57 protein-coding genes, 1 riboswitch and 1 other annotated feature (1 of these 59 running past the window's edge) are annotated in these 57,671 nt (G+C 33.7%); of the genes, 47 read left to right on the forward strand and 10 right to left on the reverse strand.

The window, feature by feature from the left end:
* Positions 1 to 1,453: 1,453 nt before the first annotated feature.
* The 7 genes from ACFYKX_RS19940 to ACFYKX_RS19970 all read left to right on the forward strand — a co-directional run bounded on the left by ACFYKX_RS19940 (position 1,454) and on the right by ACFYKX_RS19970 (position 11,590).
* Positions 1,454 to 2,305, forward strand: coding sequence for a TnsA endonuclease C-terminal domain-containing protein (locus tag ACFYKX_RS19940; RefSeq protein WP_389362940.1), 852 nt, complete (start codon positions 1,454 to 1,456; stop codon positions 2,303 to 2,305).
* Entirely contained in the window at positions 2,296 to 4,455 is a 2,160-nt protein-coding gene (locus ACFYKX_RS19945; protein ID WP_389362942.1) for a Mu transposase C-terminal domain-containing protein, read from the forward strand. Before ACFYKX_RS19940 ends, ACFYKX_RS19945 begins: the two co-directional genes overlap by 10 nt.
* Positions 4,448 to 6,094 (forward strand): ATP-binding protein, encoded by a 1,647-nt coding sequence (locus tag ACFYKX_RS19950; RefSeq protein ID WP_389362943.1) that lies wholly within the window; start codon positions 4,448 to 4,450, stop codon positions 6,092 to 6,094. Before ACFYKX_RS19945 ends, ACFYKX_RS19950 begins: the two co-directional genes overlap by 8 nt.
* A gap of 6 nt (positions 6,095 to 6,100) precedes the next feature.
* On the forward strand, positions 6,101 to 7,990 hold the full coding sequence (locus tag ACFYKX_RS19955; protein WP_389362945.1) for a TnsD family transposase: 1,890 nt from the start codon (positions 6,101 to 6,103) through the stop codon (positions 7,988 to 7,990).
* A 456-nt stretch (positions 7,991 to 8,446) separates the two neighbouring features.
* Positions 8,447 to 9,160: a type II toxin-antitoxin system PemK/MazF family toxin gene (locus ACFYKX_RS19960; protein ID WP_389362947.1), complete on the forward strand. Its 714-nt coding sequence runs from the start codon at positions 8,447 to 8,449 to the stop codon at positions 9,158 to 9,160.
* A gap of 217 nt (positions 9,161 to 9,377) precedes the next feature.
* Positions 9,378 to 10,571: a hypothetical protein gene (locus ACFYKX_RS19965; RefSeq protein WP_389362948.1), complete on the forward strand. Its 1,194-nt coding sequence runs from the start codon at positions 9,378 to 9,380 to the stop codon at positions 10,569 to 10,571.
* A complete protein-coding gene (locus tag ACFYKX_RS19970) occupies positions 10,568 to 11,590 on the forward strand; it encodes a hypothetical protein (protein ID WP_389362950.1) in 1,023 nt (340 codons plus the stop codon). Before ACFYKX_RS19965 ends, ACFYKX_RS19970 begins: the two co-directional genes overlap by 4 nt.
* A gap of 213 nt (positions 11,591 to 11,803) precedes the next feature.
* Here ACFYKX_RS19970 and ACFYKX_RS19975 read toward each other — a convergent pair whose 3' ends face one another.
* Positions 11,804 to 12,556, reverse strand: a complete 753-nt coding sequence (locus ACFYKX_RS19975; protein ID WP_389362952.1) for a helix-turn-helix domain-containing protein — start codon at positions 12,554 to 12,556, stop codon at positions 11,804 to 11,806.
* A 62-nt stretch (positions 12,557 to 12,618) separates the two neighbouring features.
* Positions 12,619 to 13,170, reverse strand: coding sequence for a GNAT family N-acetyltransferase (locus tag ACFYKX_RS19980; protein WP_389362954.1), 552 nt, complete (start codon positions 13,168 to 13,170; stop codon positions 12,619 to 12,621).
* 153 nt (positions 13,171 to 13,323) lie between these two features.
* Here ACFYKX_RS19980 and ACFYKX_RS19985 point away from each other — a divergent pair, with 153 nt between their 5' ends.
* From ACFYKX_RS19985 to ACFYKX_RS19995, 3 genes are read left to right on the forward strand one after another with little or no spacing between them, the layout of a single operon-like run.
* Positions 13,324 to 13,881 carry a hypothetical protein gene (locus tag ACFYKX_RS19985; RefSeq protein ID WP_389362956.1) on the forward strand — a complete coding sequence of 186 codons (558 nt, stop codon included), beginning with the start codon at positions 13,324 to 13,326 and terminating at the stop codon, positions 13,879 to 13,881.
* Between the two features lie 12 nt (positions 13,882 to 13,893).
* Positions 13,894 to 15,372 carry an SIR2 family protein gene (locus tag ACFYKX_RS19990; protein WP_389362958.1) on the forward strand — a complete coding sequence of 493 codons (1,479 nt, stop codon included), beginning with the start codon at positions 13,894 to 13,896 and terminating at the stop codon, positions 15,370 to 15,372.
* On the forward strand, positions 15,372 to 15,857 hold the full coding sequence (locus tag ACFYKX_RS19995) for a TIR domain-containing protein (protein ID WP_389362960.1): 486 nt from the start codon (positions 15,372 to 15,374) through the stop codon (positions 15,855 to 15,857). Before ACFYKX_RS19990 ends, ACFYKX_RS19995 begins: the two co-directional genes overlap by 1 nt.
* 93 nt (positions 15,858 to 15,950) lie before the next feature.
* Here the strand turns inward: ACFYKX_RS19995 and ACFYKX_RS20000 are convergent, their stop codons facing one another.
* Positions 15,951 to 16,460, reverse strand: a complete 510-nt coding sequence (locus ACFYKX_RS20000) for a hypothetical protein (protein ID WP_389362962.1) — start codon at positions 16,458 to 16,460, stop codon at positions 15,951 to 15,953.
* Between the two features lie 151 nt (positions 16,461 to 16,611).
* On the opposite strand from ACFYKX_RS20000, the gene ACFYKX_RS20005 reads away from it, so the two are divergent.
* The 10 genes from ACFYKX_RS20005 to ACFYKX_RS20050 all read left to right on the forward strand — a co-directional run bounded on the left by ACFYKX_RS20005 (position 16,612) and on the right by ACFYKX_RS20050 (position 28,326).
* Entirely contained in the window at positions 16,612 to 16,821 is a 210-nt protein-coding gene (locus ACFYKX_RS20005; RefSeq protein WP_389362964.1) for a hypothetical protein, read from the forward strand.
* A 233-nt stretch (positions 16,822 to 17,054) separates the two neighbouring features.
* Complete coding sequence (locus ACFYKX_RS20010) at positions 17,055 to 18,596, forward strand: type I restriction-modification system subunit M (RefSeq protein ID WP_386642730.1); 1,542 nt, start codon at positions 17,055 to 17,057, stop codon at positions 18,594 to 18,596.
* The gene (locus ACFYKX_RS20015; protein WP_389362966.1) at positions 18,593 to 19,756 is read left to right on the forward strand and encodes a restriction endonuclease subunit S; all 1,164 of its coding nucleotides are present in this window, start codon (positions 18,593 to 18,595) and stop codon (positions 19,754 to 19,756) included. The genes ACFYKX_RS20010 and ACFYKX_RS20015 overlap by 4 nt, the downstream gene beginning before the upstream one ends.
* A 69-nt stretch (positions 19,757 to 19,825) precedes the next feature.
* On the forward strand, positions 19,826 to 22,885 hold the full coding sequence (locus ACFYKX_RS20020; protein ID WP_389362968.1) for a type I restriction endonuclease subunit R: 3,060 nt from the start codon (positions 19,826 to 19,828) through the stop codon (positions 22,883 to 22,885).
* 116 nt (positions 22,886 to 23,001) lie between these two features.
* Positions 23,002 to 23,805, forward strand: coding sequence for a TIGR02391 family protein (locus ACFYKX_RS20025; RefSeq protein ID WP_389362970.1), 804 nt, complete (start codon positions 23,002 to 23,004; stop codon positions 23,803 to 23,805).
* Between the two features lie 209 nt (positions 23,806 to 24,014).
* Complete coding sequence (locus ACFYKX_RS20030) at positions 24,015 to 25,061, forward strand: ArsR/SmtB family transcription factor (protein ID WP_389362972.1); 1,047 nt, start codon at positions 24,015 to 24,017, stop codon at positions 25,059 to 25,061.
* Between the two features lie 10 nt (positions 25,062 to 25,071).
* Entirely contained in the window at positions 25,072 to 26,295 is a 1,224-nt protein-coding gene (locus ACFYKX_RS20035) for an MFS transporter (protein WP_389362974.1), read from the forward strand.
* A gap of 176 nt (positions 26,296 to 26,471) precedes the next feature.
* Positions 26,472 to 27,203 (forward strand): hypothetical protein, encoded by a 732-nt coding sequence (locus ACFYKX_RS20040; protein WP_389362976.1) that lies wholly within the window; start codon positions 26,472 to 26,474, stop codon positions 27,201 to 27,203.
* Positions 27,196 to 27,756: a hypothetical protein gene (locus ACFYKX_RS20045; protein WP_389362978.1), complete on the forward strand. Its 561-nt coding sequence runs from the start codon at positions 27,196 to 27,198 to the stop codon at positions 27,754 to 27,756. Before ACFYKX_RS20040 ends, ACFYKX_RS20045 begins: the two co-directional genes overlap by 8 nt.
* Positions 27,757 to 27,954: 198 nt before the next feature.
* Positions 27,955 to 28,326 (forward strand): hypothetical protein, encoded by a 372-nt coding sequence (locus ACFYKX_RS20050; protein WP_389362979.1) that lies wholly within the window; start codon positions 27,955 to 27,957, stop codon positions 28,324 to 28,326.
* Between the two features lie 265 nt (positions 28,327 to 28,591).
* Here the strand turns inward: ACFYKX_RS20050 and ACFYKX_RS20055 are convergent, their stop codons facing one another.
* Positions 28,592 to 30,079 carry a TOTE conflict system archaeo-eukaryotic primase domain-containing protein gene (locus tag ACFYKX_RS20055; protein WP_389362981.1) on the reverse strand — a complete coding sequence of 496 codons (1,488 nt, stop codon included), beginning with the start codon at positions 30,077 to 30,079 and terminating at the stop codon, positions 28,592 to 28,594.
* A gap of 429 nt (positions 30,080 to 30,508) precedes the next feature.
* Between ACFYKX_RS20055 and ACFYKX_RS20060 the strand changes: the two genes are divergently transcribed.
* From ACFYKX_RS20060 to ACFYKX_RS20085, 6 genes are all read left to right on the forward strand, one after another.
* On the forward strand, positions 30,509 to 30,901 hold the full coding sequence (locus ACFYKX_RS20060; protein ID WP_389362983.1) for a hypothetical protein: 393 nt from the start codon (positions 30,509 to 30,511) through the stop codon (positions 30,899 to 30,901).
* A gap of 66 nt (positions 30,902 to 30,967) precedes the next feature.
* The gene (locus tag ACFYKX_RS20065) at positions 30,968 to 31,450 is read left to right on the forward strand and encodes a crossover junction endodeoxyribonuclease RuvC (protein ID WP_389362985.1); all 483 of its coding nucleotides are present in this window, start codon (positions 30,968 to 30,970) and stop codon (positions 31,448 to 31,450) included.
* A 79-nt stretch (positions 31,451 to 31,529) separates the two neighbouring features.
* Complete coding sequence (locus ACFYKX_RS20070) at positions 31,530 to 31,955, forward strand: hypothetical protein (protein ID WP_389362987.1); 426 nt, start codon at positions 31,530 to 31,532, stop codon at positions 31,953 to 31,955.
* Positions 31,956 to 32,212: 257 nt separating this feature from the next.
* Positions 32,213 to 32,515 (forward strand): hypothetical protein, encoded by a 303-nt coding sequence (locus ACFYKX_RS20075; protein ID WP_389362989.1) that lies wholly within the window; start codon positions 32,213 to 32,215, stop codon positions 32,513 to 32,515.
* Positions 32,516 to 32,521: 6 nt separating this feature from the next.
* The gene (locus ACFYKX_RS20080) at positions 32,522 to 33,040 is read left to right on the forward strand and encodes a hypothetical protein (RefSeq protein ID WP_389362991.1); all 519 of its coding nucleotides are present in this window, start codon (positions 32,522 to 32,524) and stop codon (positions 33,038 to 33,040) included.
* 628 nt (positions 33,041 to 33,668) lie between these two features.
* On the forward strand, positions 33,669 to 33,896 hold the full coding sequence (locus ACFYKX_RS20085; RefSeq protein WP_389362993.1) for a hypothetical protein: 228 nt from the start codon (positions 33,669 to 33,671) through the stop codon (positions 33,894 to 33,896).
* A 212-nt stretch (positions 33,897 to 34,108) separates the two neighbouring features.
* Here ACFYKX_RS20085 and ACFYKX_RS20090 read toward each other — a convergent pair whose 3' ends face one another.
* A complete protein-coding gene (locus ACFYKX_RS20090; RefSeq protein ID WP_389362995.1) occupies positions 34,109 to 34,621 on the reverse strand; it encodes a hypothetical protein in 513 nt (170 codons plus the stop codon).
* Positions 34,622 to 34,973: 352 nt separating this feature from the next.
* On the opposite strand from ACFYKX_RS20090, the gene ACFYKX_RS20095 reads away from it, so the two are divergent.
* The 10 genes from ACFYKX_RS20095 to ACFYKX_RS20140 all read left to right on the forward strand — a co-directional run bounded on the left by ACFYKX_RS20095 (position 34,974) and on the right by ACFYKX_RS20140 (position 41,442).
* Positions 34,974 to 35,432: a hypothetical protein gene (locus ACFYKX_RS20095; RefSeq protein ID WP_389362997.1), complete on the forward strand. Its 459-nt coding sequence runs from the start codon at positions 34,974 to 34,976 to the stop codon at positions 35,430 to 35,432.
* Positions 35,433 to 35,467: 35 nt separating this feature from the next.
* The gene (locus tag ACFYKX_RS20100; protein WP_389362999.1) at positions 35,468 to 35,641 is read left to right on the forward strand and encodes a hypothetical protein; all 174 of its coding nucleotides are present in this window, start codon (positions 35,468 to 35,470) and stop codon (positions 35,639 to 35,641) included.
* A gap of 211 nt (positions 35,642 to 35,852) precedes the next feature.
* Positions 35,853 to 36,752 carry a tyrosine-type recombinase/integrase gene (locus tag ACFYKX_RS20105; protein WP_389363001.1) on the forward strand — a complete coding sequence of 300 codons (900 nt, stop codon included), beginning with the start codon at positions 35,853 to 35,855 and terminating at the stop codon, positions 36,750 to 36,752.
* Positions 36,753 to 37,735: 983 nt separating this feature from the next.
* Positions 37,736 to 38,584, forward strand: a complete 849-nt coding sequence (locus ACFYKX_RS20110) for a hypothetical protein (protein ID WP_389363003.1) — start codon at positions 37,736 to 37,738, stop codon at positions 38,582 to 38,584.
* A 108-nt stretch (positions 38,585 to 38,692) separates the two neighbouring features.
* The gene (locus tag ACFYKX_RS20115; protein WP_389363005.1) at positions 38,693 to 39,208 is read left to right on the forward strand and encodes a hypothetical protein; all 516 of its coding nucleotides are present in this window, start codon (positions 38,693 to 38,695) and stop codon (positions 39,206 to 39,208) included.
* Positions 39,209 to 39,275: 67 nt separating this feature from the next.
* Positions 39,276 to 39,665, forward strand: coding sequence for a hypothetical protein (locus ACFYKX_RS20120; protein ID WP_389363007.1), 390 nt, complete (start codon positions 39,276 to 39,278; stop codon positions 39,663 to 39,665).
* A gap of 75 nt (positions 39,666 to 39,740) precedes the next feature.
* Entirely contained in the window at positions 39,741 to 40,088 is a 348-nt protein-coding gene (locus ACFYKX_RS20125; protein ID WP_389363009.1) for a hypothetical protein, read from the forward strand.
* Positions 40,089 to 40,244: 156 nt separating this feature from the next.
* On the forward strand, positions 40,245 to 40,460 hold the full coding sequence (locus ACFYKX_RS20130; protein WP_389363011.1) for a hypothetical protein: 216 nt from the start codon (positions 40,245 to 40,247) through the stop codon (positions 40,458 to 40,460).
* Positions 40,461 to 40,706: 246 nt separating this feature from the next.
* On the forward strand, positions 40,707 to 41,171 hold the full coding sequence (locus tag ACFYKX_RS20135; protein ID WP_389363013.1) for a hypothetical protein: 465 nt from the start codon (positions 40,707 to 40,709) through the stop codon (positions 41,169 to 41,171).
* An 88-nt stretch (positions 41,172 to 41,259) separates the two neighbouring features.
* Entirely contained in the window at positions 41,260 to 41,442 is a 183-nt protein-coding gene (locus tag ACFYKX_RS20140; protein WP_389363015.1) for a hypothetical protein, read from the forward strand.
* 294 nt (positions 41,443 to 41,736) lie between these two features.
* Here the strand turns inward: ACFYKX_RS20140 and ACFYKX_RS20145 are convergent, their stop codons facing one another.
* Positions 41,737 to 42,624 (reverse strand): hypothetical protein, encoded by an 888-nt coding sequence (locus ACFYKX_RS20145; RefSeq protein ID WP_389363017.1) that lies wholly within the window; start codon positions 42,622 to 42,624, stop codon positions 41,737 to 41,739.
* 1,596 nt (positions 42,625 to 44,220) lie between these two features.
* The gene (locus ACFYKX_RS20150; RefSeq protein WP_389363019.1) at positions 44,221 to 44,460 is read right to left on the reverse strand and encodes a hypothetical protein; all 240 of its coding nucleotides are present in this window, start codon (positions 44,458 to 44,460) and stop codon (positions 44,221 to 44,223) included.
* A gap of 193 nt (positions 44,461 to 44,653) precedes the next feature.
* On the opposite strand from ACFYKX_RS20150, the gene ACFYKX_RS20155 reads away from it, so the two are divergent.
* The gene (locus tag ACFYKX_RS20155) at positions 44,654 to 45,082 is read left to right on the forward strand and encodes a MarR family winged helix-turn-helix transcriptional regulator (RefSeq protein WP_389363021.1); all 429 of its coding nucleotides are present in this window, start codon (positions 44,654 to 44,656) and stop codon (positions 45,080 to 45,082) included.
* A gap of 49 nt (positions 45,083 to 45,131) precedes the next feature.
* On the opposite strand, the gene ACFYKX_RS20160 is transcribed toward ACFYKX_RS20155, so the two are convergent.
* Entirely contained in the window at positions 45,132 to 45,512 is a 381-nt protein-coding gene (locus tag ACFYKX_RS20160) for a DUF2294 domain-containing protein (RefSeq protein WP_389363022.1), read from the reverse strand.
* A gap of 301 nt (positions 45,513 to 45,813) precedes the next feature.
* Positions 45,814 to 45,953: riboswitch (cyclic di-AMP (ydaO/yuaA leader) on the forward strand.
* Positions 45,954 to 46,297: 344 nt separating this feature from the next.
* Between ACFYKX_RS20160 and ACFYKX_RS20165 the strand changes: the two genes are divergently transcribed.
* The 7 genes from ACFYKX_RS20165 (at position 46,298) to ACFYKX_RS20195 (ending at position 53,025) form a co-directional block, all read left to right on the forward strand.
* Positions 46,298 to 46,954 (forward strand): potassium channel family protein, encoded by a 657-nt coding sequence (locus ACFYKX_RS20165; protein WP_389363024.1) that lies wholly within the window; start codon positions 46,298 to 46,300, stop codon positions 46,952 to 46,954.
* Between the two features lie 11 nt (positions 46,955 to 46,965).
* A complete protein-coding gene (locus tag ACFYKX_RS20170; protein WP_389363026.1) occupies positions 46,966 to 48,276 on the forward strand; it encodes a TrkH family potassium uptake protein in 1,311 nt (436 codons plus the stop codon).
* 176 nt (positions 48,277 to 48,452) lie between these two features.
* Positions 48,453 to 49,007, forward strand: coding sequence for a glycerol-3-phosphate acyltransferase (locus tag ACFYKX_RS20175; protein ID WP_389363028.1), 555 nt, complete (start codon positions 48,453 to 48,455; stop codon positions 49,005 to 49,007).
* A 326-nt stretch (positions 49,008 to 49,333) separates the two neighbouring features.
* Positions 49,334 to 50,131 (forward strand): alpha/beta fold hydrolase, encoded by a 798-nt coding sequence (locus tag ACFYKX_RS20180; RefSeq protein ID WP_389363030.1) that lies wholly within the window; start codon positions 49,334 to 49,336, stop codon positions 50,129 to 50,131.
* Between the two features lie 312 nt (positions 50,132 to 50,443).
* Entirely contained in the window at positions 50,444 to 50,971 is a 528-nt protein-coding gene (locus ACFYKX_RS20185; protein WP_389363032.1) for a sigma-70 family RNA polymerase sigma factor, read from the forward strand.
* Positions 50,964 to 52,250, forward strand: a complete 1,287-nt coding sequence (locus ACFYKX_RS20190) for a DUF4179 domain-containing protein (protein WP_389363034.1) — start codon at positions 50,964 to 50,966, stop codon at positions 52,248 to 52,250. Before ACFYKX_RS20185 ends, ACFYKX_RS20190 begins: the two co-directional genes overlap by 8 nt.
* A gap of 154 nt (positions 52,251 to 52,404) precedes the next feature.
* Positions 52,405 to 53,025 (forward strand): NUDIX hydrolase, encoded by a 621-nt coding sequence (locus ACFYKX_RS20195; protein ID WP_389363036.1) that lies wholly within the window; start codon positions 52,405 to 52,407, stop codon positions 53,023 to 53,025.
* Positions 53,026 to 53,062: 37 nt separating this feature from the next.
* Here ACFYKX_RS20195 and ACFYKX_RS20200 read toward each other — a convergent pair whose 3' ends face one another.
* Positions 53,063 to 53,617 carry a hypothetical protein gene (locus ACFYKX_RS20200; protein WP_389363038.1) on the reverse strand — a complete coding sequence of 185 codons (555 nt, stop codon included), beginning with the start codon at positions 53,615 to 53,617 and terminating at the stop codon, positions 53,063 to 53,065.
* Positions 53,618 to 53,867: 250 nt separating this feature from the next.
* Here ACFYKX_RS20200 and ACFYKX_RS20205 point away from each other — a divergent pair, with 250 nt between their 5' ends.
* Both ACFYKX_RS20205 and ACFYKX_RS20210 read left to right on the forward strand, forming a co-directional pair.
* Positions 53,868 to 54,365, forward strand: coding sequence for an NUDIX domain-containing protein (locus tag ACFYKX_RS20205; RefSeq protein WP_389363040.1), 498 nt, complete (start codon positions 53,868 to 53,870; stop codon positions 54,363 to 54,365).
* A 38-nt stretch (positions 54,366 to 54,403) separates the two neighbouring features.
* The gene (locus tag ACFYKX_RS20210; RefSeq protein WP_389363042.1) at positions 54,404 to 55,624 is read left to right on the forward strand and encodes an MFS transporter; all 1,221 of its coding nucleotides are present in this window, start codon (positions 54,404 to 54,406) and stop codon (positions 55,622 to 55,624) included.
* A 42-nt stretch (positions 55,625 to 55,666) separates the two neighbouring features.
* Here the strand turns inward: ACFYKX_RS20210 and proS are convergent, their stop codons facing one another.
* On the reverse strand, positions 55,667 to 57,097 hold the full coding sequence (gene proS / locus ACFYKX_RS20215) for a proline--tRNA ligase (RefSeq protein WP_389363044.1): 1,431 nt from the start codon (positions 57,095 to 57,097) through the stop codon (positions 55,667 to 55,669).
* A 54-nt stretch (positions 57,098 to 57,151) separates the two neighbouring features.
* Positions 57,152 to 57,352 (reverse strand) — a binding site (T-box leader).
* 216 nt (positions 57,353 to 57,568) lie between these two features.
* On the opposite strand from proS, the gene ACFYKX_RS20220 reads away from it, so the two are divergent.
* Positions 57,569 to 57,671: the beginning of a hypothetical protein gene (locus ACFYKX_RS20220; RefSeq protein WP_389363046.1), read on the forward strand. 218 nt of this gene lie beyond the right edge of the window; only the first 103 of its 321 coding nucleotides appear in the window; the start codon lies at positions 57,569 to 57,571; its stop codon lies beyond the right edge, outside the window.

A 57,671-nucleotide genomic window follows, 5' to 3' on the forward strand; every position in this document is an offset into this window, starting at 1 on the left:
TGTTGAATCAGAATAAAGTTTACGGGATGAGAAAATAGTCTGCTTAAAAAGAAAAAAGTTTGCACGAAGTCTCGTGGGTGTATCCGGAGTATGGGTATATTCACGGGGCTTTTTTATGTTTTTTGTGTGCTAACACAGGCTTTTGTGGGGATCAAGTTTTCCCTTACGGGGTTGTGTAATTCCTTCATTAATATAGCATAGGGGACGCTCCCTTATCTATCTGTATTAGGGAGCACTGGAACGAATCGAATAAAGGAAAAGCGCACGTCCAGCAATGTATAATAGACCTCAGATAGTAGCGCTCGCCCATAAAAAAATAAATAAATATATAAATAATTAGGCATAGGTCAATTGGTAAGTATGGGGAATGGCGGAGGTACAGGTGAAACCGTAAGGTATAGTAGTGTGCTTCATCTTTCAAGGGAAGCCCACGTCCGATAGCGTGTAACAAGCCCCAAGCAAGGTTCACGCCCGTAAAAAATTATATAAATAAGTATAGGTAACGAGGTAAGCATGGGAATGACGGTGGTATAGGGGAAACCGTAAGGAATAGTAGAGTGCTCATCTTTCAAGGGAAGCCCACGTCCCGAAACGTATGATTGGCTTCAGACTTTAGCACTCGCCCATAAAGAAATAAATAAAAATAAAAATAAATAATTAGGTATCGGTCACATGGTAAGTATGGGAATGACGGTAGTACAGGCGAGAACGTAAGGTACTATGAATAAGACCGATTGATTAGACTATCTAGTAGGAAAGGTATCTTCGATACCCCCTTTATTGGCAAAGTGTGAATATCATTACTGAAATACTTATACTAGCACCTATCCATCGTATAAATCGGTGCACCCCATCCCCCGCATATTGAAAGACTCCTCCATACTCGGCATATACTCTACCCAATAAATGGCTTACCTCTCTTAACCAAAGCGCAAATACACCATTATTCCACCATTAACGGCAACTCTAGCAGATATAGACAATACAATTACATAGATAATCCAACCGAAGATATGAATCGGTTATGGTACAGGAGGCACCGTAAGGTGCCTTTTTTAGTTTTGACCACTTAATTCATTTGGAGTTCGCCCCTATATCACTAAGCAAACTTTATTCTCATCATATTAATTTTCTGTGCTCATTTTTGGCTGAAAGTGAGCAAATCTTTAAGCAAACTTTATTCTCAAAGAATAATTGGGAAAATGCCAGTGAAGTCAGATGTATCAAGGGGTTTAGCCAATAACCAATTTCATCAAACTTTATTCTCATTTAACATAGTTACAAAAATTATTTACAGTAAATATTTCAGTTAAGAGAAGAATGAGAATAATGTTCTCCTAAATTCATAAAAAAGATTGCTTAGGATATTGAATGCGTGTAGCCGGCCCGTTAGAATCGACTTACTAAAATTCAATAGAGCACTAGATACTCATTGTAGTAGAGGAAGTGGAATATGACTAAGCGAAATCAATCTTGGAATGAGAATAAATTTAATCGGTTTATTAAAGAAAGAAGGGGGCAGGGAGAAGGAAAGGAATATAAACCGTGGTTGAATATTCAGGATTTTCCTTCTATGGGGAGAGTATCAAGAATACTAGGGTGGAAGAGTGGTAGGGTACATCATTTATTTTCAGATTTGCAGGCTCGCTACTTTTATATGTTGGAGTGGCAAGATGCAGTTGTGGACATAAGAGAACATTTTCCCCTATTGGACCTCGAAGAAACTATACAGCAGAAAGCAGATTTGAATTTCAAACTATTTACAGATAGAGAAAGTGGATATCCATATACACTAAGTACTAATTTTCTAATAACGGTAAAGAGAGCAGATGGAGTTAATTTGCATTTAGCAAGAAGCATAAAAATGGCTTCGGAACTTGAGAAGAAAAAGACATTAGAAAGATTAGAGATTGAACGCCGATATTGGATGGAAAAAGGAATAGATTGGGGAGTTGTTACTCAAAAAGAAATTTCAAATTCGCTTGCAAAAAATATTGAATGGGTGCATTCATGCTTATATTCATATGCTGAAAGAGGTTTTACACAGGATGAACTGATTTATTTAGGCAATGCTTTAATAGAAAGATTAGTAGATGCCAAGGATTCAATTAGAAAGATTACTGCAGACTTCGACAAAGAGTTTAATTACGATTTGGGAACAGGGTTATTTGTATTTAAGTTTTTAATTGCTTCGAAACAGATCGGGATAGATATGAATAATCAAATTGATGTTAATCTATCCAATCCAATAATTAAAGTGAAGCCACGAATTACTCATGAGGAGGCAAAAAGAAAATGCTTGTAGTGAATAGTCTAATTTCCTTTAATACGTTAGAAAATGAAAAAGTAGTAGAAAGGGTATTATGGCTTAATAAAGCACATGATTATGGGTATTTTATAAATATTTATAACACCTCTTTGCCCTATGAAAGGAATATTACAGAAGTGGAAGAAGGGCTTAACAAGGGTAGCATAGTTCTAGTTGAAAAGGACCCATTCAGTCGGCTGATAAATGAAAATGATATTCCTGAAAAACATCTGTCCTTACGAGACAGTGCTTGGGAAATCATAAAGGATATTGTGAAGTTGGAGCCATTTGTTTACCACTCAGCAGAAAGAAGAAAATTAATTCAAAAAAAGTGTGAAGCCCACAATATTCACGAAAGTACTGTTATTCGCTATTTAAAGAAGTACTGGCAACGAGGTAAAACAAAAAATGCTCTTTTACCTGACTATTTTCTGTGTGGAGGTAAAGGTAAGGAAAAGAAGGCAAGTGAGGTAAAAAGAGGAAGGCCTAGAAAGCATGGACAGGTAACTGGAGAAGGAATAAATATTGATGAAAATATCAAAAAAACATTTAGGTCTGCCATAAACAAGCATTATTACTCTTCTGCCGAAAAATCACTTACTCTTACCTACGAATTAATGTTAAAAGAGTATTTTAGTATAGATAGTAAAGTGAAAGGAAAAGTGGAAATACCAGTAATAAAATCTTACGGTGATTTACCATCACTAAACCAGTTTAGGTATTGGTTTGAAAAAGAGAGAGACATCAAAAAAGAAATCAGCCAAAGAAAAGGTCGAAAAAACTATGACCAAAACCATAGAGCAATTATTGGGGAGTCAACAACAGAAGCATTAGGCCCCGGTGCAGTTTATCAGATTGATGCAACAGTGGGCGACTTATACCTGTTATCAAGATTTAACCGTGACTGGATAATTGGACGACCTATAATTTACTCTGTTATGGATGTTTATAGCAGAATGATTGTTGGTCTATATATTGGATTGGAAGGTCCATCTTGGGCTGGTGCAATGATGGCTTTGGCTAATGCTGCTTCTGATAAAGTTAGTTTTTGTCGGGACTTCGGAATTGAGATTGAAAAACATGAGTGGCCAGTCGCACACCTTCCAGAATCTATTTTGGCTGACCGAGGGGAATTAGAGGGAAGTAAAGTTGAGCCCCTAATTAATAACTTCGGTATAAAAGTTCTAAATACACCTTCTTACAGGGCTGACTTAAAGGGAATAATTGAACAACATTTTCGAGTGACCAATACAAGAACAAAGGCTTTTCTACCGGGTGTGGTAAAGCCTGTTAAAGAACGTGGAGATCGTGATTACCGTTTGGAGGCACAGTTGGATATTTACCAATTTACTCAAGTGATTATCAAATGTGTTTTATATCATAATAATCAACATTATCTTACAAACTATCAGCGTGAAGAAATGATGGTGGAGGACGGAATAGAGTCTATTCCAATACAACTATGGGAATGGGGAATAAACAACAAATCAGGAAAGTTACGTCACGTTTCAGAAGATATTGTTAAACTTAATCTTATGCCTACTGGTAAGGCTACAGTAACTGCAAAGGGAATTGCATTTAAAGGAATGCTATATGGGTCAAAACAGTCATTAAAGGAAAGATGGTTTGAAAAAGCACGGAACAGAGGCACTTGGAAAATTGAAATAAGTTATGATCCAAGAAATATGGATTATTTATATTTACGAGATGAAGACGGTTTGGGATTTGATAAATGTTTTTTATTGGAACATCAACAACGGTATAAGGGAAAGGTAGTTGAAGAAATTAATTATTTACTAGAATACGAGAAACAAACAGCGAAGCAACACAAGGAGAAAGCAATACAGTCAAAAGTTGATTTAAACACTGAAATCGAGGAGATTGTAAAACAGGCTAAAATGGAAACATCTCAAAAACAAACGGATGTAATTAGTAAAAGGAGCAGAATAGGCAGCATTCGGGAAAACCGTTCTGTTGAAAAAATGATTCAGCGCGAAGAAGAGGCTTTTGAATTAAATAAAGTTAATATAGAAAACTCTAAAGTTGTTCCTTTTAATGGATCTGATAGTAACGAATTTATGGGGGATACAGGGATTGATTTGTTAAAGAGAAAGCAGAAGGAGGCTTTAAATAAAAAAGATGAATAGAGTTATCATTCCAAATGGTAGTGATGCTGTTGTTGCTGAATACGGTGAACAGGTTATTGAGGAATATAGTGGTAATCCTTTCATTGAATCACTTCCTTCTATACTCTCTACAGAGGAAGCCATTGAAAAAATGGCTATATATGCCGAATACAACCCAAAAGAAAGAATGCTAGATAAACATTATCGCATTCATTTGGTACAAAGATTATTCCAATGCTTTCAGCCGTTATGGATTCACTTGGATTTGGAAAGTAGAATTTCCAGAGTAATTCGTCAGGGGTATTTGGCAAGAAATCCCTTTCGGGCAGGGTATGCACAGGGCTTGCAGGAAGGACATCGAAACATCAAAGGATTGCAAGGTGAATTAAGTAATAATAGTGTTTTTAGAACAACTGCAGCAGGTTTTACGATAATCGGTGTAAGTGGTATGGGGAAAACAACCGCTATAAATAGAATTTTGTCCTTATACCCTCAAGTTATTGTTCACAAAGACTATAACGGAATAAATTTCAGTATGTATCAACTTGCATGGCTTAAACTCGATTGTCCGTTTGATTCGTCCTTGAGAGGATTAGCATTGGAATTTTTCCGTAAGGTAGACGATTTGTTGGGAACTGAGTATCACAAAAAATTTGGGCTTGGTAGAAAAACAATAAATGATATGTTAGTGATTATGTCTCAAATAGCGAGAAACACGGGGCTGGGTGTTTTAGTTATAGACGAGATTCAACATTTAAGCAAAGCCAAAAGTGGTGGGGATCAAAAAATGCTGAATTTTTTTGTGACATTAGTCAATACAATTGGAGTTCCAGTTATATTAGTAGGAACACCTGCCGGCTTGTCTATTTTGCAAAGTGAATTTAGACAGGCAAGACGGGGAAGTGGTCAAGGAGATATGATATGGGATAGATTAAAAAACAATCAAAACTGGGAGTTATTGGTTAATGCGCTTTGGGGTTATCAGTGGACGAAGAAGCAGATTCCTTTAACAGATGATTTTAAAGATACTTTATATGAGGAAAGCCAAGGTATTATTGATATTGCTGTGAAACTTTACGCTATGAGTCAAATTGAGGCAATTATGACAGGTAGGGAAGAAATAACACCCGAAACAATTAGGCAGGTGGCTAATAAGCATCTACAACTTGTTAAACCAATGATTCAGGCTTTAAAATCGGGCAACATAAGTAAGATTGCAAAGTTTGAGGATATCAGTACAGTCGACTTAGATTTTTTGGGATTTATGGAAAGAGAAAGGGCTTCTATCGATTTGCAAATGAAGATGGAGGCCATGAAAAGGACGCAAATGAAGAAAGAACAAGAAATGAGGATATCCATAAAAGAAAAAGTAATCTTGAAATTGATAGAATTAGATTTTGAGCCAAGAGTGGTACAAAGGGCTATAGAGGAAATTATTGAGAACCAAGGAAATTTAGATATCAACGAACTAGTTGTGAAAGCCATTCAGCGTATAACCGCTTTAAATAAACCAAAGAAGAAGCAAAAGGAAACTTCTGTAGATAATGATATAAGAGTGCTAGTGATTGAGGGACGGAAGGAAAACAGGACAGCCTACGAGGTGCTTGGGGATAATGGTCATATCAAAAGTCATGAAAGTGATTTTGACCAGACAGGATAATATGAAATGATAACCTTTTTCCCTGTACCTTATAAGGACGAGTTATTGTACAGCGTTTTGGCAAGATATCATATTCGGAGTGGAAACGTCAGTATTAAAGCCACACAACAGGATATATACGGGACTGACAGTATTACCGCAATAATGGATTTGCCTTCTCATATTAACCGTTTAATGGGTAATCTTCCTGTGGGAAATTACTATACACCAGATTATTTAATCACTAATCATACTCTGTATCCATTCTACGCTGCTTTCCTGCCTTCTGAACATGCTTCTACAGTTAAAGAATCCATGATTGGTGATAATGGAGGCAGTATTTATAATAGGATTGGTTTAATGGCAAGTTCAGTTAAATTTAATCAGTACTTTAAATTTTGCCCTAAATGCGCTGATGAAGAGATGAGCAATCTTGGGGAATTGTATTGGCATAGAATACATCAAATTCCGGGAGTTCTTGTTTGTCCAGAGCATAACACTCCGCTTTATGATAGCCAAGTCCCTGTTAGGGGTTATAACAAACATGATTATAGATTAGCCGCTCTCGAATCTTGTAAAATATGTTCTTCAGAAAAAAATTACTCTGATAAATTCATGGAAAAGGCAATCAATATAACCAAAGATGTTAAATTTCTGTTAAGTAATATGGTGGAAAGTAAGTCGTTGGATTGGTTTAAAGAGCAGTATTTAAGTAGGTTAAAAGAACTTGGTTTTGCAAATGTAAACGGTAGGATAAGAAAGAAAGAATTGCTATGTGCCTTTTTAGACTTTTATGGTCATGATTTATTGGAAAATATGCAATCAGAAATCAATAATAATAACAATTGGCTGAATGATATGCTACTTAGAAATAATAGAACTACCCACCCCATAAGACATCTTTTATTTATGCAGTTCCTTGGAATTTCTGTTTCAGATCTTTTTAATAAAAAAATAGACTATAAACCTTTTGGAGAGAAGCCATGGCCATGTTTAAATCCTACTGCTAGTCATTTTATGAGCCTTGTTATAACTGACATAGAATTAAAGTATGGAACGGATAGTAAAAGTCCCATAGGGATATTTAAGTGCGATTGCGGCTTTATTTACCTCAGAACAGGACCAGATCACGAGGATAAAGACAGATACCGAAAAACAAAGATTAAGCAATTTGGACCTATATGGGAAGACAAACTAAAACAACTCACTAACCTAAGATTCAGTTTGAGGGAAACTGCAAGACAATTGGGAGTAGACCCAGCCACTGTAAAAAAATATGCAAAGAAACTAGGATTACAAACATATTGGGTGAAGAAAAGTAAAACAGTAGAGAAAAATATAAATACGGTTAAGCAAAATTCTCCTGTAAAGAAGGTAGGAAGATACAGAGGAGAATGGCTTAATATAAGAAAACAGAATCCGCTCAGCAGTAAGACAGAATTACGCCAACTTAACAATAGAGTGTTTACTTGGTTGTACCGAAACGATAGGAAATGGTTGAATCAAAACTCTCCAAAATTAAAATCAAAAGTCAATTATAATAATAGGGTTGACTGGAAGCGTCGGGACGAGGAAATTCACGAAAATGTAAGGGGTGCTGTCGATGACATGTTATCCATCGGAAAGCCTTTACGTATTACTATTAGTTCAGTAGGCAGTAGAATTGGAATGAGACCATTATTGGAAAAACATCTTGATAAACTGCCAATGACTAAAGCGTTTTTGAATAAGAAAACTGAGAGTATTAAGGACTTTCAAATTAGAAGGATAAAATGGGCAATACGGGAGTTACAGGCTGAAGGACACGATTTATCATTATGGAGAATTTACAAAAAGGCTGGTATTAGAGAGAAGTTTCAGAAAGAACTTCAGGAAGAAGCAATAAAATTCATTGTTGAGAGAAGTAACTTATCCTAGGGGTTCATTTATAAAGCAACAATAAGTCACTTAAAAATTTTTTTTACATGATTTAGGATAATAGTAAGTAAGAAGAGCAGGTTTAGGAAAATGGTATTCTATCTTGCTCTTTTTATATTGTAAATCAAAAAATACTTCACTAGTTATGAATTGTAGTTATTTTAGGTGTCTAGTTTAATGCTCTCCTATGTATTAAATCACTGAAAAATTCAGGGGAGATTGGCTCTGTAATTTAATTTATGGTTTTCCTAATATGTTTACATTGGATCAGAATAAACCCAGTTTAAAAGACGATTTCTAAAACGAATAGGTAATAAATGGATTAACTATTTAAGGAAATGGAAGTAACTTTCAATATTGACTGCACTCAGAATAGAATTTTACTTTAAGTATCATAGGCTATCAGAGTATAATAGAGGGGGTTAAATTTATATAAATGATTTGGGAGAGGTCGGATTGCGAACTAATAAATATAAGGCGAAATTGAAATCTTTTAAGGGTATTCCAAATGAAAATATACCCAAAATGCATGAAGATATACAGTTAATTAAAGATAGTAATGAACTTTTATCAGAATTATTTAATGAAATTATGAAGAAAAACCAATACTATGGAATTCGTTGGTTAATGGGTTTAGAGAGATATGTCAAAGACCAATCGAGAACTATACCTCATCTTTTTAGGAAAAACTTATCCAGAGGCCACATAGTAGAAGTAGAGTTATTTGGACATTTTAATAAGGAATTAACTTTCTTACATCCAGCAGTAGTATTATATGATAATAATAAAGGACAACTTCTTGTAGCACCAATCTCTTCTGGAAAGTTTGGAGATAGTGATCCTCTTCATATAGATGTTGATTCAGCAGATGGATTGCATCATGGAAGTGGGATTTGTCTAGAGGCTATTCGAGGAGTTGATAAGAATAGGGTTTTATATCAACATACAAAAGACGGGAAAAAGGCTAAAGTAAGACCTGAAGTACTTGATAAGATTGATTTAACAATTATGGAGCACTTCATGCCTAATATGTTTCTTAAATTTACAGAAACCGAGAGTAAATTAGAAGAGGAACAAAAGAAGAATCAAGAGTTATTAGAAGAAATAGAACATTTGAAAGTACAATTGCAACAAAGTGCTTTACAAACAACTGCTGCAACAATTGAATAATAAAATATTGCAAAAAGATGGAATATATAGTACACTATCGGTGTATAATATAGTATGTTGTGCCTTAGCGCACCGCGTAACTGAGCGCATTCAATGTTGGGAACATTGAGTCATAGCACTCCGCGCAACTGAGCGCATCGTTCCCAAAGAACCCTCTTCATCGTTGGATGAGGAGGGTTTTTTCGTACATAGAAAATTTTAACGTGGGGGTGTTGGAATGGATAGTAATTGGAAGTCTAGGGAAGATATCTTCAATTATTTAGAAGAATATTCTCAGAGTACTAAGGAACAAATTGATAATTATAAAATGAAAAATACACTATTAAAATCATATGTATTTGAAACATTTGATCAGAGCATGTTTGAGTCTTCAAATGTAATAACCGAATCCATGGATGTTCAGAATTTATTTGGAGATACAAAACATTCCCTTCAACAAATAGATGAAGAACTCTTTATATTAAATGAGAATGATAAATTAATAGGTTTTATTGAGCAGATAAACTCTCGATTCTGTACTCTATATACAACTGAGTCCTCAAAGTATTCAGATCACCTTGCTACGACGTATGTAAAAAAATCTTCAATACTAGATTCTTTGTGGATATCAGGTAAAATGTATGACAACTTCTTGGAAGAAATTACTTCAATTCATCACCCTGAACGTTTCACTAAAATGAAATTTGAGTTCAATGGAATGTTTGAGAAAAACTTTCAGATTAAAGATGAAATCATTGAACACAAAGTATCCTCAGTATCATTAGTAGAAGAATTAGGTGGTATTGTTGATAAACTTAATGGAGTTAGGAAATACTTTGCATCCTTTCACTCCGTTGGAAGTTTGCGGTTTCCGAGCCATGTTGGAAAAGGTGGGCACGATGTATACCAAAATGGTAAATTTACAAATCGTTCGGATAGTTTTTCAGATCATAGAATGCAGTTAAAACGAATTGTCGCTATTTATCAAAACATGACAGAGCGTTTGGAACAGAAAACTTGGATAGAAGTAGAAAATATAAAAGGAAAAGATTTATCTTTAAATAATTCCTTTAAAGCAAGTCCTGTTACAATTAGGTTTAGTAAACCATTAAACAGTTTCGTCTTTAATAACTTTATTGAATATACCTTTCCAAAAGGTAGAGAGCCATTTAAGATTTATGGAGAAATTAAAAGGGTAAGTGAAGAAAGGGTTCACATTTACGGAGTAGACCTTCACTTATGGCAAAATGTTATTTTAGATTTAAGTACAGAAGAATTTATTTTATTTCTTCCAAAAGGCACATGTGGAAACACGATACATCGACTAGTAACTAATATACAGAGATTTTTAGACCCACAAATTGATGTATTTATTGGGGATTATCCTTATGAAGGCATATTAAACCAAGTAATAGGTGGTGAAGATTATTGAATTTAGAATTGAATCCGTTATTTCAACTTAATCTACTGATTCATTTAAGTCTTCCCTACCCTAGAGGTTCTAATTTTTATCCTTATTTCAACAGAAAAGGTTACACATTAAAACAAATTGAGAAGCCTATTTCACTTGAGCCGGAGAAGATAAAAATTCTAAAAGAATTATTTGAACCCAAAAAAGCAGTGACACCAGAAGTGGTTTTATATAAAGACAGTAATAATGAATATTTGTTGATTGAATGTAAGGTTCAGAATTTTGATATTGATTGGACCCATCATGGGACAAGGCAGGCTGCAGGTTACTTAAGTCTAACACCTGAACATTTAAAAGATTTTTTTGGGTTAGAAAGTAAATCAAAAATAAATGCAAAAATTATGTACGGTGTTAATCAACAAAATCAACAAAAATTAACCACTACATTGGATGCCATAAGCAAGACTATTATGGATAAATTAGGACAGGTTATGCAGCATGATGTATTTGGGATAGAAGTTAAATCTGATGGATTATATCTTACTGTGCGTGATGGAAAGAAACTAGATAGTTACAAAGTAATAAATGAAAAGGCCTTATTGAACAATAGTCTAATATATATTGTTCCTGTTGATATCAACGGCCAATTAGAGAAAGAAAATGAGGATATTTTACAAACACAAGTGAGAAATTCATTAAGAAGTGTAATTGGCAAGAATATTGGATCACAACCATTTTCGTTCAATAGTACAAGCATTTGTGAAAAAATAAATCCTGTTTGGGGCCAATTGCCTGCTCCGTTTAAAAAGAAAATGAGGCGTTGGGTTCATAATTATATAAAAGAAATTATTGAGCAAATTGTTCAAATGGGTGTAAGTATTACAATACACGAACAGAATTACTCATTTGCTTCTGTTGACGATAAAAAAGTAAAAAGTGTAAGAAGATATCTGCTTTCAGATAGATTCCTTGGAACTGGTAGTCTTATTTTTGAAAATTATGAGCAAATGACAATCGATGAATTTTTGGATGTTGTTTAGATTGTATGAGATATGCATTAACCAAGATTAATCAATTCAAGTGCTATAGTAATACCATTTTTGGAAATCAATTAATATTAAAAAAGCCGTTAATTAACAAGTTTATATACACTTGCTTATTAACGGCTTTAAGTATGGGGAGATAAAATGTCTTTTGAGCACATCCGATGTGATACAGTAAACGTCGTTGTGCAATCCTTGGTGCGATACAAATTAAAATTTACCGTGCTCTAATCTTTTTAATGCATTTTCGAAGGCTAGATTCCTTTCCTTCTCTTCCCAATCTAATCTCTGTAAAATACGTTGCCAATAGATATTACCTTCAGTAGCGTATGATTTCGCAGTTTCTCTCCATAAGTAAGCCTCAGCCTCTTCTAGAACAATGTAAAACCTACTCTGGATTTTAAAGTGTGGCATTCCTTCTTCTTTTATAAGGCTATAAATAGTGTTAGGACTTGTTCTGAAATGGTTTGCTGCTTCCTTTATGGTTAAAACTGTTCTTCCATAGAAATTTTCTTTATCTTTTTTGTTTACATTTTTAAGTTCATTTGAAAAGTTCGTTAATTCTTCTCTTATTATCTTACGAAGAATTTCATCGATCATTAAAGGACTCTCCTTTGTTTTTCTAAGATTATCGATTTCTGACTGAACTGTTTTTACATCCCAATTTTTATCAGGGTCGTTCCAACCATAATTTTTATAATTTGTAATAGTTCCTGTGACTTCATTTTCATCAAAAATTAATCTTGATCTTACTCTTCTGTGTGGCATCGCTCTAGAGTAGGTTAACTGCCGTAATGTATAAGTCCCAATCCCTGTAGAGACAGAAAGTTCTTTTAGGGTTAAATACTTATTATTATTAAGATTCTGGTTGTTAGAAAAGTTATCTAAAAGGTTTGAAATTTCTTCAGTGAGAATTCTCTCAAAAAGAGATTCAAAAGAAAAAATGTTTGATTGTTTAGGCATTATTCACCTCATACTAAAATTGATTCCTCTATCGAAATTTTACAAATATGTTATTGATATACCTAATAATTGGTGTTCCTCCATGCCAAAGTTCCAATCTTATTAATTTTATTATCTGTTTCCTCTAAAACCACTTCGAATCCATGCTTCTGATAAAAATGAGTAATCCTGTCTATGTGATTTTTATCAACACTTGAAATCCAACCTGTAATATTTTTTACGTTTCTATTCTTTGCAATTTCAATAAGCATACAAAGTAATATGCTACCATAGCCTCGACTTGCTACACTTTCTTTTATATCTATATCTGCTAACTCAATTTCACTAAAATCATCATTAAAAAATGCCTTGAGTATCGGTTCGGGAAACACTATACCCTTTTTTGTAATCACTCTTAAACAAAGGATAATTGTATGCTCTTCTAATTTTGGAGTGTCTTCATAAAAGTGCCTATATAATATTAATCCCATGTCATCTTGTTTGAGAACGGAAATAACTTCAAATCCTTTGTTAACAATTTGATTAGTTTGGAAATGTAGTTCATATTCAATATCAGATTTTTTCTGTAAAGGAGATAATCTATCTCGATTAAATATGGTTTCAAGGAAATTCATAAATAAGTCTCCATTCTATTAGTAATTTTATCCGCTAATAAAAATGCGAAAATACGTTCGGATAAGTTGCAATAATCGACAAGTAATATGGTACAATTAATTATATATTACAAAAAATTACAAGTCTTTGATATTAATATTTTAGGGGGAATAATGGTGGCTTTATTTTCAAAAAGGGATTTAATTAATAGAGCAGACTCAGTTATACAAAAGGGTTACTTTTCTAAAACTGCTTCAACTATATTAAATGAAAGTTACAATTCTTTTAATCAGTTTAAAACATACGATATATTTCTTTCTCATAGTTATCAGGATGCGAAAGTGATATTAGGTCTTAAAGGAACCTTTGAGGATCTGGGATATGAAGTCTATGTGGATTGGATTGAAGATAAGCAATTAGATAGGGGACAAGTAAACGCAGAAACAGCAAACCAACTAAGGCACAGAATGAGAAATTGTAAATCTTTGTTTTTTGCAACATCCAATAACTCCTCTGATTCTAAGTGGATGCCTTGGGAATTAGGATATTTCGATGGATTTAGAAGAAAGGTTGCTATTTTACCAATTAATGACTCTGCTTTTCAACAAAATTCTTTTGAAGGACAGGAATACTTGGGTTTATATGATTACGTAATAGAAAACTATGGATTTCTTTCGATTAAACGTTTGAATGGTACCATTAAAAGTTTTAGAGAATGGGTCTCAGAATAAGGGGGGGAAAGTGTGGAATTAAGTAGAGAAGTAAACAATTTTATTGATGAATATGTTAGAGCACTGAAGGAAGGAAATGCTGCTATTTTTGCAGGTGCTGGTTTATCAATTTCTTCAGGAGTAGTTAATTGGAAAGAATTATTAAGAAGACCTGCTTCAAGATTAGGACTCGATGTGGATAAAGAAAGTGATTTAGTTTCTTTGGCACAATATATTTATAATGACTCTAAGACAAAAACTCCACTTACTGAATTAATAAACAATCACTTTAGCCAAACAGGCGGTATTAATAGGAACCATATACTTTTATCAGAACTACCAATTAAAACATTTTGGACAACAAACTACGATAAACTTATTGAACAAGCGTTAGTCCAGACGGGAAAGAATCCTGATGTAAAAAAGAGAGTTAATGATTTAGCAGTGATAAAGAGTAAACGAGATGCAATTGTTTATAAAATGCATGGTGATGTAGAAGTTGCAGACGAGGCTGTTTTAATAAAAAATGATTATGAGTTATACGAAAAAAAGAATCAAATGTTCACCATTGCTTTGAAAGGTGATCTGGTTTCTAAGACGTTTTTGTTTATTGGTTTCAGTTTTGAGGACCCTAACTTAGAACATATCTTAAGTAGAATTAAAATACTGTTAGACGACCATGTCCGCACTCACTATTATTTTATTAAAGAAGTTAGCGAAGAAGAGTACCAAAATACTGAAGAAGGTAGAGAAAAATATCGTTATGATAAAATACGTCAGGAACTTAAATGTGCTGATTTAGAGCGATACTCAATAAAACCTTTAAAGGTAAAAAAATATGATGAGATTACAAGAATATTAGAAATAATTACAGAACGATATAACAGAAATAATGTACTTATCTCAGGGAGTGCGCAAGATTTTAATGACTTTAAGATATCAGGTATTGGTGCAGAGAATTTTATTCATGAAGTGAGTAAATCATTAAATAAAAATGAGTTTAAAGTTGCAACTGGTTTTGGTTTAGGTGTTGGTAGTGGAGTTATAAATGGCGTTCTAGATGGGATGGCCGAAAATAGGACAAGAAATATTAATGAACATTTAATTATGAGACCGTTCCCTCAATATGCTACCAATGGAAAGGATATTCAAGTTTTGTGGGAGGAATATCGTCAACAACTTTTAAGCGAATGCGGTATAGCCATATTTATGTTCGGAAACAAAGTTATAAAAAAAGAGGGCTCAGACGAGGAAGTTGTTGTAGATGCTGGTGGCGTTTTTAGAGAATTTGATATAGCACTAACAAAAAATGTGAAGGTTGTTCCTCTTGGTGTAACAGGCTATGCGAGCAGAAGGTTATGGGAACAGGTAGTAAATAATTTTAGCACTTACTATCCTGATTATCCTCACCTTAAAGAAAAGTTTAATAAACTAGGTGAGGAAAACATTGATTACAAGGAAATTATACAAATTTTAAATGATATTCTAAAAGAAATTAGAGGAGGAGACTGATGGCTAGAAAAACGTTTTTTAGTTTTCATTTTGAAAGAGATGCATGGAGAGCAGGTCAAGTTAGAAATAGTGGGCAATTTAAAGGAGATAAGGCAGGTTTTATTGATAAAGCAGATTGGGAGGAAGTAAAAAAGAAAGGGGATCAAGCAATAAAAAATTGGATTGATAAGCAATTAGAAGGTACAAGTACAACTGTTGTACTTATTGGGAGTGAAACATCCGAAAGAAAGTATGTTGGTTATGAGATTGAACAAAGTGCAAAAAGGGGAAATGGACTATTAGGTGTTTATATTCATCGTGTTAAAGATGTAAACGGTAGTACGGACACGAAAGGGAAGAACCCTTTCGATAATTGGTATTATGAACGAGACGGAAAAGAAGTTTATTTCTCAGAAATATTTCCTACTTATGATTGGGTAAACGATAACGGACGTGAAAATTTAGGCAATTGGATTGAGAAAGCCGCTAAAAAGGCTGGAAAATAATAAATAAAACCTAGTCATGTAATTATTGACTAGGTTTTATTTATGTGTTTATACACAAGGCAATATAGATAATGTGGATAAATATCATTTTATTTATTTGAAGTAATTCTTATCATGATTTAATAAAGTAATACCAGCAGACACATATCTTGCTTTAATATCTTTATTATCCCAATCTGTAGGCATGACCCTTCGTGAAAGTAATTTATGTTCTTGTGTAGTGACCGTTGCAGTCCATAGATATTGACTAATAATCTTCTTAACAAATTCTTCGGTAAGGCTTCCCTCAATGGTTTTTTGTTCACAGATATCTTGGATGTATTTCTTTTTCGGAATTAAATGCTCGTATTCTAGCCCATTAACACTATTATTCATTAAAATTTCTAATGCGGCAGGTGTTACAAAATCAGTAGAATACCTCTTATCATTCCATTTTTTAGGTAAGTCTCTAGTGGCTAAATGAATGTGTAAATTAGCGAGAAATTTACCTTTTCCTTCATGGATACCCTTCATATAGAGTTGATCATGATAAGGAAGGCTGCATAGGAATTGATAATACCTGTTTGCCAAAATATTAATAATAAATTCTCTGTTTATTTCCATAACCTATCTCCTTTTCAACAAATATCCCATTTTGATAATTATATATATTTAAGTATATATATGGGTTAAATATTTGTTGATTTTAAAAAAGGTAATACCCTCTTGCTATTGAACATCATCGTGAATATTAAGTAGCGAAAGAGGGATAGCCATGAACAAAAGAAATGAAACAGAACTTTTCAATATTAATGAAAATGTGGTTTTTGCTAAGCAAGACGAATATGTTGTTGCAGTTATCAAAATGAAATCATCCAGTGAAAACAAAACTTATTTGGCTCTAATAATTCCCGAACAAGGTCGTATATCTAACCAGAAGAGAATTTTATTGAAAAAGTTAAAGGGATTTTTAAAGCAATTATGAAACTACATGTTTCGATATTATCTAATATGACAGCCAAAAAATGAACTATTTACCATTGAAAACAGAGCGATTTATACAAAATATTTTAATAAGTCTCGGTAAGGAAATTTTTCCTTACCTCTTTTTTTATCTGTTTTGACACCCACTAAAATATGTAAGTAAAGCATCTCGGATTTATGATAAAATAGGAAAATAGTTAGAAGTTTTTTTGTTGATTTTTAGGAGGAAAAACCATGAAGGTACAAGCAGATATAGATTTTCAGAAAGACTTATTTGATGCAGCAAATAAAATGCGTGGGAGTGTGGCTCCTAGTGACTATAAGAACTATGTTTTACCCTTAATCTTTTTACGTTACTTATCTAACAAATATGAACTACGTCGTAAAACACTTGAGCAAATGGTTACTGATCCGACAAGTGACTGGTATGCCGAAGATGTTGAAACACAATCATTAATAATTGAAGACCGTGACCAGTACATGTCAGAAAATGTTTTTTTTGTACCTGAAGATGCTCGTTGGTCTTATATTATGCAGCAAGCAAAACAACCAAATATAAAAGAAATTATTGACAATGCAATGAAACGTATCGAAGATGAGAACCCGGAACTTGAGGGTATGCTGCCACGTATTTATCAAGGTTCAAATATTTCAGTAGAAAACGTGGCTGGTTTAATAGAAATCTTTTCGCGTGATGCATTTAGTGCAAATAATCGAGGAAGTGTCGATGTACTAGGCCGTACATATGAATATTTTATTGGTTCCTTTGCGTCATCCGAAGGCAATCGTGGCGGAGAATTCTTTACACCTTCAAGTATCGTTGAATTACTTGTAGCGATGCTTGAGCCAATTCAAGGAAAGGTGTTTGATCCTGCATGTGGTTCGGGAGGAATGTTTATTCAAAGTGAAGAGTACGCTCCAAGAAAACGTGCACTATCATTTTATGGTCAAGAGAATGTAACAACAAACGTTCGTCTGGGGAAAATGAACGTTTTACTTCATGGAATGAATGCAGATATTCGCTTAGGTGATTCGTTATTAAATGACCAATTTCCAGATTTAAAAGCAGATTATGTAATAGCAAATCCACCATTTAACCAGAAGGACTGGGGAGCAGAGAGAATTGCAAAAAAAGATCCGCGTTTAATAGGACCAATAACAAACAGTAATGCAAATTATATGTGGATACAGCACTTTCTTTTTCATTTGAACGAAAAAGGTACGGCAGGTTTTGTTATGGCAAACGGTGCAATGACTACAAACCAAAAGGAAGAAAAGGAGGTTAGACAAAAATTAATAGAAGAAGGTTACATTGACTGTATTGTCCAACTTCCAGAAAAATTGTTTTTTACGACAGGAATTCCATGTTGTTTATTTTTAATTAGTAAAAACAGGGATGGGAAAAATGGTTTTAGACAACGAAAAGATGAAATTTTATTTATTGATGCCCGTAAAATGGGAAACCTAGTAAGTCGAAAGCAAAAGGCATTGTCCCAAGAAGAAATTAATAAAATTGCATCAGTCTATCATGATTATAAATATGGTGAAAAGTACGAGGATGTTGCAGGATTTTGTAAAGTAGCAAGTATCGAGGAAGTAAAGAAAGTTGATTATAAATTGTCTTCTGGTATTTTTGTTGGAACAGAAGTAAGTGAAAATGACGATGCTCCTTTTGAAGAAAAAATGGAAGAATTAACCCAAAGGCTTTTAAATCACTTTGAAGAATCAAATCGACTCCAAGAAAAAATAAAGAAAGACTTGGAGGGCTTGTTTTGAAATCCCAATTTACAAAATTTCGTCTAGGTGATATTGCAGAAGTACAAACTGGCCCTTTTGGAAGTCAACTACACCAGAAGGATTACGTTGAAAAAGGAACTCCAATTATTACTGTCGAGCATTTAGGTGACAATCGAATTATTCATAATAATATGCCTAACGTCTCAGAAGAAGATAAAGAAAGATTATCAAAGTATCAAATATTTGAAGGAGATATTGTATTTAGTCGTGTAGGTTCAGTTGATAGAAGAGCATACGTAACAAAAAAAGAGGATGGTTGGTTATTTTCGGGACGTTGCCTTAGAGTCAGAGTAAAGGACAGTAGAGTTTCATCACTATATCTTTCTTATTATTTCGGATTAGAATCTTTCAAGGAATATATTAGAAGAATAGCGGTTGGTGCAACGATGCCGTCCATTAATACTCAAATATTATCAGATATTGAAATCCAAATACCTTCAATTGAATATCAATTAAAGGTGGCAGATAAGTTATTTTCTATAGATGAAATGATAGAAAATAACAAAGAAACAAACAAAACACTAGAAGTAATGGTACATTCATTATATAAACATTACTTTGTAAATTTCGGGCCATTCAAAGACGGGAATTTTATCGATTCAGAACAAGGTGAAATTCCAGAAGGATGGAAAATTGTTTCGAATAAAGATGTGTTCGAATTTGCATATGGAAAGGCATTAAGAAAAAAGGATAGAGTCCTTGGCAATGTGCCTGTAATAGGCTCAGGTGGTCAAGTTGATTGGCATGATACATCTATTGTAAAAGGTCCATCAATTGTTGTTGGAAGAAAAGGAAATGCAGGTACAATCACTTGGGTTGATGAAGATTATTATCCTATAGATACAACTTTTTATATTAATAATAATCTAATCAGCATTTATTATCTGTATTTCGCTTTGCATCAACAACACTTGGAAGATAAAGGGACAGATTCAGCAGTTCCGGGTTTGAACAGAGAGGTTGCTTATAGTCAGAAATTAATTTTACCACCAGACTCGGTTGTTCAAGAGTTTGAAAATAAAGTTAAAGCCTTATTTGATAAGATTGCTGCTAACAATCGAGAAAACTATTCTTTAATTGAAACAAGGAATTATCTTCTTCAACATCTTTTATTAGAAGATGGAACAAGTGAATCCTAATAAACCACATCTTTGTAAGTTGGTGTGAATATTAAAAGATTATGTTAAAAACTAAGGAGGTGTTGCATCATGTCCAGACCTCTAGGTGAATCAGCATTTGAAGAGACTACTATTGAAAGATTAAAAAGAATTGGTTATGAGTATTTTCATGCTCAAGAATTGTTTCAGCGTGGGGAACGTGAACAATTACAGGAAGTAGTATTATTTAATAGGTTCGAAGCCTTCATAAAGAAGGCTTACCCTAATATCCCTGATCAAGAAATTAGACGTTTAATAAGCATTATTACATCTCCAGATGGTGTGAATTTAATCCAGAGAAACCAAGTATTTCACCAAATGTTGGTTAAGGGAGTGGAGTTCACTTATGAATTGAACGGTGAACGTTTTACTCCTCACATTTTTCCGATAGATTGGAATTTCCCTGAAAACAACGATTTTTTAGTTGTGAATCAACTTTCAATTGAAGGAAGAATGTCTCGTAGACCCGATATTGTTATATATATTAATGGGCTTCCGCTCATTGTGTTTGAATTAAAAAATCCCAATAGTGAAACTGCAACCGTTAAGGATGCTTTTACACAAATACAAAACTACACTTATGATATTTCACAACTTTTTAACTACAATGCGTTCACGGTTGTTTCAGATAATGTGGAAACAAAGCATGGAATGCCTTTTGCTGATTATGATTTCTTTGCTTCATGGAAATCCATTGACGGAAGAAATGTAGATAACAATCGGGCTAATACAATGCGTACATTAATAGAGGGTCTATTCCCTAAAGACCGTCTGTTGAACTATATTCGCAACTTTATTGTTTTCCTTAAATCAGGGGACAAAACAAAGAAAATAGGGGCAAAATACCACCAATTTTTTGGGGTTAATTTTGCAGTTAAGGAAACAGTTCGTGCAACAAGACCAGAGGGAGATCGCAAGATTGGTGTTATGTATCATACGACTGGCTCAGGTAAGTCATTGAGTATGCTTTTCTTTGCAGGAATATTAAGCAGACACCCTGAACTGAATAATCCTTCTATTGTAATCCAAGTGGACAGAAATGATTTAGATGAACAATTGTATGATACTTTCGTTGAGGGTGAGTCATTAATTGGAAAGGTTGAACGGGCTAGCAGCACTGAAAAATTAAGAACGATACTTAGAGGTGAAGCCACCCCTGTTGTCTTTTCTACTATAGAAAAATTTCGATTAAAAGGTGAAGAGACACAACACCCTGTCCTTTCAGAACGGAGGAACATTGTTGTAATTGCAGATGAGGCACATCGTACGCAGTCAGGATTTGAAGGTGGTTATGCTGCACAATTGCGTTTTGCGCTTCCAAACGCCTCTCATATCGGCTTTACAGGAACACCAGTAGATTTTGTAGGAAACAATACTGAAGAGATATTCGGACATACTATACATCGTTATGACATGGCACAGGCTGTTGCTGATAAGGCAACGTTACCAATCTATTATGAAAGCCGCTTAATACCGCTTGACTTAACTGCAGAAGATATTGATGAACAATTTGAAGATATATTTGTAGATAATGGTGAAGGTGACGAAACAGAAGGTTATAAAAGAAAATGGGCCGCTTTAGAAAAAGTTGTGGGAACTCCAAAACGGCTCAAACGCCTTGCAAACGATATCGTATCACATTTTAATTCAATGGCCAATCCTTTTCAAAAAGCAATGATTGTATGTATGAGCCGCCAAATTGCTGCTGATTTATATAATTGTTTAAAAGAAGTAGAAGGTTGTCCAAAGATGGAAGTAATTATGACGGGTGATGTATCAAAGGACCCGCGTGAATGGCGAGAGATTCACGAGGGTAGCCAATATTCACATATTAAGTCTAAGAAAGAACAGGAAGACGTTAAGGCTAAATTACGGGACCCAGAAGACCCACTTAAATTTGTTATAGTAGTAGATATGTGGTTAACAGGTATGGACGCACAGCCGCTTTCTTACTTATATGTTGATAAGCCTATGAAGGGTCATAATCTAATGCAGGCCATTGCAAGGGTAAACCGTGTTTTTCCCGGCAAAGAAGGTGGAATTGTTGTTGATTATATAGGCATTGCCACTTCCCTAAAGGAGGCAACCCATAAATATACAACAGGTGGTGGCAATGGGAATCCCGCATATGATATTACCGAAGCCATAAGAATTTTTAATGAGAACTTAGAATCTGTTAGAAATTTTATACCTTCTAATATAGTGATAGACAGTTGGAGGCATAAACCACAAATAGATAGAGAAGATTTTATAGCAGATATAGTAAATGTGCTATTAAACAGTGATACAGAAGATTATATACAGTATGCAACAAAATTAGAAAAATCGTATCAACTCGTTAAAAATCAGCCAGAAGTAATGGTACTTGCTGATGAGGTTACTCTATACCTAATGTTAAAGGCTCAACTACGAAAGCATTTAAGACCTCCGGGTGGAACTGGAGGAGGGAATAAGACTTTAGAAGAGCAACTGTCAGCATTATTGGATCAGAATTTACTCGCTAAAGAAACGGTAGATATATTCAAAGTTGTTGGAATCGAACGACAAGATATTAGCATTCTTGATGAGCAATTTTTGGCCGATTTAACAAAGAAAGAACATGAGGATTTACGGTTAAAACTACTGAAAAAACTTCTTGAGGACAAAATAAAAGTCACATTTAAGCAGGGGAGTCCTCAAACTAAAACGATGCAAGAGTTGTTAGAAAAAACTTTAACTGAATACCATAATCGTGTCATTCAAGCAGCAGATGTCGTTCGAATGATGATAAAGATGCGCAAAGAAATGGAAGAAGAAATGCGCAAAAGACAGGACCTAGGCTTGTCAGAGGAAGAAATTGAGTTTTATAAAGCAATTATTTCAATGGAGGATGCCGCTTTTTCAAACGAGTACTTAGCCAACTTAATACACAAAGTAGTTAATGAGTTAAAAAAGAAACTCGATGTTGATTGGACTAGCCCACATCGCCAAGATGTTTATGCCAAAGTAAAACTTGCTGTCAAAATGGTATTAATGAAAGAGAAAGTTACTGGACAACAACTTCAATTCTTAACTAATAAGTTTATGGAACAGGCTGAAGAACAGTATAAAGGTTGGCCGATGGACGCTTAAATAAAGTTCTAAACTGAAACAGATACCACTATAATTCTAGGTATCTGTTTTCTTCTAGATTTTCCATTCATGATAATAATAGTATGAAGTAGAAGAAATACAAAAAGGTGATCTAAATGATAAAAACTAATACTATAGCAATTGAGCCATTTGAGTTATCTGCTTTAGAACAACTATCAAAAATTATCGGTGATAGGTATACTGGCTCTGGAATTACGAGTTTTTTCCATAAAGCAGGATTTACAAAATATCAGCATGATGGAACAACTAAGTGGAGATTTGTTTACGAAGTTTTACAAGATATTCAAAGCATCCCTTCAGGTCAATATCATATTGTAAAAATTATTCAAGTTTTATGTAATCCCCAAGAATACATAAATAATGGCGATTATCATGAAGAAATTGTTGGACAAGTGAACGATATAATAAAGTTTTATGGTCTTAAAATAAGTTTAGAGACTGGTAAAATTGTTTATACAGGGCAAAAAGACACTAGTTTAAATCGAAATTCACAAGAAGTAAAAGCATTTGATTCAAGGAATTATCATGAGGAGATTCGTAAACATGGAAGGGATCTTTTTGCTGAAGGAAGATATTTTCACGCAGTCTTTGAATGCTGCAAGGCATTTGATAAGTTTGTAGCAGAAAAGGCCAAATTAGATAAACATGGGTCAGATTTAATGAGTGCAGCATTATCAATGAAAGGTAGTTTAAAACTTAATAAACAAGTAACTGAAACAGATCGCAATGAGCAAGAGGGTATTATGCACCTTTGTATGGGTGTTATGAGGGCAATTCGTAATCCTAAAGGGCATGAATTAGCCCTAGAATGGCCGATTGAAGTCAAGGATGCTCTAGATATTCTTTCTTTGTTAAGTTTCTTATTTCGCCAAATAGATAAGTCTGTTTATTGGGGATAATGCACTTGTTAATTATGTAAAAGCACCAACAAATTTCAAACAAAAATTTAATATAAAGATTCTTTTAGCAAGCCTATTAATCAGAATGGCTTGTTTTTTTTACCCATCTATAAAAAACTTTGAAATGAAATTCTATAATCATTGAATATTACGTTCTAATAATATAGAATTGTTGTTAAATAAATCCAAATAAAGTGTGAGGTGGTTGTGTGGAAGTATTACAACTAACTAGTAGAAAAAGAGAAACATATAATATTCGGCTAACCTATTCAACATTATGGGAAAGTGCATTAGGAATAGCAGCCATTACAAATTCTTCTATTATTGAAACTTTAGAAAGACAAAAAGAGTATTGGCAGCATATAAAAGAATCTATATCTGCAGAATTATTGGAAGAATTGAACTTTGTTGAAAAAAACAATACATGGAAGTCTCTCTTGCAATTACTTCATGAAAAGAACTTCAATAATTTGACTGAGTTTATCGATTATATTAAAAATCTTAATGATATTAAGTTGAAATTTATTTGTTTACCTTTTGTAGCGAATAAATATCAAAGTATTAGGGAAAAGGCTGCTCTAGGTGAAGAAAATGCTATCCAAAAATTAGTTAAAATAACGGGCGAAAATCCATTTTTCCCTCAATATATAGAGTTTATAAGCCGAACTGACGGAAAGCATTTAAAAGAACATCTAGTTAATGTAATGACAAGATGGCATGTTGAGGTATCTAAACAAAGTATAGAGAAGACAAGTTCCATTTTGAAAAATGATTATGATGCAAAAAAATTAGCAAAAGAGAAAATGACACCAGAAGAGTTGGTACAGTGGGCTACCGGAGGTATTATTTATCATCCTGAACCAAGTGTACATACTGTCTTACTAATCCCACAATACATTTATCGTCCATGGAATATTGAGGCAGATATTGAGGGAACAAAAGTGTTTTATTATCCAGTATCAAATGACAGTATTACTCCTAACGATAAATATACACCTAGTAATTTCTTAGTACTAAAACATAAGGCTTTAGGAGATGATGCTCGCCTCAGAATAGTTAAATTACTCTCTGAAAGTAACCGGAGTTTGCAAGATCTTACCGAACAATTAAACATAGGTAAATCCACAATTCATCATCACCTGAAAATTTTAAGAGCAGCAAAATTAGTAGAAATTATTGAATCAAAATATTCATTAAAAATGGACGTAATTGAACTTTTATTTAAGGAGTTAGATATTTATCTGAAGCAAAAGTGAGGGGTAATAAATGAATTTATCAATACTGAGAAATAGGTCGTTTGTATCTGTATGGTTAGGAAACGGAATTTCAGAATTAGGCGGGGCTTTTGGAACATTTTGCAACTCGATATTGATTTATCAACTCACTGGATCAACTTTAGCATTAGGTAGTATGTGGATACTATATTTTATTCCTTCTTTGATTCTCCAATTATTCATCGGACCATTTATTGATCGCTGGAGTCGTAAGTGGGTTATGATTTGTTCACAATGGACTAGGGGGCTTATTTTTATTATTCCTCTTATCGCTCTAGTTACAGGGTCACTTGCACCTTGGCACATTTACCTAGTTCAAATAGTTGTTGGGTTAATTACACCTTTATATGTTCCAGCAAATCAAGCAATAACCCCTACAATTGTTACCAGTGAGCATTTACAGACAGCAAATGCCTACATTGATGGAACAGTCCGACTAATGACCTTTCTGGCACCGATAACGGGTGGGATTGTAATTGAATATATAGGTGTTAAACCAACGCTTACCTTAGTAAGTTTCTTACTTCTATGTAGTGGTTTAACACTTTTGTTTATTCAAGAAAATAAAAATGTGCATGGAGTAAGAAATTCATGGTTAAAAGAATTTGTAGAAGGGATAACCTTCTTTTTTAAACAGCCGATTGTTGTTTGGTTAGGGGTATTTCTGGCTTTTGTACAATTTGGAGTTGGTGTAACAATGGTTACGACACTTCCTTATATAACTCAGGAATTAAATGGAAGTTACGCTGAATATGGATATTTTATGGCTGGATTTCCGATTGGTTATATAATTGGTGCTATGTTGGTTGGAAAAATAGAATATAAAAGTCGTAGGACATTAATGCTTGGTGCTTTATTTATTGGCGGTTTAACTTTTATTGCTCTATGCTTTAACCAAAGTATCGTATTTGGCATTACAACAGAAATATTAGGTGGTATCGTAATGGCATTCTTTAGTGTTCACAATACGACGATTTGCCAAAAAACGGTTCCCAATCATCTAATGGGGAAGGTTTTCTCTGTGCGCCTTTTAATTATCAGAGGTGCTATGCCTTTGGGCGTACTCGTTGGAGGATTTTTAAGTGAAATTTGGGGAATACGCCCACTGTATTTATTAATTGGCTCTATTATTTGCATTGTGTCTTTATTAGGGATTGTCCTTCCATATTTTAAGTTTATCGATAATTATGAAAATGGAGATAAACTAGCCTCGTAGAGTGTCTAGAGAATGGTCAAAACAAATGCTTAATGTGGTTGGTTATTAATTTCAACTTCCTTTATTTTGAGCAGATAAAAGTACCCTAATTGCATATGAGTAGCAAAATAATAGAAAGGCAATGTGATAGAAAAAGATGAAATTGCTGTCTTTAATATTATTTCGAGGTGTTTCCTTTGATAGGTAAGAAACCAAAATTTATAAATTCCCCGTATTTCGTAGGAGAATCGGGCAATTGGCACTTAAAGCCAGATGCACCAAAAGAGGTCGTAAAAGAATTCAATGAGTTCATGGAAGAAGATAATCCTGAACCACCAAATAATCAAACGGAGTTACTAGAACTAGATTTTAGAGAACTCTATGATATTGAGAAGTACTTATTCAACACTGTACATAATAGATTTAAAGAACAAGGATATTTAAGCGCTCCTGATTTTTTCTTGATTATCATTTGGAAATCAAACCGCTCCAAATCCAAAGTTGCAAAACGAATATTAGAAATGGGATATCCTAGTCTGCAGGAGGCTGTAAAATCAATTACGGCTGAAGTCAATTTTTTGAATGATTCTAAGCAAAGATTAAAATACTTAATGGCAAACTGTGGATTTAGATTGCCGATGGCTAGTGCTATTTTAACTGTGTTATTTCCTGATTCTTTTACTGTCTATGATGTTAGAGTGTGTGATGTCCTTCAGGGAAATGGATATCGTTATCATAGTTTAACGGATAGAAAGTTTTCTGACGGATTATGGGAAGAATACATGGATTATATTTATGCTGTTTCAACTATCGCTCCAGAAGAATATACATTAAGGGACAAGGATAGATACCTATGGGGAAAATCTTTTTATGATCAGTTAATAACGGATATTAGCAACAATTTTAAGGTATACAATGAGGGTGAGTAATGAAAATCGATATGAGAAAGACAATAGATATGCTATAAAAGAAATCTGGTGCAATAATATAAAGTACGACTATGAAAACTTTAGTTTACTCAAGGAGGATACACTAAAGAACTCGTTTTATTTCCACCTAAGACACAAGTTAACTGATAGGGTTTTAGAAGAAAATCGGCTGAAAATATATACAGAGTATTATCATGATGGTTTACGCGCAGATTTAGTCATAGCACAGTTATGTGAAGAACCCGGCTTAAATGGACATTTAAGGAATGACGTGGTGGATATTTTAGCAGTAGTTGAAATGAAATATAAGTATGATACTAATGATGATCCTTTCCAGAAGGATATCGTAAAAGTACAAAACTATATTAAAAACCTTAACTACAAAAATTGCCTATATTATTTAGCGTTTATTCATGAGGTTGTGAATCCTGATAATGAATATTCATGGCTGACACAAAGAGACTTAAAGTGGGCCAAAGATAAAGTAAGAGAACTTAATGGCTATTTTATTGAAGGAAATGATGAGCCCGTATTCCAAATTATTTCATACTAATTATCCATAATTTATGAAGTAAGGAAAGAAAGGAATGTGGTAAAATGTCCGAAATACTAAAAGAATTATCGCATATGGAAGCATTAAGAGACGGAAAAGACCGTCTCTTTTATTTTGATAAAAAAACAAGGAAAGAACATACGATCGTTTAATTGATTATATGTAAATATTTTACTAAGGAATAGGGAGGATAAACTAATGATAAAGGGAAAGGACAAAAAGAATAGCCCAGATTATGTAAAGGCATTTCATAATGATTATGTAATAACGATAGGCAGGCATCCCCGCTTTAGTTGGGTCACTCACACGGATAAGGATTATATGTATTTCTTATATATCACCCGTACAGAGAAGAATTTTGTCGGTAAAAATACAGCACATGTTGGTAAATTCAATGTTTTATGTCACCAACAAACATTCTACGATTATCACCGTTTAATGTTAGTCATTGAACCAATCTTAAGTGAATATATCTTGGAGAGTGAGAAAATTTTTAAGATTTGTATGCTTGTGCAGGAATTAGAATACCAAAGTGAAGACCCGCTACACCAAGAAGCGAGTGGAGAATAACAGTAGGGAATATCCTACTGTCTTTTTTTATGGGGTAATTTGTAATCCAAAGGGACATGAACTAGATATTCTTTCTTTGTTAAGTTTCTTGATCTCGCCAAATAGATAAGTCTGTTTATTGAAGATAAACTTCTACTTTGGAATACCAACAACCCATGTAACTTCTTTTTTAATAGAAAAAGAGTGGGTTTTTCCCACCCTTTAAATTCGTCATTTTTAAATATGATTAAATTTGATTGAAGAAAACTGCTGAGAAGTACTTAATTTATTGTAATGTAATCGCTTGTTGCTCTTTTGCTTTAATAAGTATCTCTTTAATATTCGATAATTCAATATAGGAGAATATTTCTTTTATTAAGTAAATCCTAATATCCAGATAAGACTCTAATGTTTCGGCTGATACATTAACCATGATTTCTCTGTCAGATTTTAACCAATTCATATTTAGTTCATATGTATTTGGGTAATTTTCATGAGTGCCAAGTATCCGACCTCTTGTCACTTTAATAATGCCATTTTTCTCTAGTTCCTTTATTTGACTCATTGCTGTGCGTACTGCACATCGTGAAGCCCTGCTTATCTGTTCGTATGTCATATAAAATTTATTATCTTTGTCCTCAAACCTCTTCGAATGAATGAGGAGTACGGTAATAATGTTGTGTAACTTTTTAGGATATTGATAAATAGTCAACATTTCGGATCTAGAGATTGAAATCTCTGTTTTACCCTTAAATAAAATGACATTCTTTTTATACACTAAATCTACAATTCGGTTAATTTCTTGATAGCACGTTTTAATAGGTGTTTTATAGAGAATTGGATTTTGATTGTCCATCCAATCTTTAAGTAGTAGATAACATTCACTTTTTTGTACTTTAAGTGTATTAAAATAAATCGCTAGTTTACAAAGAGAAGCATTCCGGGTTCCAGATTTCTTTAATCCTTCATTGTATAATTTTTCTAAAGTATTAAGATTTTCTTTAGATAAATCAAAATTAGAAAAATCAACATTAACTCTATTTTCCTCTAATAGTTTCTCCTTTGAAAGAGACTGATCTATTTCAATATCAGGGAGGTCATTGATTATATCACTTATAACCTGAGCATCTATAGGTTCTATAGTTAAAATAAAATCTAAGGAACGGATAGGCATAAAGTTCTCTTGGACATCAACATACCAGCAAATATTATCGACTTGATTCTTGTTTTTAAAATTGATACTCAAGGGGAGTTTTAAACCTTGAGTAGGTGATGGCCTTTTTTCAATTTGTCCCTCTATATTTCCACCAAGGAGATTAAGTGTTGATTTGACCGCTTCATCATAGAGTTTTTCCATATATTTATATGGAATCTCCTTTGAAAAGTAAATATCAACATGATATCCCTTAGTCCCGCTCCAACTTGTATAGATTTTATCGGTGGGGATTCCCAAGTTGCTTAAAGATTCATAGAGAGCCAAAACCACTCTCTTTGCCTCTGTTTTATCGGGTACATCTACATCAAATGTCACAAATTTTGTAAGATTTTTTCTGCAAAAAATACCGTAAGTATTTTCTCGCATTAAGTGGGACTTTAAAAATCCATCGTGCAAAGGTTTATGTCTCTCTTTTTCGTATTGATTAAACGTTTGATAACCATTGCCATCATTGTTTTGTTTGATATACTTGTACCTTACTGTGATGAATAATTCCTTCATTTTGTTCAAAATCTCATTATTTTCTTCCAAAAAACCACGTCCTTTCTGAAATATCATTCCTCCCTTAGAACAATTGTTTAAGGCTTACTATTTTTATAACATAAATGGGGAAAAACCAGATTGATATGTTGCAAAATAATTGTGACGAGTTTTGTGAAAATGAGAAATACCTATATATTAATGATATTCTCCTTAAAAACCTTAAAAGCATTTAAAACATATAAATAAGTTATTGTATGTCTATAATTTTCAATTACTACAATTCATATTAAAATGGTTTATTTAAAAGTTCATTAGAAATGCAGGTGGAGAATGATTTACTACGGCAAGGATTGTGTCCTTGCTTCTTTTTATATACAAAAATCTCTAACAATATCTATATTGATAACAAAAATAAAAAAGGTTTTCCTTTTTCAAAAATGAAATTATAAGGTAGTAAAACCTTTGAAATATAAGGTTTTAGAATAAAGAAAGGAGATGATTTGAATGGGGAAATTTGAATATAACGTTCATGATTTGATTGAAATAAATGAAGCCTTTAATAATGCTGCAAGTGTTTTATTTCACAACCTAAATAAGCATGTATACCTTGAAATAATAGATAGCGAAGGTGATAAGAGGTGTTTTACCCTCACTAATAGAGATTTTAAGGCAATTCAAGTAGACTTCTTTTCAAGTGTATTAAATGATATTATCCAAAGTGGTTTAGATAATGAATTGGAGATGAACGTTAAATTAAATCCAAACTTAGAACATTTTCCTGTGGAGATTATTTTTACCTATCAGGGATCAATCCACGAACGATACATTTGTAACTTTAGGGAATTAGCATTTATTTATAGTGCATTAAAAAAACAGAAAACTAGTGAAACTATCTAATCCTGCTTTTATAAGGTTTCATAGATAACCAAATTTGTATTTTGTACTGTTGATAGGGGGGATTTTATGAAACAGACAGAAACTAAAGCCCCGTCTATTTTGGCTATAGATGCCTCTTTAACTTTCTCTGGAATTGCTATCACTACCTTCAGTAAAGAAATTATTTTTCTCTATACAATAAAAACCAGTTCTGAAAACCATATTGAACAGAGAATTCTATTTGTTTATAAGACCTTACTGAAGATAATAGAGGAACATAATATAAAACTATTATTAGTAGAGAACAATTATACGGGGGGAAGCAAGGAAGTAAATTGGGTCATAGGAATTATTTATTTATTGGCAGCAGAAAAAAAGATACCAATAAAATCATATGCACCTGCTTCTATAAAGAAGGCTGTAACAGGAAATGGAAGGGCAAATAAAAAGGAGATAAAACTTGCAATTCAAAAGATATATGGCGACCTAAAAACAAATGAACATGTTCGTGATGCCTTAGGGCTTGTGCATTGTTATTGTATTAAGAAGTCAGAGGTCAAAACTGCATAGATTACTAATTATTCAAGAGTAGACCTAGCGTTTACTCTTTTTTAATTTTGTAAATAATACCAATAAAGGAGTGATTCTCTTGTATAAACACGATATACATAAATCATTTACATATTTGTTTTTCTTTATGATAACGATAGTTATTCTTATACCAACTGTTCCGAATTCATTTCAAGTTAACCAATTCACTTACATGAATGCTTTAATTTTTTCCATAATTGGTTCAGTTTGTTTTAGCGAAATATATCTGGCATTACACGAGTCAATCAAAGATAGAGGGTTTCTTGCTATTTTTGTTCGATACTTATTTATTCTCCCTGTATTTGCAATCAACTCTTCCATAGTTCTACTGGGGAACTGGTTTGTAGTGCAACATAAAATATTGGATACATTAAATTTTACATGGTTTGCTGTTTTTGGGGGATTTATCTGGTTAATTAGTTTCCATCTTGCAAAAATAATACCCAATCTTCCTGCAATCGTATTAAAGAAAAAGGAGCAATAGTCCTGCTCCTTTTTAAATTGTCAAAATATAGAGGATTGTGTCTCTTTATGCTGTTTATTTGGCCCTGACTCTACCCTTAGATCGACGTATACTAATAGAATACCAATTAAATTATAGATTAGGGGGCGGTCAATATAGAACTACTAATTCCTAATAAAAAGACTAGACTAAATACTTATTTATTCAATTTCTTAAGTAGATTATTTGCAATCTTATTGTTTGCTCCATTGACCTTACAATTTTGGGAAAACAGTTTTATGTCATATTTTATAATTGCATACTTAACCATGCAGGCTGGAGGATTTATCTATAAGCGTATGTATATTCCAACATATCAATACGTTGTCCAAGAGAATCATAATAACGATGTAATGCCTCCAATATTTTCTTGGTTCATGCATACATTAATATTATTTGTGTCAATGGTAACTGGGCTAATATTATTTTTTCAAGGCTACGGTGTATTTTCTACTTTTTTAATGCCATTCTTTTTCTTCATGGGAGCAGTTTGCTGGAACCTTGTCATTTATACTGTTATGGAAGAATTAAGAAAGAGGTGATTCAGTTTGCAAAATGAAAGTGAACACAATCAACCAAATTTTAAAGAAATTAATTCGAATTTACGCTTTATTTTTGTACTGTTCATATGGTCCATTATTTTTTGTATCATTTGCTCAGTTATGTTATATCCAATAAATTATTTAACCCTAAAGATTCCCCCAACTTACTATTTTTTATCATTTGCTACAGTGTTTATTAGTAGTGGTGTTCTATTTCACCGATTCTATTTATATATGTACGATCATGTTGTAGTCTTAGCAAGTAATCAAAACGAAAGATTTTGGAATGTAATTGCTCTTATTTTGTTTAACTTAACTGGTCCATTCGCTGGGTTATTAATTTATCTGTTTACAGGAAACTTGATTTTTGGGGGAATTACAGTTTTAGTTTATTTCTACGGCTCTGTGAGTTGGTATATACCTCTTAATCTTATAAGGAAGGAACTTAAGAAAAGAAGAGAAAGGATCTATAATACTGTCTTCATAGACGAGGACGGAAATAAACGGCTTTATTTCAAGATTTAAGATTGGGTAATACTATGAACAAATACTAATGATTATTAACCCTTCTGAAAGATCAGTAATTATTAATTTTTTCAAGGCTCTAAGAGGCATTTAGAAATTTTTTGTTTATAAAAGAAGGAATTTTCCGATACAAAATGAAATAAACAATGTCAGGATAAATCATTCCCCTTAGATTCTTCTGACAATATCCTCTAATTCTTTTGCCGCTTTCTTGTGTTTACTTCTTTTATGATTTGTAATGATAATACACAAAAGATCAAATGGTTTTGTTAACTATTTGGTCTTTTCTTATTTAATGGGAAGAGTCAGTTTCTCCAATTTGAAATTTAGGAAAAATTTCTTAACGAAAATAATAAATTCAATGTCCGAAAAAAATCCATACTATAGGATAATATTAAATCTTTACTATCAAGGAAAATGAAAGAAAACGAATAAATAAGCATTTCAATAACATTTATTGAATTGGACTGTTTTAGGCTATATTCAGCCGATTTTGACTAATTTTAAGGTTAAGCCATTTATCTAATCATGTGAATTTTCGGATCAGACATGGTCAATAGTATAAAGGTTTATTCTCCTAAAAGTTTAATAAATAGAATAAATACAATAAAACTGAAAGGGTGTACTCATGGATATTTGGATACAATTCACAGATTGGTTGGAACACATAGGGACAGATTTTGAAGCACCACTAAAATTAGTCATCTTTGGAGGGCTTTTTTTACTTTGTATGAATGCTATAGTTGAAAAGACATTAAAAGGGAATATAAAAAGTTTGATTCTTTCTAAGCATATCTTTAACTATTGTGTGCTTTTTCTCCTTATGGGAAGTATAATTTGGGGCTTTTTAATTTAGTAGAAAGGGTTCAATTGAGATGTTAAAAACTAAAGACAAAAAAAGAAGATTAATAACTGGTAACGGATTACGTTTTGTGACGCAATCATAAGAATATCATATAATTTCGCATATGATTTCTTCCCTATAATTCACAGTTGGGATCACAGAAAAAAACGCTTTTGAAAAATTTTTCAACAGCGTTTTTTTGTTGGATCGGTAACTGCAAGGCTCTAGTTTAAAACTGTCTCGGCTGGGGTAAATGCTTCCCATTTATTATATTTCGTTGTTATTGATGAAATAAACCAATACTCTCTAAATGGTTCTAGATTTTTTTCTACGATTATTATCTTCTGCCCACTACCAAAATTAGCATATGAAGTTTCTAAATCGTATTTAACGGTATACCGCATTCTGGATTCGCTAAGGTTTTCTACTTGGGTAATACGAAAGTTACTAACCCATGGGCTTGACTGACCTGTTACCCAGTGAGTTTGCTCAAATTTTCTCCTTGATTGCTTTTGAAGAGAAGGAGACAACATAGCATATTGAACAGCACCACTTCGATTATTTACACCTAATATCCACAATTCAACTGCTTGTTTCGGTTCGCCTACGTGCAAACCAGTCATAAAAGACAATAACTGGCTTTCTAAAAGATTAAGTTGTTTTGGTGCTGCAATTGCAGAATTGGTACTTAACAGTATTAATGAAATTAAAAGTATTATAAATCGCAATAAATTCACCACTAAAGGTTATTTTCTTAGGGGTATTATTCTACCTGTAACTATTATTGATTCGTTACCACAGAAAAATTATATCTTTAATAGTGAATACTTTATATCCTGATTTCGGACCCGTAATTTTAATATTAAGGGTATGTGATAGAATTAATACTTTACTATTCCAAAAAATGGAATCATTCAAATACCAGACAAGACATTAATTTTGTCTGGTATTTTCTATTAATAATCATTCATTTTTTTCTCAATAAATTCGTCACAATTATGTTTTAAATTACTGACCTCGTCTTTTTCTTAATATGCTATAACAATTGTAAGCCTAGTAAATAGGCAAAACGAAAGGAGAGGATGAGGAATGAAAGAACTATTAAAAGAAAATATGGATAATTTATTTAATGTAGGTGTAGGAAATCAATTCGATTTCGTTGGTTGTTATAAGGGTGAAAAGGGAAGTTATCTCATCGATCGAACTGATGGCCAAACATATACTGATGATTTTCAGGCAGACAGTAAGGTTGAAGCAATTAAACTGCTTTTTGAAAAGGTTGAAGAAATGATCGATGAAGTTCAGATAAGATTATCTAATTATTATTCTGAAATCAATGAGGGTTATCCTGATAAAAATTTTGAAGAAGAATTAAAAGAGAAATTGGATAATGCAGCCCTAACAGCACTATATAAAATTCAAAGATATGATTTAAAATCTTTCTTTAGTGAGAATGAGTTGCAACTAGCAGAATTAATGCACAAGAAGTTAGTAGAAAGATACGAACTAAAAGAAGTGAAAGATATAGATTTTAATTACTATAAATAAGATTTTTTAATGTCTAAACAGTGGAGGTGATTAAATTGAATATGTTATCAAATGCAGACATTGAAGCATTAAGGAGCATGTATCAGCAAGCGCACTATAAAAGTGCAAGTCTCAATAGTGATGGTACATATAACTTATATTTGAATTTCGGTTATGGGTGTGACGAATACAGAGTAACTGAGGAACAATTACATTACATTCAACAGTAAACGTTGTAATAAAATAGAGGAAATCGAGGAATCCATGGAAATGTGCTGGCAAAGAGTTCCAGACGCGCTATAATACGACCAATAACAAGTTTGTCAGATAATATGTCTTATGCGACGAAACCTATAGCATAGCCTATATTATTTCGTCGCATAACATAAATATTCTTTATTCAATTTTTGTCGTATAACATTGCGCAGGAGGGTACCCTTAATGGAAATTGTTTCAGTTACCTTTTCTCAATCAATTAATGAGTTTAGAAACTATTTGATTGAATCGAACAGAAGTATGAATACTATTAAAAGTTATGTTCAAGATTTACACATTTTAGAGAAGTGGTTGTTTTCCAGACACGCTGATCCAATTATGGTGGAGGCAATTACGAAAACTGATATAAAAGATTTCGAGCGTGATATAAAAACAACTTCCTCTTTATCTCCAGCGACTGTTAACCGAAAACTTGTATCCGTAAAAAAATGGGCTGCTTATTTATTTGAATCGAAATTTTCTCCGGTTAACTTGGGTCAAGAGATTTCAATTCTGAAGGTTCAAAAACAGAATACCATTCGTTGGTTAACGAGACAAGAAGTTGGCCGCTTATTACATGCAGTACAATTAACAAAACATAAAAACTTCCAAAAAGGGTTATTACATGAAACACTGATTATTCTTCTAGTGAATCTTGGGTTACGAATAGAAGAAGCATGCTCTTTAACAAAGAATTCAATTTCGTTACGCAATAATTTAGTGAATGTGTTGGGGAAGGGATATAAGCACAGAGTGGTGCCCCTGACTGAAAAAACAAAGGCACACATACTTTTCTGGTTGGAAAATAGGGAGAATGATTCCGATTATATATTAGTTAGCAGCAGAAGCAGTCAATTAAGCACAAGAGCCGCGCAGCATATGTTAAAAAAATATAGCACCCAACTTGGTATAGAAATTACCCCCCATTCTCTAAGGCATACCTACTGCAAACAGTTGGCAGATAGTGGAGTGGGACTCCAATCTATAGCAGATTTAGCAGGTCATAGTTCCATGGATACTACTCGAATTTATGTTACTCCATCAATTAAAGAATTGCAGAACGCCCTTAAGAAAACAGAGTTTTGATTGACCTAAATTATTGGTGAATGAAAATATGTGAAAAATGTTTATTCCTCTTCTTATACGCGTTATAATGTGAGCGTAATATACTAATATATTTAATATACGAGTAGGAGAGGCTACCTAGGAGCCTCTCCTTTTTCCTGTTTGCGGAAATAATTATCAATACGCGCTAAAATATTATTAAAAGAGGAACTTTAAATTCGTAATATTGATTGGAGAGGATAGAATGTACTATTTAGATTACATATCCAGTTATTTCTGTATTGCAGGTCTTCTATGGTTTATGATGATTATTGGCATTAAGTATCTACCGAACAAATTAAAACAGGGAAAAGAAAATGCTGTCAAATGGCAGGAAAGGCTGCTCATAATTAGTATTCCTTTATCCTTGATACTAGGATATTCAGTTTTTCACTTCTTGAATTTATACGAATATATGAGGGTAGTTTAAGATTCTAGTTTACTTTCTACCAAGGAAGAATTTATTGCTAGAGTAGTATCTTTTTTATAAAGATATAAAAAATATCCAGTTTGGCCCTTTACAGGTAACGATTGCTATGTTAGTATAAATACAAGTTCTTAATTATACAATTTTTAGTTTAATTTTTAATATATTATATACAAATCTCTTTCTTTTTATCATGTTAAATGGAAGAGAACAAAAAATATACGTAATATACCTTAAGTAAATAAGATGATGAGTTTAGTTTTTTATTGTGATGATCTGGACTCATAATCACTGTGCATTTACATGCCTAATAAGGCTGTATTAAATATGCACAACCTAAGTGTATTTGTATATTTTTGTTCTTTCCATTGTGTGAAAAAAGGAGGAGATTTTTTTATGCAAATTTTACATACGGTCCCAAGTTAACATATCCGAATCGTTGAATAAAATATGTGCATCTATAGGGTGTAGAGTAAAAACCAAGTATTAATCCATTCGAAAAAGACTGAATATTCAAAATATAAGGAGGAGAGACAGAATGAGTAAGAATGCAATAGTCTATGTGAAAGGATTCGCCAATGAGGTAGTAGAGCCTAATCTGAAGCCGATAAAGGAATATTGTTTGAAAAAGGGGTTAGAGATAGTTGAAATATTGTTTGATGAAACAGCCTATAACGAAAAGGATATGGATTGCATAAAAACGCTTTACGGATATATGAGTTCTGGGGAAGTTAGCACGATTATATTCACTAGTTGTTATTCCTTTCCTTCTATCAGACACCACATAATGAAGTTTGGTATATTTCCTGAATTTGAAACTCTTAATTTTTATTATGGTGCTTTAGAATCAAGGCGGGCAGATTATTACGTCAAAGGTGAAGAGATGATTTTTAATCAGAGCACTATTGATAGTGAATTGAGTGTTGATTTTGGTAATTTAGTGGAACTGTTATCAAAAGATCAAGATGGTTTGCACTTTATTAACAGAGAGAAAAATGCCCGGTTAATTGAGGAAAGCAAGTCGAGAGAACAAAAGGCTTTTCGAGAACTTATAAAGGATAAAAGAATATTAGGAATTGTTTTTAATGAAGGCAATATGTCAAAGATGACCAGCCATCTTGGCCAAGAATCGTTTATGGATAATACCGGAGATACCGATGTTATTGCTTACAGCGATTATTACGATTTGGAAAAAGTATTAAGTTCCAACAACTACTATAAAGTCATATTTGATGGCTTAGGCAACAGTGACCTTGACGATTTTAGAGACTTAGTTTTACTTTGCGACGAATATGTTGGTGAGGTTCAATTCAGTTATGGTGACTTATCTTCAAAAGATAAGTATGAGTTGATTGCGATACTTGATGAATTAACAGGAAATGCTTAACAAGGATATTAATGCCCAACCAAATGTAATGATTAATTCAATCAACAACTAGAAGGACAACTAATGCTAATAAAGATTGGCCCAATAAAAAACTAAGGAGATATTACTATGCAAAAAAGTGCAGTTAAAAAAGTTGGTTACATGGTTCACTTAAGTTCTGAAAGGGATAATAGCATAGATTTAGAAATGAAGAGTCGCGTACTAAAGGTTTTATTAGAGGATGCTAAAGGGTTTAGTGTTGCAAATTACCTTTCTTATAAGAGTAATCCACTAGTTGCTCAATACTTTATGAAAGTATTAAGAAAACAAGCCATCGACACGATTGCAGTACAAGAACGTTCAGTATTTAAGAAGGATATCATCAATCTGTTTATCCAAGAGGGATTTAATTTCATTTTGATTGAAGTTAATAGCAGCAAAACAAAGTATAGGATTCAGGAGATTACCAATAGCCAATTGAGGGCTGATCTTCATAATGTAGTCAGAACCAGTGAAGTGATATGGAAAACCCTAGGATATGACTATAGAAGGGAATTAATCGGTTATGAAAAATTTGCAAGGGTATCCAATAAATTAGTAGATGATCTCGAATCTACTACCGGCATTAACATATCCGCCTATTAAGTTTTTTATTTATAGAAACAGTGTCTAATTTAAGTGACCATAAAACTATACAAGGAGTTGATTGTTTATGAAAAACGTAACCTTTTTTACTTTATTACCAGAGACAATTTTAGGGAGAACAAGGAATTCTGCTGAGGAATTTTTTGAGTATTGTATGATGGCGGATATATTTGCTCAGAGCAACAACCTCAATATTATTAATGGTTGTGGAATTTCGAACCTTGGAGATGTTAATATGCGAAAAAAATATTTTTCGAGACTTAAAAGAAGATCAACTGTATTAATAATATCTCCTGTACATGTTGCAAACCCTGTAATTCTAAATTTATTCATCGGTAAGGATATAACCTTCAGGGTGATTGAAGGTGATTATCTTATAAAACCAAAAAATTTAAAAGAATTCTTTTTAGAAGAATTAAAATCATCGACAGAAGAGAGTGCAGTTAATTCAATGTGAAAAATTGCTGTTTATTTGAAAAATAGAGGTAAGTGGGTAATCGGAAAACAAAAATATGAATAGGAGTGGTATGAAATGAAACAACTTGAAAAATTAATATCAGAAGGAAATGCTCAAAAAGTGGAGGATACTGTAGAAACAAGAGGACAGGAAAAATTTATTTTAATTGACTGCGATCCACTGGCCCCAAGACCAAATCGAGTTCTTGGAGAGGTCTTAAAAGGTACTGGTATAACTAGTGAAAAAGAGCCGATGTTTAAGATGTTTGGAGCATGGAAATGGGATTATAGTGACGTTGATGATGAAACTTGGGATAAGGTTATTGAAACAATTGAAGAAAGGTTAGATTTAGCCTATGAAAATGGGTGGGCAAGAAGGGTAAGTTGGATGCCTACGAGTAAAAAATACCGACAATGCATTTAATAGGGATAGAGGCCACTAGGGGGCAGATAATAACGGGCATTTACCTAAATTAAATGGAGTTTAACTATCCTGCCCCCACACTAAATCCTAATTATAATTCGGCAAAAGGTTTAATTGCTATAACCAAAATGAACAAGATTTTAAGGAGGAGATAATATGGTACAGGTGATTGATTATGATGAAAAAGGAAACATAAGAACAACTAGAATTTTCAACCGTGAGATAAAAGAAGAAAGAATCTATCGTAAAGAAGATATTGTAGTTATAAGTGAAGAAGATTTTGGAATTCCCATCAAGAGGATAAATCTTCAAAAGGAAAACAAAAGTGAAATTAAGGATCTTCTCGATTTCCTTATTGAAGAGGAGTTATAACGGAGGTTTGGCCAGAACCTTCATTATATTTAAATGTGGCAGGGAGTGGATAATTCAAGGCATGAAAGATTACTAGACTTAGAAAAGGAATTGAGTATCATCGTTCATAATTTGATAGATTTTTGCTTGAAATGTCAGAACACCCATATTATCTAGCAAACATTGAAGCATAATTGTTAAACAAATTCGTTTTTTTGAAAACCATTAATAATCGTGAAGATAAAGAAATGACAGGGGGAGAATTGGATGTTCACATTGGATGAAACGAAAGAATTAAGAGAGATGTTTCCTGATAGCAATGATGTGCTTACTGATGAGGAATTTAAAGTAATGGGGTGGTACATTTATTCTCTTTGGGAAAAGAACGATTTCAAAAATGAGGAGATCATCTATCGTAAGGAAACGGGGGATATTTTCAACTACTTTTTTGAATTTGATAATCAACTCTTCATGCTGTCAGATGAGTCAATTTACTGGGGACAAGGTGAAATTAGTATAAGAAAAGTATGTGATACTAATTGTGAAATAAGCAAGAACTATCTTAAGAAATTTATAAGGAATGTAGAATGGATTAACCAATATGACTACTTTGAAGGTAAAGAGGACGACTTTGACTTTGAGTTGCACGGAGATGGTCATGAACATCATGTCGAAATGGCTTATGGCCTCATTGAAATTTTAAGAAATAAGGGCTATAAAATTTCAGATTAGAATCATTTGAAATTGAAAGCAGCCATATGGCTAGAGTCTTGCAGACACTTATAAGAAATATTGTTTGACAATTAAAGGGGGGATTTTAGTGATAAGCAATGAGGAAAACAAATTCCATATTGGAGAAATAACTGCAAGTTTTGGTGTGAATATTGCAGGGATAGATGTTTGGCATAATCAGGGCTCATTAGTTTATGTACTAGCAGAAGTTTTTGATGAGGATTCTAACTTTATATTGTGGTACGCCATAATGCAACTGATAGCAAAGTAGTTCAGAGGGTAAATTCTGACTTCGTCAATATTAAATGCCGTGGAATCATACCAAGATTTCCACATTTTATAGAAGAGGTTGGGAGATAAACTCCTTGCCTTTTTTGTTGTGTTTGAAACAGCACAACCATTTAAAGGGGGGGCATATGTGGACTAACATTTCTCACTAATGCCTAATGTTGCAATAGGTTTAGAGAGTAAAACAAGTCGAATTGAGATGATGCAAAATGAAGGAAAAGCATTAAAAAAACAAAAAAACACTTAATTTCCCAAGTGTTCTTTTTTGGACTGTATTTTAATAATCATCCTCGATTTTATACTTATCAATGTATTTTTGTTCTGACATAATTTCAATGATGTCTTTTGGCTCTATTCTTACTTTGGGATGTACATAAGAAAATAGTTCATATACTCCATTTCTCAAAATATAGAGCGATTTTTGAATCAACCATCTTTTTACTTTTACTTCAATTACTTCATTTGGTAAATATTCTAGATTGTCTTTCGTAATGCCGTAATAACTATCCTCATACTCAACCACAAATGTCCAATATTTATAATAATTAAGGGGTTGCTTAAATTTTATAATAAAATGTTCTTTGTTCTTATGTTTAACCCAATCACTCTCAATTGTAGGATCTTTTAAAAATTGGGCTAAATCAAAAAGTATTTCAGGTCTATCCCTAGTATACCCACCATATGAAACTACGTTTGAGTGGCATAGAAATCCATTGACTTGGAAATCTCCATAAAATTTATGTATTATACGGTTTCTATACTCTTCTGCATCGGTCAAAGAAAAACCATCAGTTTTCCCACTAATATCAAGTTTGTTACCTTGGTATAAAATGTATTTCTCTCTAATATTAATATGGATTTCTTTTTTACTTAAATAATCCTTTATTGGTGTTTCCAGTGATACTGCATCCTGTAAATTAATGATTCCTAACTTTTTAATAGATTTACAGTTATCTAAACTGGTAGTGCTATGCAGACTTACAAGTTCAATATCCTTTTCTAACAAGTGTTTATCTTCAATCTCGAATGATTCTAAAAAATCCTCTACATCACTACTTTCAAGGTAAACAAAATCTAAAATATTTTCTATATCTTCCTCATTTAAGTTTAAAAACTCTAATAGTGATTTTAATGTGCTGTCATAATCATTCATATCAAATATCAAATTTAAGCACCTCCGAATAAGATTTTACCAAAGAACTACAGTTTCTTATACAAAAGTATCCGAAAATTCCTCTAATAAATTCCAATAGAGAATGTTATATAAGGACAGTTCGCCAAGTTTGTCTACGAAAAAAATAAAAAATGGTTGCCCCAAGTTAATCAGTGCTCTTTTCTTTTTCTATATTGGTTTCAATAGAATGGGGATTATTATGCTTAATCAATTAAGTGATTGTCTGGCGCTTCTTTTTTCTACAAATTGTGCACATATAAATATGTTGAATCAGAATAAAGTTTACGGGATGAGAAAATAGTCTGCTTAAAAAGAAAAAAGTTTGCACGAAGTCTCGTGGGTGTATCCGGAGTATGGGTATATTCACGGGGCTTTTTTATGTTTTTTGTGTGCTAACACAGGCTTTTGTGGGGATCAAGTTTTCCCTTACGGGGTTGTGTAATTCCTTCATTAATATAGCATAGGGGACGCTCCCTTATCTATCTGTATTAGGGAGCACTGGAACGAATCGAATAAAGGAAAAGCGCACGTCCAGCAATGTATAATAGACCTCAGATAGTAGCGCTCGCCCATAAAAAAATAAATAAATATATAAATAATTAGGCATAGGTCAATTGGTAAGTATGGGGAATGGCGGAGGTACAGGTGAAACCGTAAGGTATAGTAGTGTGCTTCATCTTTCAAGGGAAGCCCACGTCCGATAGCGTGTAACAAGCCCCAAGCAAGGTTCACGCCCGTAAAAAATTATATAAATAAGTATAGGTAACGAGGTAAGCATGGGAATGACGGTGGTATAGGGGAAACCGTAAGGAATAGTAGAGTGCTCATCTTTCAAGGGAAGCCCACGTCCCGAAACGTATGATTGGCTTCAGACTTTAGCACTCGCCCATAAAGAAATAAATAAAAATAAAAATAAATAATTAGGTATCGGTCACATGGTAAGTATGGGAATGACGGTAGTACAGGCGAGAACGTAAGGTACTATGAATAAGACCGATTGATTAGACTATCTAGTAGGAAAGGTATCTTCGATACCCCCTTTATTGGCAAAGTGTGAATATCATTACTGAAATACTTATACTAGCACCTATCCATCGTATAAATCGGTGCACCCCATCCCCCGCATATTGAAAGACTCCTCCATACTCGGCATATACTCTACCCAATAAATGGCTTACCTCTCTTAACCAAAGCGCAAATACACCATTATTCCACCATTAACGGCAACTCTAGCAGATATAGACAATACAATTACATAGATAATCCAACCGAAGATATGAATCGGTTATGGTACAGGAGGCACCGTAAGGTGCCTTTTTTAGTTTTGACCACTTAATTCATTTGGAGTTCGCCCCTATATCACTAAGCAAACTTTATTCTCATCATATTAATTTTCTGTGCTCATTTTTGGCTGAAAGTGAGCAAATCTTTAAGCAAACTTTATTCTCAAAGAATAATTGGGAAAATGCCAGTGAAGTCAGATGTATCAAGGGGTTTAGCCAATAACCAATTTCATCAAACTTTATTCTCATTTAACATTTGTGAATCAGGAATTCCTGGTTTGCGACTTCGGTCTTTTCTTTTATATCACCGTAAGTTAGTTAGCCCCTTTGATTTTGATCTCAGAATAACTCCAAATCCCACTATAGCAGCAATAATTATTTTAACTGGGAAATTTTCAACAAGGCCGTTTACGATATACACTTTTACTTTTTGAAATACAGTTGCTTCAACTGCCCAATCAATGACATATCCGAATCCTAAAATAGTCGGTATGGAAGTTAGAAGGTAGACAATAAGGAAAGTAAGCACAAATCTCTTTATCATGAAAAACCTCCTAAGAAAGATTACTATTAGATATATAGTGAATGGAACCTAAATAGACGTATAAATACAGTGTTAAACTAATTCATATTAAACATATTTTATCTTGATATTGTAACTTAGGGATATTTGAGTCACTATATATTTTTTGTGTTAAAATATATAAATATTAATATTTAATCAAAGGATGATCGTATTGGGTAAAGATAATCTTGAAAATAGTGTGATGGCAGGGATACTTGGTGTCCAAAGTCAAAATAGACGTTTTGGTGAAATTATTGGTGAACAAAATAAGGATTTAACACAGATTCTACTGTTCCTACTTCTTCAACTCAAATTATCTGAAGGAATGAAGATTACGGAAATATCAGATTTCTTTGGGATGACAGCTGGCGGTGCAACCGCTATGAGTGATAAGCTTGAAGAACAAGGGTTAGTGACTCGAGAGCGTTCGAAGGAAGATCGGAGAATTGTAAAGGTGGTCTTAACGGATAAGGGTCATGAGCGAGTAAGGAATATATTTTCTAGATTTGAAGAAAAAGATTTAAGTATATTAGATGAGGCATTAAAGAAATCATCAGAAGCGATGGGGAAGTTTATAAATCATATGAATCAAAAAATGTGAAAATCAGAAAGCACAATCCAATAATTCGGCTTGTGCTTGTTTGTTATTTCTAAAGTTCTTTTCCCTGCTCTAAACACTTTTCTAAGTCTTTATCTACTACAAATACTTCAATTCTTTCGCCCATTTTAGTACTAATATCACTATGGCTGGAAAGTACTTTGCATTTAGTATGCTTTTCAACAATTTCTTCAAAATTTTTACTATACATTTCACGAAGAACTTGTCTCATTTGTTTGACTAACTTTCTGCCCGTATCATGTTCTACTAAGTGTTTTTCTTCAACAGTCAATACGCCTTTAAACCTTGCTATAACCATATCTTGAACTATATATGTTTTTGTCTCTTGAGGTCCTCGTCCAATAAGATCTCTTTGTAATTTTATAAAAGCCTCACTTAAATCTGCTTCTAATTTCTTCTTTGGCGACGCCATTTAGTAGCCTCCTAGATTGAATCAGCTGGGTATAAAATTAAGAATAGTTATTAGCTTTCCGCTCCTAGCCATAAATAATTCTCTGCTTCTTTCACTCAGCTCCTTGCATTATATTACTTTCGGTCAATTTCATTGTCAATGTAAACTTTATTAAATTTGCGAGATATTTAGATAACATTAGAGAATTTAAGAAAAGAACCTCTTTTAAGCAAAAATTAAAGAAAAACGAGTAATTTTGGATTTAATTAGTGTTTTACAAAGGGAGAAGATGATATTACAATAATCCTCGTAAACAGCAAATTAAATAGTTCGGCCTAATCTCGAACTGAGAGCGGAGGACCCATTATTTTGGGGTTAATTCTACATTAGTAGAAGGGATGAGAGTAACTCTTTCGCCATCCTACCCGTCAGCTAACTTCGTAGGCTAAAGCGAAGGAGGTCATAAAGACCACCTTATTCAGGGGGCTTTTTTTGTTGCTAAAAATGTGGCAAAGAGGCAGCTTGACTGTTTATAGTAGGTCTTTTTATTTTGCCTATATTTGAAAAAGTAACATGGGAGACAGAATGCAAAGGAGGCAACATCGTTGCTTGCTGGGCGTTAAGTAGACCAATGTATGCTTTTTCTCCAATGAGTTGAATGTTCAAGATTCAGCAATTCTGGCTATCTGTTTTCTATTGATAGCTGTATTTAGTGCTGAACTTGTGTTCAAAGCTGGGGAAGAAGTTATACATTGGTCTTTTTCATGTTCATTTGGCTTAACTTATATTTGGAAAGAAGGATTATTATGAAGAAACAGTTTGCGGTAATTGGTTTAGGACGTTTTGGAGGAAGTATGGTAGAAGAGTTATCTGAAATGGGGATAGACGTATTAGCTATTGATCGTGATCAGGATAAAGTCGATAAGTATGCACACTATGCAACCCATGCCGTTCAAGCCAATGCTATTAATGAGAGTGTCCTTAAACAACTTGGAATAAAAAATATGGACCATGTCATTGTTTCATTTGGTGAAGATATAGAAGCGAGTATTCTTACAACATTATTATTAAAAGAATTAGGAGTTAAGCAAGTATGGGTTAAGGCTTCTAATGAGTACCACCAACGAGTTCTTGATAAAATCGGAGCAGATAAAGTCATTCATCCAGAAAGAGATATGGCGAAAAGAATTGCACATCATGTTGTTTCAGAAAAACTAATTGATTATATTGAGTTATCAAAGAACCATAGTATTGTAGAAATTGCTGCTACTAAAAAGCTACATCAAAAAACTATCATTGAATTAGATATTAGGGCAAACTTTGGCTGTAATATTATCGGAATCCAAAGGGGAAGTGACATCATTGTTTCACCGACTGCTACTGATATGGTTTATGAAGGAGATATTCTAATTGTGATTGGCCACAATAAAGACCTTCATCGGTTTGAGGAAGTGGGTGTATAAAGGTGCACAAAATGGTGAACATCAGCCCTCCTCAGCTACTGATACTGGTGTTTCTATTTTTTATTATGTTAGGAACAGTATTGCTGAGATTGCCAATCTCAACTACAGAAAGTATTACTTGGCTAGATTCCCTTTTCACAACGACATCTGCCATGACCGTTACTGGGTTAGCTGTCGTAGACACAGGAACTTCCTTTACCCTATTTGGTGAAGTCATCATACTGATGTTAATCCAAATAGGCGGGCTAGGTATCATGTCATTTGCGGTTCTCATTTATATGATGCTGGGGAAGAAGATTGGATTTAAGGAGCGATTAGTATTACAACAAGCTTTGAATCAAACATCCGTAGGCGGCGTGATTAAGTTGGTCAAAAACTTGTTTGTCTTTTCCTTTATTATAGAATTTATCGCCTTCCTTTTGCTCAGTGTTCGCTGGATTCCAGAATACGGATGGATTAAGGGTTCCTACTATAGCTTGTTTCATTCTGTATCAGCCTTTAACAATGCTGGTTTCTCAATATGGCCTGATAGTTTAAGTCGCTATGTAGGAGATCCTATCGTTAATATAGTCATTACTTCTTTATTTATTATCGGTGGTTTAGGGTTTACGGTACTAGCAGACTTAAAATCGACAAAAGAATATCGAAGACTTGCACTACACTCAAAACTAATGATTTTTGGTACCTTTGCTCTGAATATTATAGCTCTATTTACAATCTTTTTATTAGAATACAATAACCCTAATACGATAGGGGGGTTATCAACAATCGATAAATTTTGGGCATCGTATTTTCAAGCGGTATCACCAAGGACAGCCGGGTTTAACACGGTTGATATTGGTAGCTTAGAAAGGTCCACGGTGGTTTTTATGTTGTTACTTATGTTTATTGGAGCGGGTAGTGCATCAACTGGTGGTGGGATAAAATTAACGACCTTTATCATTATTTTGCTAGCAGTGGTCACTTTTATTCGAGGTAAAAAGGAAATATCTATATACAGAAGAACAATTAGTGATACGTTTATTTTTAGAGCACTAGCCATCTCTATGATATCTGTCTTGTTTATCTTTGGAGCTCTATTTATTTTATGTATTACGGAGACTGAGCAACCATTCCTCAAGATATTATTTGAGGTCATATCGGCATTTGGGACAGTCGGTCTATCTATGGGGATTACGGCAAGCTTAACTCCACTTGGAAAAATGGTAATCATTTTTATTATGTTTTTGGGTAAACTTGGTCCTTTAACTCTGGCCTTCTCACTGTCCAGGCCAGAAAAGGCGAAATTCAAATATCCAAATGAAGACCTGTTAACAGGATAATTTGTATAGACTCCGTAGGTAAGTTGAAGAGAAGGTCTCTATAGAGGGCTTCTCTTATTTTTCTTGTTGATAAAATATTTCCTTTTATCCCTCTTTTTTTTAACAACAATTAATAGTGAATGTTAAGATAATGGAATAAGATAAAAGTAAACAGTTAAATTAAATTGGGGATGGATATGATGAACGTCATCTTTTATTTATTAATATCGTATCTGATTGGAACCTTTATGACCGGGTATATCGTCATACGGTTCTTATATCATGAAGATATCCGCGAAAAAGGAAGCGGGAACGTAGGGGCCAAAAATGCAGGTCGGGTATATGGGAAGAGAGCTGCAGTACTTACTTTCTTGGGTGACTTTATCAAGGGTGCAATTATTATTGTCATTGCTCGTTATTTTTCTTTTTCAGAGACGATGCAATTGGTAGGTTTGTTGTTTGTTATCACCGGTCATGTATTCCCGATATTTCTTCGGTGGAAAGGTGGAAAAGGGATTGCCACTTTTCTAGGTGGAATTACTTTGTTAAATCCTCTACTTTTAGTGCCTTTGATACTCGTTTTTGGAATTTTATATGTTTGGAAAAGAAATTTTACGTTGGCAGGTCTATCAGCCATTGGAATCCTTCCGATAAGCTTTTACTTCGTTAATAATCAGATGGTCAATACGATGCTATTTGCTGTTATCGCTTTATTTGTGTTGATAGTACATAAGAGGGGCAAGAAACTATAAATTATTTTAAAAATAATGTTTTGGAAACTTTTAAACTAGTAATTGGATGATAGACTAGTAGTTATTTATTTGGTACAATATCCTTATAAGTTTATATTCTCCTGAAGGGGAGTAGCTTTTACAGCAAAGTCGTCAATACGGAGTGCAGCTCTCGGCTTTGTTGGCAATTCGTTTTGTTAGCGAGACCTTTATCAATGAAACATTGGTAAGTGTCTTTTTATTTTGGCTTTTACCTCGGTGGTAAGGCCAATTTTTATTATATAGAAGAAAGCATTTTCATAAAAATAAAATCTTCATAAAGCTGATTTTTATCCAGGAGGTAAACCATGCTTTATTACAAAACCTATGAACTAAGTCCTGCTCATGAATGGGCTGTTTTCATCCATGGGGCTGGAGGAAGTTCTTCGATATGGTACAAACAAATAAGGGAATTTAAGAAACATTTTAATGTTCTACTTATTGATTTAAGAGGACATGGAAAATCTAAAGATCAAAGATTATTAAAGAAAAATTATTCTTTTAATGAAGTGAGTATAGATATTATTGAAGTGTTGGATTATTTAAAAATTCAATCTGCTCATTTTATAGGGGTGTCTTTAGGAACCATCTTGATCAGAAATATTGCAGAAATTGATCCAAATAGAATAAAATCCATGGTGCTCGGTGGTGCAGTCATTCGTCTAAATACAAGGGTTAAGACGTTAATGACGCTAGGGAATATCGGCAAAAAAATTATTCCGTATATGTGGTTATACAAATTATTCGCATGGTGTTTAATGCCTAAGAAGCGACATGAAGAATCTCGTTTACTCTTTGTTAACCAAGCTAAAAAGTTATGTCAAAAAGAATTTATTAAGTGGTTTAAGTTAACACGAGATGTAGCACCGCTTCTTGTCCACTTTGAAGAAAATAAAATTAAAATACCGACTCTTTACGTAATGGGAAAAGAAGATTATATGTTTCTTTACCCCGTGGAAGAGATAGTAAAAAGATGTGATTATTCGAAGTTAACGGTGATTGAAGACAGTGGCCATGTCTGCAACGTGGACCAACCTGAGAAATTCAACGAAATTTCCATTAAGTTCTTAGCAGGCTTTAAACAGACACAATTAGATATTGTATAATCCAATGCCCAGGGGTATTCTCTGGGTTTTTAGCTTTTGTTGCACTTATACTGTCCTTCATTTTAATGAAAAATTCGCAATTACTATCTTCGTTTTTGATATTCTTTTATTTATCTATTTCGATGATTTGTTGGTTGAGTGGGTTTCATGACAATTTAAAAATCTATTAAGCATATTCCTAACTTTGGTATATGCTTTTATTATGTTGTGGGAAATTTAAGCAAGCAAACATCAAGACGACAAAAAGTTAAAGGTTTTTGAAACGTTTTACATAGCACATGACTCTAACAGTTATAGAAAGGAGGAGACAATTTGGTTGACGTCAAAAAAGTAAAATTGGCCAAGAAGGGAAACGCTCAGGCCTTTCAAGAGCTCATAGAACAAGAGAAAGTAAAGCTTTATAAAATGGCTTATATTTATATGAAAAATGAACATGATGCATTAGAGGTATTTCAAGAAACTGTTTATAAAACATTAGTATCCATTAAAAGTTTGAAAGAAGAAAAATATTTTTCAACATGGGTTACGAAGATTTTAATAAACACTGCTATTGAATTTTTAAGGAAACAAAAAAAGATTGTTCCAATGGAAAAGGAAGTTTTGGATCGTAATATACAACCTTTTCAAACAGCGGTAGTTGAACAGATAGACCTTTTAGCTTCTATCAAGGGACTCGAAGAAAAATATAAATCTGTACTGTTGTTAAGATTCTATAAAGACTACTCTATAAAGCAAATAGCTGAATTGTTAGATTGCCCTGAGGGGACGGTTAAAACGAATATTCATAGAGGGATCATCCTTTTGCGTGAAAAGATAAAGGAGGGCTGTGTAAATGAATAATGAATTTCCAGAGTTTCAAAAGGAAATGGATCAGATACAAGTTCCGGTAGCAAAGTTGGATTCTATTATTCAAGAGACTGTTCAAAACCATAAGCATAAAATGAAACCGTCAAAAAGAAAACCGATTCTTTACTCTGTAAGTGCGGCTGTGGTGGCACTTGGATTATTTACAGGATCAGCATTTGTATCACCAACGATGGCAAAAGTCGCTTCTCAAATCCCAATTGTTGGTTCCATATTTAAACAGTACGGGGATGAAGGAATAAGAGCGGCTATTGATAAAGAGTTAGCACTAGAAGTCAATCAGTATCAAAAGGATAACGGTATCACACTAGGAATTGAAGAGGTTGTTTATGATGGTACGCGTCTAGTCATTAGCTTTTCTCATAAGGCTCTACTTGCAGTGAGCCACATTGAGCGACCAACCATAAAAATTGATGGGAAAGAAATTAACTTTAGTATGGGGGTTACAAGTCATTACGAAAATCCATCAACTCTTAAAGGTTATATGAATATCTCACCTACAGAAGAGCTTCCAGAAGAGTTTAAGATGGATATCTCTTTTGATTCGGTCGGATTGATTGGTGGAAATTGGACGTTTGAATTGCCTATTAAAATGCCTAATGAGGTTAAAACCATTCAACCAATGATCACCAAGGAAGTAGATGGCACCCTAGTAACAATTAAATCTTTGAAGATGGGTCCTGCTGGTACGGATGTTAAGATTGATATGGCGTCTGATGATCCTCTTTTTGAACTTGATTTTAGCCTCTTAGATGAAGACGGTCAGTCATTAACCCTTCTTCAATCAAGTGGTCATGGGGAAGATGGCATTTTCACGAGAAATAATCTATATGCCCCAGTCCAATCAGGTTCAAATAAAGTAACCATTATTCCATACTATTTCCCTAAAATTGTGGAGCAGATTCCTGATAAGGTAACAGCGCCGTTAGAAAGAAAGAAGCTTCCTATTACCTTGGAACAAGGGGAAGTAGGGAAAATTATCATAAAAGATATTGAGGTAAATAAAGATAAAATGTATGTTTACTTTGAAGTAGAAAGTGATTTCCCTTATGACGGGCACTTAAAGCATAATGGAATCGATCTAGAAACTAGCAGTGGAAAGAAGTTAGTATCAACTGAAAAGCCTTATGCACAAAGAGTTAAAGATAATTTATACATGCAAGAATTTGAGACTAGTAAGGAAGATTTAGTCGTTACAACGTTTAAGTATCCGAAACCGGTCATGCTGGAATCAATAGACATTGAAATACCTTAAAGAACGAGAACTCTCAGTTAGTTGCTGAGAGTTTTTAGACGTTTCTAGCTGAAATGGTATAAAATACTAGTAGGTTTGGATCCAATTACATCTCATAAAATTGTTAGGTACTCAATGAAAAAATAGAAAGCCTTATAATCTAGGAGGAATTCATTTGTCTGAGGAAATCATAAATATTTACGATGAAAATTATCAATTATTAGGTACGGCGAATCGAGATGAAATCCATTTGAAAGGCTATTGGCATGAAACGTTTCATTGCTGGGTCATGAGCAGAGAGAATGGTAGAGATTTCATACATTTACAAATTAGAAGTGCTGAAAAGCAGGATTATCCAAGTCTTTTAGATATCACAGCTGCCGGGCATATTATGGCAGAGGAAAGCATCGCTGATGGGATAAGAGAGGTAAAAGAGGAACTGGGCATTGAGGTTTCAATGGAGGACCTCATTTCATTAGATGTCATTAAGTATTGTGTAATTCTAGAAAATTTTATTGATAAAGAACTAGCCAATGTTTTTCTTTATAAAAACTCTAAATCCCTATTAGACTATGAAGTACAAAGAGAAGAAGTTTCAGGAATTGTCCAAGTAGACTTTGATCAGTTCACTGACCTGTGGTTAGGAAAAAGAGAAGAAGTACAAGTTCAGGGGTTTGAATTAAATAGTGCAGGAGAGAAAATAAAAATTGATAAATTAGTTAAAAGGAATGATTTTGTACCTCATGAGAATTCATACTATGAGAGAATCATCGAGCTAATCAGGAATCATATCTAAAAGGGCCAACAGTTACTGTTGACCCGTTTTTTCTAAATTAAAGTTTTTTTGAAGGTGAGCTTTCCTTTTTCGGCCATACTATATAGCTAATCGAAATGAGTAAATCAATGGTTAGTGCCATACTCCAAATTTTCATAACTGCGTTCAGAGCCTCTGTTCTTAAAGGATTATTTATGAGGTAAATCATGATAAGCAACATACTTACCCCTATTAGATAAGCAACTAAGTGTTTGACCCAACCTTTTAATTGTTCAGATGCATGCTTCCTTCCATAGTGCTTTGAAGGTTTTACTCCATTTTTTAAGACGTAATATTGGAAACGCTCATCAGCCCACTTTACCATACTTTTACCAAATGCGACGGAAACTCCTATGTAAACGGCTGCAAGTGCATGTGCATATGTAGCAACAGCCCCTTGATATAAATCAACACTGGTTAGGATTAATAAAAGTAGGTCTACTAGTGGTGATAGCGATAGTAATATTAAACTTAATGTATTCTTTTTAAGAATATACCGTGTGACCAATCCCAGTACAATAAAGACCCAAAATAAAATCTCACACGTAACAATCATCCAACCTATGAAGCCCAACACAAACACCTCTTTGACAGTTTCTTTTGATACAATTAAGAATTGGTAACAATCAGTCATAAACTCTAATCTAAAAATATTTAAAGATATTGGTCCATTTTTCCATTATAAAGCATAATAGGCTTTTTCATGACAATAAAATAGGGGGTTATTAAAAAATAGGATGTAATTTCCATTGTAATACTTCTTTCAGGAATAAAAATCTTATACAATTAAACTATTAAAAGTGTGATTAAGGGGTAATAAGGATATGGTGAATCAGATATACGAAAACTGGGGAGGATATCCTGTTAAGCTTACTTGGCTCTCTAAAGAGAAACCACAGCTTTCAAAGGTGACTAGTGTTCATGCATACTGTTTCCATCAGGGTAAAATTCTATTGGTAAAAGTAGAAGGAAGAGGCTTTAACATTCCTGGTGGCCATATTGATGAAGGGGAGACACCAGAGGAAGCTCTTCATAGGGAAGTTATTGAGGAAGGTTATGTCAAAGGGGCTATTAAGTATATAGGAGCTTTAGAGGTAAGTCATGAGGAAAATCCTCTATTTAATCCAGCTGGTAAATACCCACTGATCGGCTATCAAATGTTTTATAGAATGGATATAGAAGAGTGCCTCCCTTTTCTTCGAGAACATGAAGCAATTTCTCGGATTTGGGTGGAGCCAGAGGAAATTCCATATGTAATGAATGATCATAAGCTCTCTTTATTGATTTTACAAGATGCTTTAATAGTTTCTAACCCTATTTAAAAGGGAAATCATACATAGAAAATGAGGTAAATAAAAGGGTGAAGGGATCTAATCATTTAAATAAAAGAAATTCATCTCTCCTTCTATTCGGAATTGGTATATCTTCTCTAGGAGATTTTGTATATCTTGTGGCAATAAATATTTTAGTATTAAAGCTGACAGGGTCTGCAGCGGCAGTAGCAGGTTTGTGGATTATGGGGCCAATTGCGTCCATTTTAACGAAGTTTTGGTCGGGTAGTTTAGTAGACCGGATGAACAAGCGGAATCTTATGATTATAACGGATATAGTTAGGGCGGTAATAGTAGCTATTATTCCGTTTTTGTCTTCCATATGGCTCATTTATGTTTGTTTATTTTTTCTTTCGGTTGCTAAAGCCTTTTTTGAACCAACATCGATCACGTACATTACTCGATTGGTCCCACAACAGGAGCGTAAACAATTTAACTCCTTTCGTAGTCTAGTGACATCTGGGGCATTTTTAGTGGGTCCAGCTATAGCGGGTGTTCTCTTTCTCATTACAACAGTAGACATCGCTATTTGGATTAATGCCATATCGTTTATTGTTTCAGCGTTTTTGCTTATGCTTTTACCGAACGTTGATGAACAGGTTCCAAAAGCGGACGTAAAACCTCTTAGTATAAAGGTGTTACGTGAAGACTGGGAAAGCGTCATTCAATTTAGCCGTAAGAACTTATATATTGTTCAGATCTTTTTCCTAGCGCAATTTTTTATGATTGTTTCACTTGGGATGGATGCACAAGAAGTTGTGTTTACTCAAAGAGTACTAGGGTTGTCAGAAACAGATTTTGGACTACTCATCAGTATTACAGGAATTGGATCGATCGTGGGGGCTTCAACTGTATCTATTTTTGCTAAAAAGATGTCTATTAAACAATTAATTAGCTTAGGATTCTTAATGGTGGCTGTTGGGTACTTGATTTATGCATTCTCCTTTTCCTTCTGGTCAGTAGCAGTAGGTTTCATTATCTTAGGCTTTTTTAATTCTTTTTCAAATACAGGCTTTATGACTTTTTACCAAAATAATGTTCCAACTGAAATGATGGGACGAATCTCAAGTGTATTTGGGACGTTCATCAGTTTATTTCAAATTATTTTTGTCTTGCTGATTGGATATACTGGAGAGATTATTCCACTACGTTATAGCGTAATCATTGCTTCATTTATCATTGTCGTAATAGGAATCCTTATTACCTTTATGGTGAATCAACCTTCAAGGAGCAAATATTTTGATGAGTAAATATGAAACCCGGATAGCAGATCTATCCGGGTTTATTTTCACTTAGTAAGCCTTTGCCCAATACACAAGTTGTTCTGCTTCTTTACCACAACAAACGCAGCTCTCGCCAACCTTTTCTTGTTCAAATGGCATACATCTAGATGTAGCACCAGTTTCTTCTTTTATCTGGTCTTCACAAGCTTGATCTCCACACCACATAGCTTTAATAAAACCAGCATGTTGAGTGATGGTTTCCTTAAACTCAAGTAAATTTTGGGCAATGCTTGTTTTTTCTTCCCGATGATCTTTAGCTTTCTGTAACAAACTTTCTTGAATATCTAAAAGAATACTTCTAACTTTTTCTTCTATCCCTTCTACTGGAACAGTAATCTTTTCACCTGTATCACGTCTTGCTAAGATGACTTGACCCTGCTCGATATCTCTAGGTCCTACTTCCAAGCGAAGTGGAATCCCTTTCATTTCGTACTCATTGAATTTCCAGCCTGGCTTCTTGTCGCTAGCATCTATTCCAACTCGTATTGATTTAGATAGGCGATTCTTTAAGTCATAGGCATAATCAAGAACGCCTTCTTTATGCTGGGCAATCGGCACAATCATTAACTGTGTTGGAGCTACCATTGGTGGAACTACTAGTCCCCGGTCATCCCCATGAACCATAATCATCGCACCGATAATCCGAGTAGTGAATCCCCATGAAGTTTGTTGCACATATTGTTGTTTGCCTTCTCGATCTAAAAATTGGATCCCGAAAGCTTTTGCAAACCCATCTCCTAAGTGGTGCGACGTACCCGACTGCAATGCTTTTCCATCATGCATTAAGCTCTCGATTGTATAAGTATATTTAGCACCGGCAAATTTTTCCTTTTCCGTTTTCTGTCCCATGATGACAGGGATGGCAAGTACTTTCTCGCATATTTCAGCATAAACCTTGAGCATTTTTACCGTTTCTTCATGAGCATCTTCATCTGTTTCATGACAAGTATGTCCTTCTTGCCACAGAAACTCTAATGTACGAAGGAAAGGACGGGTTGTCTTCTCCCATCTAACAACATTTGCCCATTGATTGTACAATTTAGGTAGATCACGATAGGAGTGAATAATATTTTTGAAATGCTCTCCGAATAACACTTCTGAAGTTGGTCGTACACATAGACGTTCCGTTAATTTTTCATCGCCTCCATGAGTCACCCAGGCTACTTCAGGTGCAAATCCCTCGATATGATCTTTTTCTTTTTGTAAAAGACTTTCAGGGATGAAGAGGGGCATATAAACATTTTCATGCCCAGTTTCTTTAATTCTCTTATCTAATTCTGACTTGATGTTTTCCCAAAGGGCATAACCATACGGACGAATAATCATCGAACCTCTAACACTTGAATAGTCAACAAGCTCTGCCTTCGTTACAACATCTGTATACCACTGTGCAAAATCATCGTTCATGCCCGTAATCTCTTGTACAAACTCTTTTTTCATTGGTTTCACCTCAAATATAATAAGTTCCTAGTAATACAAAAAAGCCGCGCTTAAAATAGGGACCATTCCTGGTGGTACCACCCTAATTTAAAGCACAGCTTTACACTCAACACGGTAACGGTGTTCAACCGCTGTATCTTTTCTGATACAGAACTCAGAGGTAGGTTCAAATAAATGTCTATAGATACCTTTCACCAAACAGTATCCTCTCTTCAAAGACAGGGTTATTTTACTAGTCCTCTTCTACGTTTCAATATTTTAAAAAAGTATAATCAATTAGGCAGCAAGGTGTCAATAGCAAAGGCTCTTTTCGTAAAATATGTTGCTAATTAAGTACTTTAAACTGCTTTTAAACAGATTATGGTGCTGTTTTCCTTATTTTGAAAAGAAAAGATGTCACGAAACAGCATAGACTCCGTGTTGGAGTTCGAACTTGATAATCTTTGTTGGAATCATTCAGCAGTAAGTATATTGGATTTTGATGATTGTTGTAGTCATTGGTATGTTGCAGATATTGCTTATGCATTAAGAGACATTCTAGAAGATGGGGTAAACTGGGAGAATCCTTCTTTGC

The organism is Cytobacillus spartinae, assembly GCF_042865285.1.
GTDB lineage: Bacteria > Bacillota > Bacilli > Bacillales > Cytobacillaceae > Robertmurraya_A > Robertmurraya_A spartinae.

What these genes read in the sequence shown, in the direction of transcription:
- ACFYKX_RS19940 (WP_389362940.1), top strand. Translation starts at nt 1,454, where the DNA reads ATGACTAAGCGAAATCAATCTTGGAATGAGAATAAATTTAATCGGTTT.
- ACFYKX_RS19945 (WP_389362942.1), top strand. Translation starts at nt 2,296, where the DNA reads ATGCTTGTAGTGAATAGTCTAATTTCCTTTAATACGTTAGAAAATGAA.
- ACFYKX_RS19950 (WP_389362943.1), top strand. Translation starts at nt 4,448, where the DNA reads ATGAATAGAGTTATCATTCCAAATGGTAGTGATGCTGTTGTTGCTGAA.
- ACFYKX_RS19955 (WP_389362945.1), top strand. Translation starts at nt 6,101, where the DNA reads ATGATAACCTTTTTCCCTGTACCTTATAAGGACGAGTTATTGTACAGC.
- ACFYKX_RS19965 (WP_389362948.1), top strand. Translation starts at nt 9,378, where the DNA reads ATGGATAGTAATTGGAAGTCTAGGGAAGATATCTTCAATTATTTAGAA.
- ACFYKX_RS19975 (WP_389362952.1), bottom strand. Translation starts at nt 12,556, where the DNA reads ATGCCTAAACAATCAAACATTTTTTCTTTTGAATCTCTTTTTGAGAGA.
- ACFYKX_RS19980 (WP_389362954.1), bottom strand. Translation starts at nt 13,170, where the DNA reads ATGAATTTCCTTGAAACCATATTTAATCGAGATAGATTATCTCCTTTA.
- ACFYKX_RS19985 (WP_389362956.1), top strand. Translation starts at nt 13,324, where the DNA reads ATGGTGGCTTTATTTTCAAAAAGGGATTTAATTAATAGAGCAGACTCA.
- ACFYKX_RS19995 (WP_389362960.1), top strand. Translation starts at nt 15,372, where the DNA reads ATGGCTAGAAAAACGTTTTTTAGTTTTCATTTTGAAAGAGATGCATGG.
- ACFYKX_RS20000 (WP_389362962.1), bottom strand. Translation starts at nt 16,460, where the DNA reads ATGGAAATAAACAGAGAATTTATTATTAATATTTTGGCAAACAGGTAT.
- ACFYKX_RS20005 (WP_389362964.1), top strand. Translation starts at nt 16,612, where the DNA reads ATGAACAAAAGAAATGAAACAGAACTTTTCAATATTAATGAAAATGTG.
- ACFYKX_RS20010 (WP_386642730.1), top strand. Translation starts at nt 17,055, where the DNA reads ATGAAGGTACAAGCAGATATAGATTTTCAGAAAGACTTATTTGATGCA.
- ACFYKX_RS20020 (WP_389362968.1), top strand. Translation starts at nt 19,826, where the DNA reads ATGTCCAGACCTCTAGGTGAATCAGCATTTGAAGAGACTACTATTGAA.
- ACFYKX_RS20025 (WP_389362970.1), top strand. Translation starts at nt 23,002, where the DNA reads ATGATAAAAACTAATACTATAGCAATTGAGCCATTTGAGTTATCTGCT.
- ACFYKX_RS20035 (WP_389362974.1), top strand. Translation starts at nt 25,072, where the DNA reads ATGAATTTATCAATACTGAGAAATAGGTCGTTTGTATCTGTATGGTTA.
- ACFYKX_RS20050 (WP_389362979.1), top strand. Translation starts at nt 27,955, where the DNA reads ATGATAAAGGGAAAGGACAAAAAGAATAGCCCAGATTATGTAAAGGCA.
- ACFYKX_RS20055 (WP_389362981.1), bottom strand. Translation starts at nt 30,079, where the DNA reads ATGATATTTCAGAAAGGACGTGGTTTTTTGGAAGAAAATAATGAGATT.
- ACFYKX_RS20060 (WP_389362983.1), top strand. Translation starts at nt 30,509, where the DNA reads ATGGGGAAATTTGAATATAACGTTCATGATTTGATTGAAATAAATGAA.
- ACFYKX_RS20065 (WP_389362985.1), top strand. Translation starts at nt 30,968, where the DNA reads ATGAAACAGACAGAAACTAAAGCCCCGTCTATTTTGGCTATAGATGCC.
- ACFYKX_RS20075 (WP_389362989.1), top strand. Translation starts at nt 32,213, where the DNA reads ATGTCATATTTTATAATTGCATACTTAACCATGCAGGCTGGAGGATTT.
- ACFYKX_RS20085 (WP_389362993.1), top strand. Translation starts at nt 33,669, where the DNA reads ATGGATATTTGGATACAATTCACAGATTGGTTGGAACACATAGGGACA.
- ACFYKX_RS20095 (WP_389362997.1), top strand. Translation starts at nt 34,974, where the DNA reads ATGAAAGAACTATTAAAAGAAAATATGGATAATTTATTTAATGTAGGT.
- ACFYKX_RS20105 (WP_389363001.1), top strand. Translation starts at nt 35,853, where the DNA reads ATGGAAATTGTTTCAGTTACCTTTTCTCAATCAATTAATGAGTTTAGA.
- ACFYKX_RS20110 (WP_389363003.1), top strand. Translation starts at nt 37,736, where the DNA reads ATGAGTAAGAATGCAATAGTCTATGTGAAAGGATTCGCCAATGAGGTA.
- ACFYKX_RS20115 (WP_389363005.1), top strand. Translation starts at nt 38,693, where the DNA reads ATGCAAAAAAGTGCAGTTAAAAAAGTTGGTTACATGGTTCACTTAAGT.
- ACFYKX_RS20120 (WP_389363007.1), top strand. Translation starts at nt 39,276, where the DNA reads ATGAAAAACGTAACCTTTTTTACTTTATTACCAGAGACAATTTTAGGG.
- ACFYKX_RS20125 (WP_389363009.1), top strand. Translation starts at nt 39,741, where the DNA reads ATGAAACAACTTGAAAAATTAATATCAGAAGGAAATGCTCAAAAAGTG.
- ACFYKX_RS20130 (WP_389363011.1), top strand. Translation starts at nt 40,245, where the DNA reads ATGGTACAGGTGATTGATTATGATGAAAAAGGAAACATAAGAACAACT.
- ACFYKX_RS20135 (WP_389363013.1), top strand. Translation starts at nt 40,707, where the DNA reads ATGTTCACATTGGATGAAACGAAAGAATTAAGAGAGATGTTTCCTGAT.
- ACFYKX_RS20150 (WP_389363019.1), bottom strand. Translation starts at nt 44,460, where the DNA reads ATGATAAAGAGATTTGTGCTTACTTTCCTTATTGTCTACCTTCTAACT.
- ACFYKX_RS20160 (WP_389363022.1), bottom strand. Translation starts at nt 45,512, where the DNA reads ATGGCGTCGCCAAAGAAGAAATTAGAAGCAGATTTAAGTGAGGCTTTT.
- ACFYKX_RS20165 (WP_389363024.1), top strand. Translation starts at nt 46,298, where the DNA reads ATGAAGAAACAGTTTGCGGTAATTGGTTTAGGACGTTTTGGAGGAAGT.
- ACFYKX_RS20170 (WP_389363026.1), top strand. Translation starts at nt 46,966, where the DNA reads ATGGTGAACATCAGCCCTCCTCAGCTACTGATACTGGTGTTTCTATTT.
- ACFYKX_RS20175 (WP_389363028.1), top strand. Translation starts at nt 48,453, where the DNA reads ATGATGAACGTCATCTTTTATTTATTAATATCGTATCTGATTGGAACC.
- ACFYKX_RS20180 (WP_389363030.1), top strand. Translation starts at nt 49,334, where the DNA reads ATGCTTTATTACAAAACCTATGAACTAAGTCCTGCTCATGAATGGGCT.
- ACFYKX_RS20190 (WP_389363034.1), top strand. Translation starts at nt 50,964, where the DNA reads ATGAATAATGAATTTCCAGAGTTTCAAAAGGAAATGGATCAGATACAA.
- ACFYKX_RS20205 (WP_389363040.1), top strand. Translation starts at nt 53,868, where the DNA reads ATGGTGAATCAGATATACGAAAACTGGGGAGGATATCCTGTTAAGCTT.
- proS (WP_389363044.1), bottom strand. Translation starts at nt 57,097, where the DNA reads ATGAAAAAAGAGTTTGTACAAGAGATTACGGGCATGAACGATGATTTT.